We start from the raw sequence: 55,746 nt of genomic DNA on the forward strand, positions 1-55,746 counted from the left end.
CCGTTCTTCCTGCGCACCGGCAAGCGGCTGGCCGATCGCGTCGCGGAAATCGTCGTCAATTTCCGGCCGGTCCCGCATTCGGCGCTCGGGCCGACCGCGCTGCGTCCCGGCGCAAACCGCCTCGTGATCCGTCTGCAGCCGAACGAGACGATTCGCCTCTACTGCCTCGCGAAGCAGCCGGGCGAAGGAATGAATCTTGCCAGCGTGCACCTCGATCTCGCATTCGATCAGTTCTTCAAGGAAGGACAGATGGAGGCGTATCAGCGCCTGCTGCTCGACGTGATCAACGGTCGCCTCGCGCTGTTCGTGCGCCGCGACGAGCAGGAAGCCGCGTGGCGCTGGGTCGAGCCGATCCTCAACGAATGGGCGCGCTCGCTGAAGCCGCCGAAGCCCTATGCGGCAGGCACGTGGGGGCCGGCCGCGTCGAGCGCGATGCTCGCGCAGCACGGCACGTGCTGGCTCGAAGAAGAAAACTGATGCGCGCGTGGCCGCGCCGCGCGGCGGCCCGGCATCGCGTCGCATGAACGACACGATTTGAACAGACAAAGCAGTCCGGAGGAGATGTGATCGAGATCCACGCTTTCGACACCCAGGAAGCGCAAAGCGAAGCGCTCGCGCAGGCCGTCGGCGACGCGCTGCGCGCGGCACGCGCGCGGCCCGCGCGGCCGCTGCTCGCGGTGTCCGGCGGCACGAGCCCGCGCCCGTTCCTGCAAACGCTGTCGCACGCCGCGCTCGACTGGGCCGGCGTCGACGTGACGCTGGTCGACGACCGCTGGGTGCCGGACGACGATGCGGCGAGCAACGCGCGCCTCGTGCGCGACACGCTGCTGCAGCATGCGGCCGCGCCCGCCCGCTTCCTGCCGCTCGTCGACACGCGCGCCGCGCTCGACGCGCATGTCGCCGCGCTGAACGCCAACCCCGACTACCGCGTGCCCGACGTCGCCGTGCTCGGCATGGGCGAGGACGGCCACACCGCGTCGATCTTCGCGGACGCGCCCGAATGGGACCACGCGATCGCGACGCCCGAGCGTTTCGTCGCCGTGCATCCGGGCGCCGCGCCGCACGCGCGCGTGAGCCTGTCGCTCGACGCGCTCAAGCGCGTCGGACGCCTGTTCCTGCTGATCGCGGGCGACCGCAAGCGCGAAGTGCTCGACGCCGCGGCCGCGTCGCTGCAGAAGAACGCGATTTCCCAACTGGCCAACGACAAGGGGACCAAGCTCGATGTCTACTGGTGCGCAAAGTAAGGCCGTCGTCGCGGGCCAGCATGCCGACGGCCCGCGCCTGCTCGCGGACGTCGGCGGCACCAACGCGCGCTTCGCGCTGGAAACCGGGCCGGGCGAGATCACGCAGATCCGCGTGTATCCCGGCGCCGATTATCCGACGCTCACCGATGCGATCCGCAAATACCTGAAAGACGTGAAGATCAGCCGCGTGAACCATGCGGCGATCGCGATCGCGAATCCGGTCGACGGCGATCAGGTGACGATGACGAACCACGACTGGAGCTTCTCGATCGAGGCGACGCGCCGCGCGCTCGGCTTCGATACGCTGCTCGTCGTCAACGACTTCACGGCGCTCGCGATGGCGCTGCCGGGGCTGACCGACGCGCAGCGCGTGCAGATCGGCGGCGGCACGCGCCGCCAGAACAGCGTAATCGGGCTGCTCGGGCCCGGCACGGGCCTCGGCGTCTCGGGATTGATTCCCGCCGACGACCGCTGGATCGCACTCGGCAGCGAAGGCGGCCACGCATCGTTCGCCCCGCAGGACGAACGCGAGGATCTCGTGCTGCAGTACGCGCGCAAGAAGTTTCCGCACGTGTCGTTCGAGCGCGTCTGCGCGGGGCCCGGCATCGAGATCATCTATCGCGCGCTCGCCGCGCGCGACAAGAAGCGCGTCGCCGCGAGCGTCGATACCGCCGAAGTCGTCGAGCGCGCGCATGCGGGCGATGCGCTCGCGCTCGAGACGGTCGAGTGCTTCTGCGGCATCCTCGGCTCGTTCGCGGGCAGCGTCGCGCTGACGCTCGGCGCGCTCGGCGGTGTCTATATCGGCGGCGGCGTCGCGCTGAAGCTCGGCGAACTGTTCACGCGCTCGTCGTTCCGCGCGCGCTTCGAGGCGAAGGGCCGCTTCACGCACTATCTGCAGAACATCCCGACCTACCTGATCACGGCCGAATATCCGGCGTTCCTCGGTGTGTCGGCGATTCTCGCGGAGCAGCTGTCGAACCGCTCGGGCGGCGCGTCGTCGGCCGTGTTCGAGCGGATCCGCCAGATGCGCGACGCGCTGACGCCGGCCGAACGCCGCGTCGCCGATCTCGCGCTGAACCATCCGCGCTCGATCATCAACGATCCGATCGTCGACATCGCGCGCAAGGCCGACGTGAGCCAGCCGACCGTGATCCGCTTCTGCCGCTCGCTCGGCTGCCAGGGGCTGTCCGACTTCAAGCTGAAGCTCGCGACCGGGCTCACCGGCACGATTCCGATGAGCCACAGCCAGGTGCATCTCGGCGACACGGCGACCGACTTCGGCGCGAAGGTGCTCGACAACACGGTGTCCGCGATCCTGCAGCTGCGCGAGCATCTGAATTTCGAGCATGTCGAGAACGCGATCGAGATCCTGAACGGCGCACGCCGCATCGAGTTCTATGGGCTCGGCAACTCGAACATCGTCGCGCAGGACGCGCATTACAAATTCTTCCGCTTCGGGATTCCGACCATCGCGTACGGCGACCTGTACATGCAGGCTGCCTCCGCCGCGCTGCTCGGCAAGGGCGACGTGATCGTCGCGGTGTCGAAATCGGGACGCGCGCCCGAGCTGCTGCGCGTGCTCGAGGTCGCGATGCAGGCGGGCGCGAAGGTGATCGCGATCACGTCGAGCAATACGCCGCTCGCGAAGCGCGCGACTGTCGCGCTCGAGACCGATCACATCGAGATGCGCGAGTCGCAGCTGTCGATGATCTCGCGGATTCTGCATCTGCTGATGATCGACATCCTCGCGGTCGGCGTCGCGATCCGCCGCGCATCGCCGAACGACGCGCTGCCCGAAGCGCTCGCGCAGGCGAAGGCACGCGCGAACGACGAGGAAACGGCCGACGTGCTCGACTGGCTCAGCCACGGCGCATCGCCGGCCGCGAAGGACGTCGCGCGCGACTGACGCAGCACGCACGCGGGCACGCCCGCGCGTGCCCAAAGCAAAACGCCACCGGCGCAAATGCGCGCGGTGGCGTTTTGCATGCGGCGACGCGCTCAGGCGGCCGCTTTGACCGGCCGCCCGTGCCAGCGCAGCACGAGATAACGTCCGACGAAACAGAGCACGCCGGTCACGCCGATCGTCACGCCCATCGCGAACGGCGTGCCGTCCGCGAGCACGCCGATGGCGACGCTCGCGAGCGCGCCGAGCGCGAGCTGCATCGCACCGAACACGGCTGCCGACGCGCCCGCGTTGTGCGGATAGCGATGCATCAGGTCGGTCGTGCAGTTTGCGGACAGAATCCCGACCACGCCGACGACGAAGAACAGGCAGACGACGATCGACCACAGCCCGCCCCACCCCGTCAGCGCGACGAGCGCGACCGCGAGCGATGCGATGCAGCTCAGCAGCGACGCGGCCGAGATGATGCGCAGCGAGCCGACCCGGCCGACGAGCCGCGTATTCGTGAAGTTGCCGATCATGATGCCGACCACGTTGAGCCCGAACAGCAGGCCATAGTGCTGCGGCGACACGTGGAAATATTCGATGTACACGAACGGCGTCGCGGTGATGTACGAGAACATCGACGCGAACGCCATCCCGCCGCACAGCATGTGGCCCCACGCAACGGGGTCGGACAGGATGCGCCCGTACGACGCGAACGACGCGAGCACGGCCGCGCTCTTGCGCCGCTCCTTCGGCCAGGTTTCGGGCACGCGCAGATATGCGGTCGCCGCGCATAGCGCGCCGAACGCGGCGAGCACGACGAACACGCCGCGCCAGCCGGCAAAACGCAGGATCTGCCCGCCGAGCAGCGGCGCGAGCAGCGGGCCGACCGCGGTGACGATCGCGACCATCGACAGCACTTTCGCCGCATCGGTCGGCTCGTGCGCATCGCGCGCGATCGCCCGCGCGAGCACCGACGCCGCACCGGCGCCGAGCGCCTGCAGAAAGCGCACGACGATCAGCATGTCGATCGACGTCGACACGAAGCAGCCGACGCTCGCGAGCGTAAACAGCGCGATACCGCCGAGCAGCACGGGCCTGCGGCCCCACGTGTCGGACAGCGGGCCGTACAGCAGCATGCCGATCGAGAAGCCGGCCATGAAGCTCGTCAGCGTGCGCTGCGCGGCGCCGGGGCTGACGGAGAAGCCTTGCGCGATCGACGGCAGGCTCGGCAGGTACATGTCGGTAGCGATCGGCCCGCACGCGGCCAGCGCGCCGAGCAACAGGATCAGCCGGGCATCGGGCCGGCGCCGGACAACGTGAGACATGGGATTCCGGGTCGAAGCCCGCGCGCTTCGCGGCGCGCGTGGCGGTGAAGACGGGGCCGCGCCGCACACGGCGCGCTCAGGCCCATGATTGTACGCGCAACTTTTTTCGCACGACCGTGCGCGCGGTGACACGGCCGCGCGACGCGCCGGAATACGCGCCGTATCCGCGGCGGTGCGAGCGCGAATTGCATTAAGCTTGCGTCCGTTGTCTGAACAATGCGCCTCGAACCGATGACCGCCTTCCTGCTGATCTGGAGCCCCAAGAAGTGGCCGTGGCCCGAACTGCCCGACGTCGCCGCGCGCGTGAAGGCCGGCGAGGCCGTGCACGACGTCTGGGGCTGCGGCTTCGCCCGCAGCATCCTGCCGGGCGACCGCGTGTTCCTGCATCGCGTCGCGCAGGCGCCGAAGGGCATATTCGGATCGGGCTACGTGACGCGCGCGCCGTACGAGGTGCCCGATCCGACGACGAAGCGCGGCTACCGGCTCTGCATCGATTTCGTCTACGACTGGCTCGTCGACGGCCATCAGGACGTGGTGATCCCGCGCGACGCGCTGCGCGTGCATCCGTACTCGGTGCAAACGTGGGACGCGCAGACCTCCGGCACGTCGATCAAGCCGATGGTCGAAGGCCCGCTCGAAAAGCGCTGGGCCGAACTGACCGGCGGCCGGCGCAAGCCGCCGCGATAACGGGGCGGCAGGCGGCGCGCATGCCGGTCGCAAGCGGCCGGCGCGACGCGCCGAAAGGCCGCAAGCCGCGGCCCGGCTGGCCGCGCGCGTCTCCGGTACAATCGGACGATCGTTCCGCCCAGGCGCGGCGGCCCGTGCACAGGCCCCGCGCCGTTCTCTCGCAGGTTTCGCTCATGTCCAACAATCAGATCCTCTTCGAACGCGCCCAAAAGACCATTCCCGGCGGCGTCAACTCGCCGGTTCGCGCGTTCCGTTCGGTCGGCGGCACCCCGCGCTTCGTCGCGCGCGCGCAAGGCCCGTACTTCTGGGATGCCGACGGCAAGCAGTACATCGACTACATCGGCTCGTGGGGCCCGATGATCGTCGGCCACGTTCATCCCGAGGTGCTCGACGCCGTGCAGAAGGTGCTCGCCGACGGCTTCTCGTTCGGCGCGCCGACCGAGGCCGAGATCGAGATCGCCGAAGAGATCTGCAAGCTCGTGCCGTCGATCGAACAAGTGCGGATGGTGTCGAGCGGCACCGAAGCGACGATGAGCGCACTGCGGCTCGCGCGCGGCTTCACGGGCCGCAGCCGCATCGTGAAGTTCGAAGGCTGCTACCACGGTCACGCGGACAGCCTGCTCGTGAAGGCCGGCTCCGGCCTGCTGACGTTCGGCAATCCGACCTCGGCCGGCGTGCCCGCCGACATCGCGAAACACACGACCGTCCTCGAATACAACAACGTCGCCGCGCTCGAAGAAGCGTTCGGCGCGTTCGGCGACGACATCGCGGCCGTGATCGTCGAGCCGGTCGCCGGCAACATGAACCTCGTGCGCGGCACGCCCGAGTTCCTCAACGCACTGCGCGCGCTGTGCACGAAGCACGGCGCCGTGCTGATCTTCGACGAAGTGATGTGCGGCTTCCGTGTCGCGCTCGGCGGCGCGCAGGCGCACTACGGGATCGCGGCCGACCTGACCTGCCTCGGCAAGGTGATCGGCGGCGGGATGCCGGCCGCCGCGTTCGGCGGGCGCCGCGACATCATGGCCCATCTCGCGCCGCTCGGCGGCGTGTACCAGGCCGGCACGCTGTCGGGCAACCCGATCGCGGTCGCCGCGGGCCTGAAGACGCTGCAGCTGATCCAGGCGCCCGGCTTCTACGACGCGCTCACCGCACAGACCGAGCGGCTCGCCGACGGCCTCGCGGCCGAAGCGCGCGCGGCAGGCGTGCCGTTCGCGGCCGACTCGATCGGTGCGATGTTCGGCCTGTACTTCGCCGAGCGCGTGCCGACGAGCTTCGCCGAAGTCACGAAGAGCGACATCGAGCGCTTCAACCGCTTCTTCCACCTGATGCTCGACGAAGGCGTGTATTTCGCGCCGTCCGCGTACGAAGCGGGCTTCGTGTCGAGCACGCACGACGACGCGGTGATCGACGCGACGCTCGCGGCCGCGCGCCGCGCGTTCGCCGCGCTCGCCGCCTGACGCGGGTCCGCGCGCATGTTCTCGGATATCGACTTCGCCCATATGCAGCGCGCGCTCGCGCTGGCGGCGCGCGGCATGTATACGACCACGCCGAATCCGCGTGTCGGCTGCGTGATCGTCAAGGGCGGCGATGTGATCGGCGAAGGCTACACGCAGCCGGCCGGCCACGACCACGCGGAAGTGCAGGCACTGAAGGATGCGCGCGCGCGCGGCCACGACGTCGCCGGCTCGACCGTTTACGTGACGCTCGAGCCGTGCAGCCATTTCGGCCGCACGCCGCCGTGCGCGAACGCGCTGATCGACGCGCGCGTCGCGAAAGTCGTCGCCGCGATGGAAGACCCGAACCCGCAGGTGTCGGGGCGTGGCCTCGGCATGTTGCGCGACGCGGGCATCGACGTGCGCTGCGGGCTGCTCGCGCATGAGGCGGGCGAACTGAACATCGGTTTCGTGTCGCGCATGACGCGCGGCCGCCCGTGGGTGCGGATGAAGAGCGCCGCGACGCTCGACGGGCGCACCGCGCTGCCGTCCGGCGAAAGCCAGTGGATTACCGGCGAGGCCGCACGCGTGGACGGCCATGCGTGGCGCGCGCGCGCGTGCGCGATCGTCACCGGCATCGGCACCGTACGTGAGGACAACCCGCTGCTGACCGTGCGCGGCATCGACACGCCGCGCCAGCCGCAGCGCGTGCTGGTCGACAGCCGGCTCGAGCTGCCGCTCGACGCGCGGCTGCTCGAAGGCGCGCCGCTGCTGATCTTCTGCGGCCCACTCGACGCGGCCGGCGAAGCGCGCGCAGCCGCGCTGAAGGCGCGCGGCGCAGAGATCGTGCCGCTCGCGAACGCGCACGGCAAGGTCGACCTGCCCGCGATGCTGTCCGCGCTCGGCGCGCGCGGCATCAACGAACTGCACGTCGAGGCCGGCCACAAGCTGAACGGGTCGCTGCTGCGCGAGCAATGCGTCGACGAACTGCTCGTCTATCTCGCGCCGAGCCTGCTCGGCGCCGACGCGGCCGGCATGTTCGACCTCGCCGCGCCGGCGAACCTCGACGCGCGCACGCGACTCGTGTTTCACCAGATCGAGCGGATCGGCGACGATCTGCGGATCCTGGCGCGTTTTGCGCCGCCCCCCGCCACTCATTGAACGGAATCGTCACGATGTTTACCGGAATTGTCGCGGCCGTCGGCCGCATCGAATCGATCACGCCGCTCGGCACGTCGCCCGACGCGGGCGTACGCCTGTCCGTGCAGGCCGGCGGCCTCGACCTTGCCGATGTCGCGCTCGGCGACAGCATCGCGATCCAGGGCGCGTGCATGACGGTGATCGCGAAAACCGACGCCGCCTTCGACGTCGAGGTTTCGCGCGAAAGCCTGAACCGCACGGTCGGCCTCGCGCAGCCGGGCGACGTCAATCTCGAGAAGGCGCTGCGCGCGCACGACCGGCTCGGCGGCCATATCGTGTCGGGCCACGTCGACGGCCTCGGCACCGTGTCGCGTTTCGCGCCGGTCGGCGAGTCGCACGAGCTGCGCATCGTCGCGCCGCGCGAGCTGGGCCGCTATCTCGCATACAAGGGTTCGATCACGGTCAACGGCGTGAGCCTGACCGTGAATTCGGTCGAGGATCTGGCGGACGGCTCCGAGTTCTCGATCAATCTGATTCCGCATACGGTCGAGGTCACGACGCTGCGTCATCTGAAGGCCGGTGACAAGGTCAATCTCGAGGTCGACATGATCGCGCGGTATGTGGAGAGAATGCTGTCGACCGCTTCGGCCGTAGAACCGAGCTGACCGCGGGCAGCGGCGCTGCTCCGCCCGACTTTCGTCGCTGCGGAGCGCGCCGCTCGCACAGTCTTTCAACGCCTGCGTCGGCGGCACGGGCCGTTGTCAGTCAGGCTCCATCGCGTGTCCGCGCGTGACCGGGTCACGCACATCGTCGAACGAACCTTCCCGTCGAATTCGACCCGATCGCGCGCCCCCTCTCCCGCCAGCGCCCGCTTCCCTATTCGTTGCTGCGGCTCCCTGACGACCGCGAAGGCAACAGCGGGCGCGTCCGCTGCGTCCGCCTGAGCTGCGGCAGCCTCCTTTCCGCCCGTGCGCCAGGCAGCCGAATCGCGGCTTTGCCTCCGCCCCCTACCGACGCCCGCTTCCACGCGCGTTGTCATTCCTGTTCAACCGGGTCGCCGTACTCTGCAACGAACGGCTTGGCTTCGCCGGCGGCTTCCACCCACGTTTGATCGCCCATCGGGATGTCCGTCCCGACGAAACGGACACGCTCCGTCGTGCTGCTGCGTGGCTGACGCGGTTTTATCCGGACGAAACTGCCGGGCCTTCAGCACCCGAAAGACCATTTCACATTACGGAACCTTCGCCGGCATTCCGCCGCGCCGCGCCCGCGCTTTTTTTGGAAACCATGTTCCAAATCGCGTCATGCGCAACCTATCTCATTGAAAATAAAGAACAAATTAGTCCTATGTCTTATATAAGACAGCCCCTCCGCACATCGAAAAGCCCCTACAATGCAGTCATGCAGTTCGCTGCGGCAGACGTGGCGGTCCACTCAATCCGGTTCTCAAACACGCTTTCTTCTCAGGAGATTCACATGGCCCAGTATCAGGACGACATCAAGGCAATTGCCGCGTTGAAAGAAGCGCACGGCAGCGCATGGGATGCGATCAATCCCGAGTACGCCGCGCGCATGCGCGCACAGAACAAGTTCAAGACGGGCCTGGACATCGCCCGGTACACGGCCAAGATCATGCGCGCCGACATGGCCGCCTACGATGCGGATCCATCCAAGTACACGCAATCGCTGGGCTGCTGGCACGGCTTCATCGGCCAGCAGAAGATGATCTCCATCAAGAAGCACTTCAACAGCACCGAGCGCCGCTATCTGTATCTGTCGGGCTGGATGGTCGCCGCGCTGCGCTCCGAGTTCGGCCCGCTGCCGGACCAGTCGATGCACGAAAAGACCGCCGTCAGCGCGCTGATCCGCGAGCTGTACACGTTCCTGCGCCAGGCCGACGCCCGCGAGCTGGGCGGCCTGTTCCGCGAGCTGGATGCCGCCGAAGGCGCTGCCGCCAAGGCCGCGATCCAGGAAAAGATCGACAACCACGTCACGCACGTCGTGCCGATCATCGCCGACATCGACGCAGGCTTCGGCAACGCCGAAGCGACCTACCTGCTCGCCAAGCAGTTCATCGAAGCGGGCGCATGCTGCATCCAGATCGAAAACCAGGTGTCCGACGAGAAGCAGTGCGGCCACCAGGACGGCAAGGTCACCGTGCCGCACGAGGACTTCCTCGCGAAGATCCGCGCGATCCGCTACGCGTTCCTGGAACTGGGCGTGGACGACGGCATCATCGTCGCGCGCACCGACTCGCTGGGCGCCGGCCTGACCAAGCAGATCGCCGTGACGCACAAGCCGGGCGACCTGGGCGACCAGTACAACTCGTTCCTCGACTGCGACGAGATTTCGGCCGACGCACTGGGCAACGGCGACGTCGTCATCAAGCGCGACGGCAAGCTGCTGCGTCCGAAGCGCCTGCCGAGCAACCTGTTCCAGTTCCGCGCCGGCACGGGCGAAGCGCGCTGCGTGCTGGATTGCATCACCGCACTGCAAAACGGCGCCGACCTGCTCTGGATCGAAACCGAAAAGCCGCACATCGCGCAGATCGGCGGCATGGTCAGCGAGATCCGCAAGGTCATCCCGAACGCGAAGCTCGTGTACAACAACAGCCCGTCGTTCAACTGGACGCTGAACTTCCGTCAGCAGGCGTATGACGCGATGAAGGCCGAGGGCAAGGACGTGTCGGCATACGACCGCGCGCGACTGATGAGCGTCGAATACGACGACTCCGAACTGGCCGCGCTCGCCGACGAAAAGATCCGCACCTTCCAGGCCGATGCATCGCGTGAAGCCGGGATCTTCCATCACCTGATCACGCTGCCGACGTACCACACCGCCGCGCTGTCGACCGACAACCTGGCCAAGGAATACTTCGGCGACCAGGGCATGCTCGGCTACGTGGCCGGCGTGCAGCGCAAGGAAATCCGTCAGGGCATCGCGTGCGTCAAGCACCAGAACATGTCCGGCTCGGATATCGGCGACGACCACAAGGAATACTTCAGCGGCGAAGCAGCGCTGAAGGCGGCGGGCAAGGACAACACGATGAACCAGTTCTGATACCGGTCATCCGCTGCACGAAACGCCAACCTGTCACACAGGTTGGCGTCTTCTTTTGTCCGGCGGCAGCACGCGGGGAAGCCCGGCCCGCCCGCGCATCGCCCGGAACTCGCGTCCGGCGCTGCCGGTCTATCCGCACTCGCCGATCCGATCAGGAGCCTGCGTGACAGCCGCCCGCCCCGATTCCGCGCAACCCCGCCGCTTCACCGTCGACGATCTGCTGTCGCTCGACGATTTCCAGCGCAGCTACGGCCGCACCTGCCTGCTGTCGCCCGACGGCGGCGCGATCTGCTTCGCCGTCATTCGCCCGCTCGCCGATGCGCTGCGCTTCGACCGCCCGTACCTCGGCGGCCTCGATCGTGCCGAGCTGTACCTGTTCGTCTTGGCCGAGCGCGCGCTGCGGCGGCTCGCCGGCGACGTGCGGACCGGCCGCGCCTGCGGGTCGCCTGCCTGGTCGCCCGACGGGCGGTGGATCGCCGCGCTCATGCTGTCGGCCGATGAAGATGCGGCGCACGCGGTGCTGATCGACCCGGCGACCGGAGCCGTGACGCCGATCACGACGTCGCGCAGCGTCGACCTGTCGGCGCTCGATCGCGACGGCCCGTTCAGCTGGCTGGCGGACGGCCGGGTCGCGCTGCCGCTGCTCCCGCCAGGCGCCACGCCGATCGCCGCGCACCTGCACCGCCGCCTGTTCACGAACGCGCGCCACGCGTGGGAAGCCAACGCGCGCGGCCGGCGGCCGACAGCCGATGTGCTCGACAGCCGGTCGTTCGCCACGACGCGCGTCGAGCGGGCGCCCGACTGGTGGGCGTTCGATCCGGTCGCCGGCACGCTGCACGCGCTGTCGCCGGACGAATGCGCGCAGGCGGCCCTGTCGCGCGCGTCGGTGCCGGACGAACCGCCGGCCGCGCGCGACGCAGACGGAGACGCACAAGCGCCGGCCGCCGCCGCCGACGACGACCGCGTACGCTGCGAACGCGTGTCGCCGGAATCGGACCGCCGATATGCCGCGTTCATCGAACACGGCCGCGACGCGACGCGGCTGACGGTCCGGATGGCCGACGCGCAAGACGACGCAACGGTCGTATTCGAAACCAACCGCCAGCTGGCCGGCATCGCGACTGGCACCGCGCACCGGCTGGCGTGTCGGGGCGGGCAACCGGGCCGGCCGCGCTTCGTCGACGTGCTGCTGCCGCCCGACTACGCGGGCGCGCCGCTGCCTGCGGTCGTGTGGGTGTATCCGCACGAGAAAACCGCGCGCCACCCGCACCTGTTTCACGAGCCGGACTGCCCGCTGCCGTTCAACTTCCAGCTGTTCGCCGCGCACGGCTTCGCGGTGATCGACGTCAACATGCGCAGCGTGCTCGGCGTCGACCCGGCGTCGATGGCGGACAGGATGCTCGACGACGTCCGCGCGGCCGTCGACGCGGCGGTCGAAGCCGGATACGTCGATCGCGACCGGCTGCACCTGTACGGCCAGAGCCTCGGCGGCTGGGCGACGATGCTGCTGCTCGCACACACGCCGATGTTCCGTTCGGGGATGGCGTGCGCCGGCATCAGCGACGCGGCCGCGCTTTACGCGTCGCTCGATCCGCGTCTGCGCTACGAAACGGGCGACGACGAGCGCCCCGAGCGTTTCGAGCCGCACGGCAAGACCCTCGCAGACAATAGCTGGCGCCTCGACGCGGCGCCGTGGAGCCGCCCCGACGCCTATCGCGCGATCAGTCCGATCCTGCACGCGGCGCGGATCACGACGCCGCTACTGCTGATTCACGGCGACGCCGACTACGTGCCGCTCGAGCAGAGCGAGCGGATGTTCGCGGCCCTGTCGCAGTTGAAGCGCGACGTGCGGCTGATCCGCTACTGGGGCGACGATCACGTGCCGCAATCGCCGGCCAACGTCGCGGACCGGCACCGACGGATGATCGACTGGCTGCGGCACGCGTGAGCGTCGCCGCGTTGCGCCAACCCCTGGTCGAACGGCCATCGACGCGCACGCGACACGCGGCCGCGCTAAGATGCGACGACAGCGGTTCCGACACCGCAACGCATGGCGCGCCGCCGCCCTCTTCCACAAGGAGTCGTACCCATGTCCATCTCGATGTACCAGGCCTCGCTGCCCGTGCTGATCCGTGGCCTGACCAACCTGCAGCACATCCTCGGCAAGGCCCAGGCGCACGCGGCCGAAAAGCAGATCGATCCGTCGGTGTTCGTCGGCGCGCGTCTCTATCCGGACATGCTGCCGCTCGTGCGCCAGGTCTACATCGCGACCGACACCGCGAAGGGCTGCGCGGCGCGGCTCGCCGGCGTCGACATCCCGAGCTACCCGGACGTCGAACAGACGTTCGACGAACTGCACGCGCGCATCCAGAAGACGATCGACTATCTGAAAAGCTTCGACGCCGCGCAGATCGACGGCAGCGAAACGCGCCAGATCGTGCTGAAGATGCGCGTCGGCCCGATCGAATTCACGGGCCAGTCCTACCTGCTGCACTTCGTGCTGCCGAACTTCTTCTTTCACGTCACGACGGCGTACGACATCCTGCGCCACAACGGCGTCGAGCTCGGCAAGCTCGACTACCTCGGCCGCAACGAGCAGCCCTGACGACGCCCGGCCGCGCCGCGTTCCGGCCCGTTCGCGGGCCGTGCGCGGGGGCGCCGGCCGAAACGCGGCGCGGCTAGCGTAAAATACGCACTTTCCTCTTTCTCGCCCCCTTATGACGCTCGCCTCCACGCCCGACATCATCGCCGAGCTGAAAGCCGGCCGGATGGTGATCCTCGTCGACGAAGAAGACCGCGAAAACGAAGGCGACCTCGTGATTGCCGCCGAATTCGTCACGCCGGAAGCGATCAACTTCATGGCCAAGTACGGCCGCGGTCTCATTTGTCTGACGTTGACGCAGGAACGCTGCAAGCAGCTGCAACTGCCGCTGATGACGTACCGCAACGGCACGCAGTACGGCACCGCGTTCACGGTCAGCATCGAAGCCGCCGAAGGCGTGACGACCGGGATCTCGGCGGCCGACCGGGCACATACGATCGCGACCGCGGTCGCGCACGACGCGCGTCCCGAGCAGATCGTGCAGCCGGGCCACGTATTCCCGATCATGGCGCAGCCGGGCGGCGTGCTCGTGCGCGCCGGGCACACCGAGGCAGGCTGCGACCTCACCGCGCTCGCGGGCCTCACGCCGGCCGCGGTGATCTGCGAGGTCATCAAGGACGACGGGACGATGGCGCGCCTGCCCGACCTGATCGAGTTCGCGCAGCAGCACGGTCTGAAGATCGGCACGATTGCCGACCTGATCCACTACCGCAGCCGCACCGAATCGATCATCGAGCGCGTCGCCGAGCGCACGATGCAGACCGCGCACGGCGCGTTCCGCGCGGTGCTCTACCGCGACCAGCCGACCGGCTCGCCGCACATCGCGCTCGTGCGCGGCCAGCCGTCGCCGGACGCCGACACGCCGGTGCGCGTGCACGAGCCGCTGTCGGTGCTCGATCTGCTCGAAACGGGCGTGTCGACGCACTCGTGGACGCTCGACGCCGCGATGCGCGAGATCGCGCGGCGCGACCTCGGCGTCGTCGTGCTGCTCAATTGCGGCGATACGAAGGAACATCTCGTCGACGTGTTCAAGGCGTTCGACGAGGAAGAGAAGGCGGCCGCGCTGAAGCGCCGGCCGGTCGATTTCAAGACGTTCGGCATCGGCGCGCAGATTCTGCGCGATGTCGGCGTCGGCAAGATGCAGGTGCTGTCGAATCCGCGCAAGCTGGGCAGCATGTCCGGCTACGGTCTCGAAGTGACGGGTTTCGTTCCGATGCCCGGCGGCGAGGCCAAGCCCTGCCCGGCGCCGCACGCGTGACCCGCCACGGCGCTTTCGCCCTATAACCGTTCATCCAACCACGGACAGATCATGGAAATCGGACAATACCAACCGAATCTCGAAGGCGACGGCCTGCGTATCGGCATCGTGCAATCGCGCTTCAACGAGCCCGTGTGCAACGGCCTCGCGGACGCTTGCGTCGAAGAACTGGAGCGCCTCGGCGTCGCCGGCGAAGACGTGCTGCTCGTGTCGGTTCCCGGCGCGCTGGAAATCCCGCTCGCGCTGCAAAAGCTCGCGGAAAGCGGCCAGTTCGACGCACTGATCGCGCTCGGCGCGGTCATCCGCGGCGAGACGTATCACTTCGAACTCGTGTCGAACGAAAGCGGTGCGGGCATCACCCGCATCGCGCTCGACTTCAACGTGCCGATCGCGAACGCGGTGCTCACCACCGAAAACGACGAGCAGGCTGTCGCCCGCATGACCGAAAAAGGTCGTGACGCGGCACGCGTCGCGGTCGAGATGGCCAACCTGACGATGGCGCTCGACCAGCTCGGCGACGACGACGAGGACGAAGAAGAGGACGAAGACGACGAAGAGGAGCGCGCATGAAGAAGAGCGCCCGCCGACAATCGCGCGAGCTGGCGACGCAGGGCCTGTATCAATGGCTGCTGTCGAACGCGTCCTCCGGCGAGATCGACGCGCAACTGCGCGGCGCGCTCGGGTACGACAAGGCTGACAAGGCGCTGCTCGACGCGATCCTGCACGGTGTGATCCGCGAGCACGCCACACTCGTCGACGCGCTGACGCCGTCGCTGGACCGCCCGATCGACCAGCTGTCGCCGGTCGAACGCGCGGTGCTGCTGATCGCGACGTTCGAGCTCACGCACCACATCGAAACGCCGTACCGCGTGGTCATCAACGAAGCAGTCGAACTCGCGAAGACGTTCGGCGGCTCGGACGGCTACAAGTACGTGAACGGCGTGCTCGACAAGCTGGCCGCGAAGCTGCGGCCGGCCGAAACGCAAGCGCGCCGCAACGGCTGATTCCGTCGTTCCGGACGGGCGCGCAAGCGCCCGTTTTTTTCGCCCATTTCCCGACGTTTTTCCGACGTTTTCCGTTTTACGCGCGTAACCGCCCCGACCGATGAACACCACCGCCGATTCGCTCGTCAAGCTCGCCGCCCGCGTCGACGCGATCCAGCCCTTCTACGTGATGGAACTGATGAAGGAGGCACAGCAGCTCGAGTCTGCCGGGCGCGACGTTATCCACATGGGCATAGGCGAGCCCGATTTCACCGCGCCGGAGCCGGTCGTCGAAGCGGCGGCGGCCGCGTTGCGCCGCGGCGTCACGCAATATACGAGCGCGCTCGGCATCGCGCCGCTGCGCGAGGCGATCGCCGCGCACTATGCACGCGCCTACGGCTTGACGATCGCGCCGGAGCGGATCGTCGTGACGGCCGGCGCGTCGGCGGCGCTGCTGCTCGCGTGCCTCGCGCTCGTCGGCCGCGACGACGAGGTGCTGATGCCCGACCCGTCATATCCGTGCAACCGGCACTTCGTCGCGGCCGCCGAAGGCCGGCCGGTGCTCGTGCCGAGCGGCCCGGAAGCGCGTTTCCAGCTGACCGCCGACGACGTGCGCACGCGCTGGAACGAACGCACGCGCGGCGTGCTGCTCGCGTCGCCATCGAATCCGACCGGCACCTCGCTCGAGCCGGACGAGCTGAAACGGATCGTCGAAGCGGTCCGCGCGCGCGGCGGCTTCACGATCGTCGACGAGATCTATCAGGGGCTCAGCTACGATGCGCCGCCGGTGTCCGCGCTGTCGTTCGGCGACGACGTCGTCACCGTGAACAGCTTCTCGAAGTACTTCAGCATGACCGGCTGGCGGCTCGGCTGGCTCGTCGTGCCGCCGGCGCTCGTCGGCACGTTCGAGAAACTGTCGCAGAACCTGTTCATCTGCCCGTCCGCGCTCGCGCAGCACGCGGCGCTCGCGTGCTTCGAGCCGGCATCGCTCGACATCTACGAGGCGCGCCGCCTCGAATTCAAGCGTCGCCGCGATTTCATCGCGCCGGCGCTCGAGCGGCTCGGCTTCACCGTGCCCGTGATGCCGGACGGCGCGTTCTATGTCTACGCGCACTGCGGCGGCGTCGCCCATCCGGCCGCCGGCGACAGCGCGGCGCTCACGCACGCGATGCTGCACGACGCGGGCGTCGTGCTGGTGCCGGGGATGGATTTCGGCGTTCATGCGCCGCACGACTATATCCGGCTGTCCTATGCGACCGCTTACTCGCGTCTCGAGGAAGCGGTCGACCGGCTCGCCGCGCTGTTCGGGCGGCGCTGAGTCGCCGCGGCGCGATCGCGCCGCTGCTGCGCCCCTCCAAACGAAAAAAGACACCCGAGGGTGTCTTTTTCCATTTCGGCGCGGAGTAAATCCGACCTTACGCGCCGAGATCCGAGTGATCGTCGCGCGCCTGCTTCGACGTATCGACGCTCGCGTCGGCCTGCTGCGGCGCCTTCGGCGGCGCCGTCTTCGCGGCGAGCGGCTGCGCGCCGTCGAGCGTCACGTGCACGCGCTTCGCGCCGCCGGCCGCTGCGGTCGTGACCGCTGCGGTGACGATCGGCTTGGCGGGCGCCTGCGGCGCATTGATCGGCACGCTGCGGCCGCGGGCGACGTCGCGCAGGCGACCGCGCTCGGCCATCACCTTCTGACCGTAGCCGTTGTCGTCAGGATTCGTCGAGCCGTTGTACAGGCGCAGCCCGTTCGCCAGCGAGCCGCCGCGCGCGATGCAGTCCTTCAGCACCAGCGCGCCGACCTGCAGATTCGCGATCGGCTGCAGCGCGGTGTCGGTGCCGCCGAAATATTCGAACTTGTCGGAATGGACCTTCGACATCACCTGCATCAGGCCCTGCGCGCCGACGCCGCTTTCCGCGTACGGATTGAAGCCCGATTCGATCGCCATCACGGCGAGCAGCAGCAGCGGATCGAGGCCGACGTCGCGGCCGGTTTCGAACGCGGCCTTCACGAGCCGGCCGAGCGGCTCCTGCGCGACGTGATAGCGGCGCGACAGATACGTCGCGACGAGCGCCTGTTCGCGGTTCGAGGCCAGCGCACGATCGTCGCGTGCATCGGCCGGCACGCGCTGCGTCGGGATCAGCTTCGCGAGCGCCACCGGCGACGGGCCGCTGCGGGCCACGTCCGATGCGTCGTTCTGCGCGGCGGCCGTGGCTTCCGCTGCGACGTCGAGATCGGCGGCGAGCGCGTCGGTCTCCGGACCGTCGTCTTGCGGTTGCGGCTGTGCACCGGCCGGCGCGAAATTCGGCAGCGGATGGCCGGACAGCAGACGCGCCGGACCGGCCTCGACGGCCGCCGACACGATGGGCATCAGCTTTGCGGCCAGCGTGCCGCGCACGGTCGGCAGCAGCCAGAGCGCAAGCGCGATGGCGACGGCGAAACAGCCGACGACGCTGAACAGATGGTGGCTGACACGCGTCCCGCGACGCAGCATGTCGCGCACGAATTGCGCATGCCGCTCGCTAGGACGCCACGATAACCAAGCGTTCATTCAGATCATCTCCCATGAACATGACTCGTGCGGCTCGCCCGGCTCGATGGCGAGACAGAAAACGCGCCGCTGAATCACGACGCCGCACGCCTTGGTTGGGACGTACAGGCATCGGGGAAACGGTATAAGTACCGTTTGAGGCCACGGTGTAGAACTGGGCCGGCGCCTTCGCACATTGGGCGAGGCGGGCATACGCGGTGGCACCCACGCAAAAAACCAGCGTCAGGAGGCGCTGGTCGGGACTACGACTCAAGACCGTCGAACACGCCGTGCAGGTTTCGGCGGACGGTGACGCGCTGCGTCAAGGATCGGTGATTGGCGGCTCGAAGCCTTTACCCTGCAACCAATGTGAGCGGATTCTAGCAGGGTTTTATAGATCGTCAACACTACAAAACCTTCAAATTATAACAAAAAGTAATTTACCGCGACCCTTCAGAACGGAATCGCCCTGCCGTAGGGGGTTTGCGCGCGATCGACTTTTTTCGAGACCGGACGCGCGGACGGCGGGCCGGGTAAAATCGGCGCTCGATTCGGGGCCGCAGCCGGACGCTGCGCCCGCCCACCGTCGCCCGCGTTGCGAGCGGCCCGGACCTTGTTCATGAAATACAAAGACTTACGCGATTTCATCCAGCGCCTCGAGGCGCTCGGCGAACTGCGGCGCGTGACGCAGCCCGTGTCGCCCGTGCTCGAAATGACCGAACTGTGCGATCGCGTGCTGCGGGCCGGCGGCCCGGCCTTGCTGTTCGAGGCGCCGCCCGGCTATGCGTTCCCGGTGCTCGGCAACCTGTTCGGCACGCCGCGGCGCGTCGCGCTCGGCATGGGCGTCGACGCGGGCGACGACGCCGCGCTCGACTCGCTGCGCGATCTCGGCCGGCTGCTGTCCGCGCTGAAGGAACCCGATCCGCCCAGGAGCCTGAAGGACGCCGGCAAGCTGCTGTCGCTCGCGAAGGCCGTCTGGGACATGGCGCCGAAGACGGTTTCGTCGCCGCCGTGCCAGGAAATCGTGTGGGAAGGCGCCGACGTCGATCTGCACAAGCTGCCGATCCAGACCTGCTGGCCCGGCGACGCGGGGCCGCTCGTCACGTGGGGGCTGACCGTCACGCGCGGGCCGAACAAGCCGCGCCAGAACCTCGGCATCTACCGGCAGCAGTTGATCGGCCGCAACAAGCTGATCATGCGCTGGCTCGCGCATCGCGGCGGCGCGCTCGATTTCCGGGAATTCGCGCTGAGAAACCCGGGCAAGCCGTATCCGGTCGCGGTCGTGCTCGGCGCCGATCCGGCGACGACGCTCGGCGCGGTCACGCCCGTGCCCGATTCGTTGTCCGAATACCAGTTCGCCGGGCTGCTGCGCGGCAGCCGCACCGAGCTCGCGAAGTGCCTGACGCCGGGCGTCGATACGCTGCAGGTGCCCGCGCGCGCGGAGATCGTGCTCGAAGGCTTCATTTATCCGCAGGACGGCACGCCGGCCCCGGCGCCGGCCGGCGCGCCCCCGCGCCCTGCCGGCCAGGCGGCCGCGGCGTACGAGCATGCGCTCGAAGGCCCGTACGGCGATCACACCGGCTATTACAACGAGCAGGAGTGGTTTCCCGTGTTCACGGTCGAGCGGATCACGATGCGTCGCGACGCGATCTACCACTCGACGTACACCGGCAAGCCGCCCGACGAGCCCGCGATCCTCGGCGTCGCGCTGAACGAGGTGTTCGTGCCGCTGCTGCAGAAGCAGTTCGCGGAGATCACCGACTTCTATCTGCCGCCCGAGGGCTGCAGCTACCGGATGGCGATCGTCCAGATGAAGAAGAGCTACGCGGGCCACGCGAAACGCGTGATGTTCGGCGTCTGGAGCTTCCTGCGGCAGTTCATGTATACGAAGTTCATCGTCGTCGTCGACGAGGACGTGAATATCCGCGACTGGAAGGAAGTGATCTGGGCGATCACGACGCGCGTCGATCCGGTGCGCGACACCGTGATGGTCGACAACACGCCGATCGATTACCTCGACTTCGCGTCGCCGGTCGCCGGTCTCGGCTCGAAGATGGGGCTCGACGCGACCAACAAGTGGCCCGGCGAGACGAACCGCGAATGGGGCCGCCCGATCGAGATGGACGCCGCGGTGAAGGCGCGCGTCGATCGGCTGTGGCAGGACATCGGGCTGTGAGCGCAGCCGCCGCACTGGAACGACGATGAATTTCGCCCCCGCTTCGATGCTGTCCGACGGATTTTTCCTGTCGCTGTCGCTGTGTCTCGATATCGGCCTCGTCAACGTCGCGATGCTGTCGCTGACGCTCTCGCACGGGTTCCGGCCGGGCTTCTGGCTCGGCCTCGGCTCGTGCGTCGGCGATCTCGTCTATGCGGCGCTCGCGCTCGCCGGGATGGCCGTGCTGCTGCAGTTCGAGCCGGTGCGCTGGGTCGTCTGGATCGGCGGCGGCACGGTGCTGCTGTTTCTCACCTGGAAGATGGCGCGCGAAGCGCTGTCGCCGGCCGCGGCGCCCGACCGCGATGCCGACGTCGCGCCGCCCCGAGCCAGCGCGCGGCGCAGCTTCGTGCGCGGGATGCTGCTCGCGATGTCGTCGCCGAGCGCGATCCTCTGGTTCGCGGCGGTCGGCGGCGCGCTGATCGCGAAGGCCGGCGCGACCAGCGCGGCGACTGCGTCCGTCTTTCTGTCGGGCTTCTTCCTCGGCGGGCTCGCGTGGACGCTCTTCATGTGCACGCTCGCGAGCCACGGCCGCAAACGTGCCGGCGCGCGGCTGATGCGCGCTTGCCACGTCGCCTCCGCGCTGCTGTTCGCCTACTTCTCTTATAGCGTGATCGTCGGCGGCTACCGCGATCTGATCGTGCACGCGGCCTGAAGGCGGGCCGACACCAACGACGCGCGAAGCGCGATCAACCTGTCGGCTGTTGGCCGTTCGGCCTCACGGCAATCCGCGTCCCTGCCGCCGACCCGCGCCGCCCAATGAAAAACGGCGCATCGCCCCTTGCCGGAGCGGTGCGCCGTTTTGCATCGCGCGGCATCGCCGCGCGCGCATCGGTCAGCGACGCCAGTAGCCGTGATGGCCCCAGCCGCGGTGCCAGTACGGACGGCCGTAGTAGCCGCCGACGACCACGGCCGGCGGTGCGTAATACGCGGGCGCCGGCGCATAGACGACCGGCGGAGGCGGCGGTGCGTAGTACACCGGCGGCGGCGGTGCGTACACCGGATAAGCGGGAGCGACCGGGACACCGATGCCGACCCCGATCGACACGTGAGCCTGCGCGGCGCTCGCGACACCCAGGCCAAGCGCGGCGGCGGCAATGAACGGAATGAGCTTTTTCACTTCGATTCTCCTGCTGGAGCGGTAATTTATGCGCTCCGGTCGGCAACGGCGGACATGCGCGTCGCATGGAAGCAATGTAGCGAAAACCCGCGCCGCGCGTATCGTCCATTTGTTGCAAATTGCAATTCGATGCGCCGCGCACGGCCGCGCCGCGCGGCGCCCGGCCGCCGCCGCACGCCTTGCGCACCGCGCAATTCCGCCCGGCAGGTCGACCCGCGCAGCGACGATCGGTCAGTCTTACCGCGTCGCGAACGGCGTCATCGCGCGCATTCGTAATGAACGATTACAAATTTGAGACGAAATGCCGACGATTCAAGAGGCGCGTGGCCGAATCGATTTGGGGCCGATTCACTGCGCGCTCGCGTGTCAGCGGTTCGCGAACGTTCAGCGCGTCTTCGTCAGCCGAATCAGCCGAATCAACCGATCACCGCCGTACGCACACGCTGTCTCGCCCGCGCCTCCCGCACGCCGCGGTCGCCGCCCTATTCCTGCGATACTGGCGGCTGTCCCGTTTTGACGTACCGCTTTCGCCATGCCCCTTCCCGACACGCCCCGCCTCGGCTTCATCGGCGCCGGCCGCCTCGCGCACTGCGTCGCACGGCGCTTCGCGGACGCCGGCTTTCCGGTCGTCGCGATCGCGAGCCGCAGGCCCGAATCGGCCCGCACGCTGGCCGCGCGGATCGACGGATGCCGCGCGCTCGATACGCCGCAAGATGTCGTCGACGCCGCCGACCTGATCTTCCTGACCGTGCCCGACGACCATCTCGCGTCGACCGCCGCCGCACTGCGCTTCGACGCGTCACGCGCCGCGCAGCAGGCGATCGTCCATTGCAGCGGCGCGTCGGCGATCGAGGTGCTCGATCCGGCCAAACGTCAGCACGTCGCGACGGGCGGCTTCCATCCGTTGTACCTGTTCGGCGGCACCGACGCCGATCTCGCGCGCATCGACGGCTGCTCGGTCACGATCGAAGCCGACGGCGCACTGCACGCGACGCTGCTGCGTCTCGTCGCGGCGCTCGGCTGTCATCCGCTGTCGATTCCGGCCGGCGGCCGCATGCTGTACCACGCGGCCGCGCACTACGCGGCCAGCTTCGCGCTGTGCGGGCTCGCGGAAGCCGTCGAGCTGTGGCGCGGCCTCGGCTTCGACGAGGAAGCCGCGCTGCGCGCGCTGCTGCCGATGCTGGCCGGCACGATCGAGACCGCGCGCGACAAGGGGCTCGCGAACGCGCTTGCCGGGCCCGTATCGCGCGGCGACACGGGAATCGTCGAACGTCAGCTCGCGCTGCTCGATGCACGCGGCGGCGACCACGCGACGCTGTATGCGCTGATGACGCGCCGCGCGATCGCGCTGGCCGCGAAGCGCGCCGCGCCGCCTGCGTCGCTGCCGGCGCTCGCCGAGGTCGTCGAGACCGCGCTCGCGCGCGCGGCAGATCGCCCCTCGCCGCCGCAACACGAGGCGTGATAAGGTGTCGGCCGATGCGCCGCCATCCGGCGTTGGCGGCCGCACGCTACTCGACTGTATAAAAAGGATGCCAACGATGTTCGGCGAGATCGCCCGTTTTCTACTCAATACGCTGTTTACGCTGTTCGGCGCCGCGCTGATCCTGCGCGTGTGGATGCAGGCGGTTCGCGTGCCGCCGTACAACCCCGTCACGCAGGCGGTGCTGCAGGCGACCAACTGGCTCGTGCTGCCGCTGCGCCGTGCGATTCCCGGCGTACGCGGGATCGACTGGGCCAGCGTCGTCGCCGCGCTGCTCACCGCGCTCGTCTACGTCGTGCTGATGGTCGCGATGGCCGGCTTCGATCCAGCCGCGGTGATTCCGACCGTCGTCGCCGTCGCGCTGCTCACCGTCGTCAAGTGGGCGCTCAACCTCGTGATCTGGATGACGATCCTGATGGCGCTGCTGTCGTGGCTGAACCCGCGCTCGCCGGCGATGCCGATCCTCTACCAGCTCACGGCGCCGTTTCTGAACCCGCTGCGCCGCGTGATCCCGAACCTCGGCGGTATCGACCTGTCGCCGATCCTGCTGTTCGTGATCGTCCAGGTGCTGATGATGATCGTCACGCGCGCGGCCGTATCGCTGACGATGTTCGGTATCTGAGCGCGCACGCTACGCCGCCTGGCCCGGCGCCGGCGGCGTAGCGAGCGTGTCGATCACGCCGAAGCGCGCCGGAATCACCGCGTAGCACACGCGCAGCTTCTCGCGCGACAGCCGTTCGAGCAGCCGCTGCGCCTCCTCCTCGGTGACGATGAACTCCACCTCGATCGCGAGCGAGCCCTGCAGTTCGAAGAAGCGATCCTCGTGCAGCACGCGATGCCGGCCGAAACCGGCCATCGCGCGAAACGCGGAGCCGCCCGCGACGCCCATCCGGTTCGCCTCCTCGAGCAGCCATTCCCATAGCGGCTTCCAGTGCAGCCGATGCTGCTCGTGCACGTAAAAGCGCAAGAAAACCGTGTCCATCGCTCCCTCCGTCGCCGGCGCGCTCACGTCGCCGCAAGCCACGCACGCGCGGTCCACATTCCGAGCGCGGTCAGCACGAACGATCCAGTCAAGTGTAGGGCAGCCACCGCAAACGCCCATCCCGATTCGCCCTGCAACGCGTGCGTCATCACTTCGGCCGAAAACGTCGAGAACGTCGTCAGGCCGCCGAGGAAACCCGTGATCACGAACAGCCGCCATTCCGGCGGCAGGCCGACACGCGCCGTGAACACGACGGCCGCAACGCCGATCGCGTAGCCGCCGATCAGGTTCGCAGCCAGCGTGCCGAGCGGCACCGCGGGAAACAGCGCATTGAGCGCGAGGCTCAGGAACCAGCGCAGCAGCGCGCCGAGCCCGGCACCGACGAAGATCGCGACGATCGAATAAAACACGGACGCTCCCGTTCGATGAAGCGGCCGGCGGGCCGCCGCCCCGCGATGGCGAGGCATGCCGGCACGGATCCGCGCGGCGCGCGCATCCGCGGCATTGCCAGCAATGTAGGCGGATTCGCCGCGTGCCGGCAACCGGCAACCGCGGCTATGCGTGTTGCCAGGCCACGTCGAGCGCGTTCAGCGTCGCAAGCGCGCCGCCTTTCAGGCCGATCACGTCCGCACGCCGTGCATGCGCTTCGCGCGCGTTGATGCGGATCACGTCGGCGCCGAGCTGCTCGCTCAGCATGCGCACCGTCGGAATCGCCGTGCCCGCGCCGATCTCGACGACCGCGACGCGCCCCGCCTGCGCGATCCATTGCTGCAGCGCGCGCTCCTGCGCGGCGTAGCGCGCGCCGAGCCAGCCCGCGTCGCCGAACATCAGGATGTTCGGCCGTGCGAGGCCGCCGCAATGCGGGCAGCGCGGCGGCTCGCCGACGAGCCGGCATGCGGCTTCGTCGACGGTCGGGATGAAAGGCGCGGCATCCCACGTGTCGTCCGAACACGGGCGCAGACACTGCAGCGCATGGATCGACCCGTGAATCTCGACGATGCGCGCCGGATCGAAACCGGCTTTCTGAAACTGTCCGTCGACGTTGCTCGTCAGCACGAAGCCGCCGTTCGGCATCGCGTCGATCCAGCGGCGCAGGATCGCGAAGCCCGCGTGCGGGACCGTCGACCGGTACAGCGCGAGGCGATGGCCATAGAAGCCCCAAGCCAGCTGCGGCCGCGCGCGGAACGCCTGCGGCGACGCGATTTCGTGGAATTCGAAACGCTCGTGGCGCAGCGCCGGATACGCGCGCCAGAAGCCGTCGGTGCCGCGAAAGTCGGGCAGCCCCGAGTCGACGCCGATGCCGGCGCCGGCCGTCACGAGCAATGCGTCGGCGCGCGACAGCGCCGCGACCGCGGACGCGACGAGATCGGCAGACAGCGGCGCGGCGCCGGGCCCGGCGGAATAAGACGAATCGGAAGCGGACATGATGATGAAGCGGCGGACGGATGACGGACGTTGCGCGAGCGCGCGTCGCGATCATACGCCGGTTCGGACGCCGCGACGCACGATGACGCGCATGACGAATCGATGTCAGCATCCCGACAGCCGCCGCTTGCTAACATGACCGCCCCGCGAACCGCCCGATTCCGTCGAACCGATGCCGCCGCCCCCTTCATCTTCTTCCGCCGAGCCTGACGATCGCGCACCGCGTCCCGGCGTCGCCGCGCTGTTTGTCGCGTTCGCCCAGATCGGCCTGACGAGCTTCGGCGGCGGCTTGAGCGGCCGCATCATGCGCGACTTCGTGCACGAACGGCGCTGGCTCGACGAAGAAGCGTTCCTCAACGGTCTTGCACTGTCGCAGGCGCTGCCGGGCGTGAACGTGAAGAACCTCGCGATCTGGATCGGCTACCGGCTTGCCGGATGGCGCGGCGCACTGGCCGGCTTTATCGGAATCATCGTGCCGCCCGCCGTGCTGATCGTGCTGTTCGGCGTCGCGTTCTCGACGCTGACGCGCTTTCCGCTCACGCACGTCGCGCTTGCCGGCGCGGCGGCCGCCGCGATCGGGCTGTCCGTGTCGATGGCGATCACCGCGGTGCGCCGCCTGCCGCGCGGCGTGCTGCCGCTCGCGGTGGCGGCAGTCACCTTCGTGTCGGTCGCCGTGCTGCACTGGCCGCTCGTGTGGACCGTGCTGATCGGCGGTGCGCTCAGCGTCGCATTCGAATACCGCCGCGCAGGCGCGCGCGCGCAAGGAAGCGGCGACCGATGACGGCCGCGTCGCGCTACGCCGCGCTGTTCGGCGTGTTCGCGCCGCTGTCGATCGCGACGATCGGCGGCGGGCAGGCGATCATCGCCGACATTCAGCGGCAGATCGTCGACGTGCATCACTGGATGACGGCCGCGCAATTCGTCAACGACTTCGCGATCGCGCGAATGGCGCCCGGCCCCGGCTCGCTGCTCGCGACGCTGATCGGCTGGCAGGTCGCCGGCTTCTGGGGCGCGGTGATCGCGACGCTCGCGTTATTCGGGCCGACCGCGTTTCTGATCTACGGCATCGCCCGGCTATGGCGGCGGCATCAGGGCGCGCGCTGGCAGATCGCACTCGAAGCGGGGCTGCGGCCGGTGGCGGCGGGGATGATCGCCGCTTCGGTGTGGGTGCTGCTGCAGGCGCTCGACGGCGGCTGGCCGGCGCGTGCGATTGCGGTCGCGTCGACGCTGTGCGTGATCTATACGCGTGTGCATGCGCTGCTGCTGATTGCGGCGGGGGCCGCGGCGCTGGTCGGGTTGCGGTTGGTCGGCGTGTGACGACGACGGCAATGACGAGCGCATCGTTTCAGTTTCGCAGCAATCGATCGCTTTCGAACACGCGATACGGCGACGGCTCCAGGTGCAGATGCTCGGGAACGGGCAGTCCGTTTTCGCAGAAATCGATCTCGACGTAACTCAAATGCCCCGAATCGTCGGCGAACAATACGATTTCGATCGAGCGCGATTCGGCCGGCGAATTCCGATCGATGAAGTCGGCTTCGAACACGCTGCCGTAGCCGTGCCCGGGCTCCGCGGTCGCGGGTACTTGCTCGGGCGACGCGCGATCGACAGCAAGATCGGTGGCCGCAGGCACGTGCTGACGTTCGAAACCGTGTCGCGGTTCGACTACAACCACGACGCGGCGAACGACGGCCTCATTCTTTCCTGCAGCGTGACGATCGCCGACGGAGCGATCGAATTCGCCTGCAATCCGTGGGATCAGCCGCCCGGTCCGTTCGTGCGCGAAGTCGTTCGGATACCGGGCGGTGGATGCGGATCATGCGCGCTTGCCTTCCGGCGGCGGTTCCCTGTAGAATTGCCAGTTCTGCGGGCGTCGTATAATGGCCATTACCTCAGCTTCCCAAGCCCCAGCGCGTTAATCAAAACCACTATTCACGCGCGTTCTTACGTCACGCTTTCTCGCTGCTCCACGCAAAACCACTGTTCGCGCAGGTTCCACCGCGATGCCAGTTTTGACGCCAGCGCCAATCTTGAGAAGCTGACGATATAGCTTCCGGCTCTAAAGTTCCTCTGCATGAAATCCGTTATCTGGATAAGCGAGGTGTCTGAAACATTCGACCGAGATACCTCTTCCGCTGCGCCACCCCGCCTCGGTCCTTAACTAGGCAAGTAACACGTGGTGGGCATTCACCATGGCTATCGTAGAGAGAGAATCATGAAGCCCGGGTCATCACTTGAAAATGATGTGCAGCAGCTCTACAGCTCCCTTCTTAATATGAGGGACGAAGGCGTCGTAGTTGGAAAGAGGATCATTGTCAACGGTAAGTCTGGAGTGCAGCATGAAATCGACGTGTACTACGAATTCACCAAGGCGGGCATCCGTCATAGAGTAGCCATTGAATGCAAAGACTGGGCTACCCCCGTTGCGAAAGGACAGGTTCAGGAATTCGAATCAAAGCTACGAGACATTGGGACCATTATCGGCGTTATCGTATCGAGAAACGGATATCAAAGCGGAGCAATCGATTTTGCAAAATTCAACGACATCATTCCGCTGAAATTTGAAGACCTCCCGTCCTTCAGAACCATTCTTGCTGAACGACTTAAAACTGTGGCACTCCCTGATGACAGCTATATCGGGGAACCGTTTTGGATTATCATGGAGATTCGAGATGGAGAAATCACTGGATCTCATTACGCAACACGTCAATTTGGATCAAGCAAGGCACTCATTCCACTAATGTTCTCTCGCCAGCACGCGGAGCAATTCTTCGAAAATGCCGGACTAGAAAAATCAAAATGGGCGATCCGAGGTCTACCTCGCTTTGCTTTTCGCGCATTTCTTCTAACACTCGAACTTTATGAGAAGAGAATGAATGGCGGAGCGGTAATCTGCTTTCGCCCTCCCGGCTCAGAGCTGGATGCACCATTCATTGGAATTCAAGCATTCCAATCGGACCTAATTCGAGAATATTATGGAGAGCCCATACCCTCTATCGAGGATTCCGTAAACAGCCGAACAAAAAATAATCTAAAACTGTGAAAGTCATCCCTGTTGAGCAAGAGTTCTAATTTTCTCGAACTCCACTCCAAAAGGAGATTACACAGATCGAACCCTGCTACTGCCCCCGCTGTCGCTCTTGGTAGCATATACAATCGACTTTCCATATTGCCAAAACGTTAGCCCACCATGCCAGCATCCAATGACAGTGTTGTTACAGGTGATTTCCCAGCGAAGAATTGTCTTTATTGCGGGAAAGACAAGCCCATAGCCGAGTTCTCCCTGGAGCATATCTTTCCAGACAGCCTCGGTGGATCGCTGTGCAGCGACCTTTTCAAGACTCGGCGAGTGTGCCAACGATGCAATAACTTGTCTGGCCTCTTCATCGATGGCCCATTCATTAAAAGTTGGTTCCGCAACAATCATGACGCGGTTGCGTCTCGCGATTACCTCACGCTAGATTCCCAAGATAGCACGCTGCCGTTAATCTACATGGGCGAAATACGAGCAATCTCGACGACAGATGAAGTGTGTGAATCCTGGCTCGGTCCATGCGGGGAGCACGTCTATCACTTCCACCAGCGCGACGACGAACGCTTCGCCACCTACTTGGGCGGCGATCCGATCGCGCGACAAAAGGACACCGGACGCGCCTACCTGGCACTCACCGTTACTCATCCGTGGTGGATTAGTCTTGCACTGCGCTCTTTCAAAGCGCATTTCCGTCGTGCCAGAAGATATGCTTTGAATTTCAGCATCACTGATGATCCGAAAGATAGCCCATTCGTCCGTGCACCCGACGCACAGGCGCAGATTGATATCGACAAAATTCAATCTCTCGGCAACGGTCCACGCGACGTCAACATGAGCATCGGCGTCAATCCTGAAGCTCGGTTCATGGCAAAGGTCGCTCGCGCGGTAGGCTACAATCTCTTCGGGGATCAATTTCTCACCACCGCGTATGCAGCTCACCTGAAAGATGCCATGTGGGAGCAGGATCTCGAACGGGCGAACGCTATCCCCATATATGGGACAGGCTTTTTTGGGATCCCCGCCGACAGCGCCGGGAACCTACTTTCATGGCGTGGCGCGTATACCATCGCCATCATGCCGAGCAAGGACAAGCTTGGGTTGCATCTCTTCACGCCGGCGGGAAGAAGCGCGCATATTGCGGTGTCAGATGATCCCGGCCTTTGGCGAGAGACAACCACGTTGCATGCGGGTCAAGTCTACGTCGTCGCCCCTCAGGCCAAGAAATTCGTCGGCCCTATCCCCCTATTGGAATACGCCGCGCACCTTACCGGATCGTGGAAACAGCCTGCCCTTCTTGAACTTGAAGCATGCAGGCTCGACCCGTCATTGCTTCCACCACGCGATCGAGCTGGGCAACCTTCCTGACCAGAGCGAAACGTGCGACTCGAAAAAGGGAAAGGCACTGTGAATGTGCCTTTCGTCGCATCGTTTAGTCATCCATCGTGTTACTTTTTGCCCATCGGCTCGTGCTTGTCCTTGATCATCTGGTAGTACGTGCTCGCGCCGGCCTTCGTCAGCTTCACCTCGGCGATGAACTTCTCGATGATGTCTTTCCGCGCCACGTCCTTGACGGTCCGCATCCGCTTGTAGATTTCCGTCGCCAGTTCCATCTTCGTCGGCGCAGCCGGCGTCGCCTGTGCCGCCTTCGCTGCGGTATCGTTCCCCGTTACGTTTGCCGCCGACGCACCAGCGCTCGTCTTCGAATCGCTGGCAACCGGCTTGCCCACTTTCTCGTCCTTACTCGTTGCACCTTGCTTCTGATCGACCATGATCGCACTCCGTTCGTTGAAAGTGCGTCCAGGGTCCAGCAGATCAACCTTCAGGGCAACGGCAAGCGAGCACCCGCTGCCGACACGACGGCGACCATCCGCAAATCCGGCGAGGAACAATGACAGTTTTCACATCACTCTTCCCAATCTTCCCCTAGACTTCCTATCAGCCATCAAATTGCATTGCGCTACTTTGCCGAATGGCTTCTGCTAAGTCGGGCCTATGAACACGCAGGATCGAATTGAACGCATCTTGCGCGTAGGGTGCGACCCAGTGCTCGCAGCCTTCCGGGGGAGCGGAGCCGCACTCCATATAATCCATGTAGTCGCTCGACATCAAGTAGTGCTCGTTCACCGAAACCACATAGGAGAAGTGGAGAACGAAAATCGCAATCGCATCCAGCCGAATCTGTTCGATAGCGGCACCCCGGCTGCGGATATACACTTCCCGATTGTTCAGCATGACGTTTTCGAAGAAGTTGTAGTGCGTGTTATCGTTGCATCGACCTCGGATCTTCTTGTAGGTATCGTCCGCGTGCAGGAGACTGTTGATCGTCCGAAGCCTTTCGCTGGACCGTATATAGTTCGACATCACCCGGTACTCGGGCAACTTCACTCGACCATGTAGCCAGCCATTGATCTGCTCGGCCAGCAGCGTCTTCGCCGTGAAATCCCATTTCTCGTAGTGCTCCCGAAGATATAAATTTGAGTAAACGTTTATCACCGCAGAGTCGTAGTATTTTCTCAGCAGCGCATATGCATCGTTAATTCGACCGTCCCGGAGGATCATACTAATAGATGCGATCGTGCCCGCGATCGCAGAGTAGACGTAGGTATCGATATTGCAGATGGCAGTGGTTCCTATCGACACAAATTGGAAAACGCCATCGGCCAGACTCTCATAGAATTGCTCGTACCGCCCCAACTCATTGAAAACAACGTGCTGTTGATATTCCGGATCTGAAACCCTCATGAACTCCCCCCGCAGACCAATGCGCTTCCCATGACGCACTCGTGCGTACCTGATGAATTAGCAAACACATTCTTACGAATTTGCACAACAAGACTGATCCGTAGGCCGCTCTACGTAACCGTCGGAGTGGGGGCGAATTCAACGCGCTCTGCGATGAATGCGGCAATCTGCGCAGGACTGAACCGACGGGCGTCGATGTACCCGTCATGCGGAAAGACGCCCTCCACATCGCCATCATCCACCCGGACATACATGATTCGTCCGCTCGCCTTGGCCGCCGTCATGACAGAGCGAATCGCGGTCCATTCAATGCCCGGCCACACCTTGCGCTGGTAGTCTGTTCCAATGAATACCACAAGGAGCTTTGAGCGCTTGCCGTAGATATCTTGCAGGAGGAGGTCGAGCGCTGGTCGGGCTAGCTGCGCTTGGTAGTTCATGTCATAAAAACAGGCATGAGCACCGAGCAGCGCTGTCGTTTCCTTCGCTACCGCTTCGACCAAGTCGCGGTATTCGCCGGGGAACGAAAACGCAACATCAAAGCGATGAGTCGTGACGTCTATCCTGGCTGGCGCCGCCGGCGCGCGAGACTGAGGGGCGAATTGATCCGGCAAGCTGATTCCCTTCGGAATCAGCTCCTGCACTAGATCGACGTCTTTGACGGCCCAATGAGTGCGCGACGACTCCCAACCGCCCAGATCGAGTTCGACGCCCATTACCCACAGTTCTTCGTTAGTCAAGAACCGGGGAAGCTCAATTAGCTCGTAGTCAACACGCACCTCCAAGCGATTCGACCGCTTGCTGATGTGGGTGATCCTACCGAACTTGGGATCCTTTCCGACTGCTTGCTCGTAGGCGAAGATTGCCGGCATCTTCGTCAAAGCCGCTATACTCGCGTCATCGAACGAGCCAAATCGCTCCGTGATGGCAGTATCCGTATACTCGCGCAAGCTGCGACTCAGCGGAAACGTGGTCGGCCGACCGTCCCAAGCCTCTTCGTTTGCCGTAACAAGCAAATTGAACATAGCGACTCCTCGTCTCGTGGGAACTATAACAAGTCCAGTCGACCATATCGAGCTCTCAGTCCCGAGACCATTCCGAAATCCGCCGAGCAACAGTGACAGTTTTCACGCCACCCTCCCCCGCCGCTCTCCTATCCCATTGATCTAACTGGTAATTTCGATCTAGATCATCAGCTTTCTAGGATTCTGCCGTAGGGCCATCCCGGCCGGTCCGCATGCTCGCGCCGTCGCGGACCGCCCCCCGCATGCGGGGATGAAATTTCTTCACATCCAACAGAAGGGAACGGCTTTTTAAACAATTAAACAATTCTTCCTGTTTTTAGAAAGATTTGTATAGAAAGAGAAGAAATGGAGAAATTTTTGAAAAATGAAGAAATCGTTGAATTGTTTAGGATGTGTTGTGCTCGCACGCACGCACGAGTGAGAGGGCGAGGAGAAGGACGCCGAGCGACCGAGGGAGCCGGCCCGCCGTACGTTTCCCAATGACCAATGTACGACAAGCTCTCCCCGGAAGTTTGCACCTACCTTTCGTGGAATCGTTGAATTGTCAAAAAATAGGGGTTTCTACTAGATTGACGTAAAAATGCAACGAAGCCCTTGGTCGCAAATAGGTATTTTCCCTAATGCGGAGTGTGAGAGGAGCGTAACCTGGGTCTCGAGGGGTGTCTCGACCGAAAACATGCATCGTCGACCGTCAAAACGGTCCGGCAAGGCCTGTTACAAATAACGCAACCCCTCTCCCCCTTCCTCCTTTTTTTGTAACACCCTTCTAGCTCGCGCATTCGATTTTTCGGCTCTCGCCAACTCGTACCTCCCACCGGAAAAGACAAAAGCTACTCATCTTGCGCCGTGTTTTCCGCCTCCGTACAGTCCAGTCCATCGAATTTTTCTGCACAACTCCTCGGCAACGAAGAAACGTGCGGCGAGGTGCTCCCTCGCATCTGATTTCGATCCGGCGATCGTTCAAGTTGAACAGCCTGGCCAACCATCTCACAAGGAAATACTATGCATACCGAATTTAATGACGCGACCCGTTCCCTCTACCTGTTTCTTGAAGAGGGGCTTCTTCAATGGTGCGGTCCTGATAATTGGATCCTCGACTTGCCCCCCGAGTACCCCGTTTGGCCGATTAACGCTGTTGACGGTCAGCAGCCCCTGTCCAGCCTTCGGATCGGAGATTACATCTACTGCCCCACGCACCCGATCGGGCACAGTCCACTCCGCATTTTCGGGATGAACGGCAAACCGTATGGCTTCGTCTGCAAGGAGTGCAACGCCATCTACACAACAACTGCCCTCGCTCAGCCAATGGATTCTGTACCGGTCGGCTCCGAGGAGATGGTGTATGCCTGACGCCTGCGGACCCCGTAACCACGACTTGACATGCCCGATTACGGGCGAATAACACTCGAAATCTGCTAACCCACTACCGGGAGATGGTGCATGCACTACCTCTCGGTAATTTATTATGTATTCCTAATCATGAATACGGATCCAATCAAAAAATACTCCGCCCTCGCAGCCGAAGGCCTCGCCCCGCTCCCTATCCGCCTGAACGATAAGGTTCCTGCTACGCAGCACGGATTCAAGGACGCGAACATGGACCCCGACAAACATCGCGCATGGGCGAATGAATGCCCCGACTACAACGTCGCCTACGCGACGGGACCGGCGTCCGGTTACGTGCTCGTTGTCGATGTCGATGTGAAGAATGGGGATGTGACCGGCCTCAAATCGATCAGTCGGCTGGAGAAAGAACATGGCGCACTCCCGCCCACGCGCAAGGTGTTCACGCCATCAGGCGGGTATCACCTCATCTACAGGTATCCCGAGAACCTGAAGGTGCCGAGCAGGATCAACTTCCTGCCTCGCGTCGACGTGAAAGCGGAAGGCGGTTACTGTCTCGCTCCCCCGTCAGTCATCAACGGAGAACCCTATTTCTTCGAGGACCCTGTACTGCCCATTTCTCGTGCTCCTGCGTGGCTGCTTGAATTGCTCTGCTCGGCGCAGAGCACGAAGCCGCGCAAACGGAAATCCGCCAAATCGAAATCTGCGATCATCGGGAACCGCAACGAGTCCGTCGCATTCGAGGGGTTCTCCCTGCTCAATGCAGGTCTGAACCCTGACCTGCTGGAGGAGGAACTGCTGGAGTACAACGCCGCCAATTGCGATCCGCCGCTGTCAGAGTCGGAGGTATCACAGATTGCCGCAAACGTGGCGAACTCGCACCAGAAGAACAACGACAGCGTCTCGCGCGCAACCGACCTCGGTAATGCGAAACGGATGTCGGAACGGTATAGCGACACGCTCCGTTACGTCTCGGAGATGAAGCGTTGGCTCGAAAAATCTCCGTCCGGTGCCTGGCGCTTCATCGATGAACTTCGCGTGCTGCTGCTCGCCCGCGAAATCATTCCGATGATCCACGACGAGATTCGCCGCCTTGCTCCCGGCAATCGCCGTGAATTGATGGATCATGCGAAGTACAGCGAAAGCAATAAGGCCCTCAAGGATGCCGTCGAGTTGTTCAGGTCCGAGCCCGGCATCGCCGTCTCGGCCAGCAACCTTGATGCAGGGGAATGGATGTTCCCCGCGAAGAACGGCCTCGTTGATTTGCAGACCGGCAAGTTCATGCCGATGGACCCCGCGCTGCACATCACGCAGACTGCGGGGGTGAACTTCGATCCGGATGCAACCTGCCCGCGGTGGGAAGCCTTCCTGCTGGAAATCATGAACGGGAACGTCGAGCTTGTGGAGTACCTGCGCCGTGCAATTGGCTACACGTTGACGACACAGACGACGGAGCACGCTCTGTTCTTTGCCTATGGGAGTGGTGCGAACGGGAAATCGACCTTCCTCAATGTGCTCCGCGCCCTGTTCGGCGATCTCGGAGCACAGGCGAACGGCGACATGTTGCTCGACAAGAACGGCGGGCAAGCTATGTCTTCGAATGCCTCAAGCAGTGAAGTCGCACGCCTCGTCGGGAAACGTCTCGTCGCCATGAGCGAGGTCGAAGAGGGACGCCATTTCAGCGAGAAAACCGTGAAGTGGTATACCGGTGGCGAAGAGATCGTCGCTCGCATGCTCTATCAGAATGCATTCTCGTTCATGCCGCGCTTCAAGCTCTGGCTCGCCGGTAACTACAAACCGACGATCAAAGGCAACGATCATGGTATCTGGCGTCGCATGAAGCTGATCCCGTTCACAGTGACGATTCCGCCCCAGAAACGCGACCCTGACCTTGAGCGCAAGCTGCGCGACGAACTCCCGGGCATCCTGAACTGGGCGCTCGTTGGCTGCCAGCAGTGGCGCGAGAACGGCTACAAACTTAAGGAACCGGCGATCATCGCCAACGAAGTCTCCGAATACCGGGGGGAAATGGATGTTGTTGAAAGCTGGCTGTCGGAATTCACCCGCGACGATCCCGATGGCGAGATCCACTTCGGTGACGCCTATAAGTTCTTCAAGGCGTGGAGCGAGGCAGAATACAATTTCTCCTACTCCCGCAAGCGGCTTGGAATGATTTTGCAGGATAAAGGCTACAAGCCTGCCGCTAAACCCCATCGCATTTATAAGGGTTTGCAACTGCTTGTTGACCTCCAGTTCAACGAGAACACGGGGGCATACGTCGGCCATGAGTTCAACGGCTTCCAACTCGAACTGCAAGCGCTCGGCTGGCAAAACAAAATGCTCGCTGGCATGACCGGCGAAGACGTAGGCGACGACGACGAAATTGTCCCAGCCTAACTCGTCGTAGCCCCCATCGAACGGACCGCGCATCGCACGGTCCGTTTTTTCATGGAGGCGTGAAAAATGCCGCCAGCAGGGTTACATTTCGTCCGCCCCACGTACCCCCCCTGCCCCATCATTTGTAACCCGCCAAAACCGCGCAGAAGGCCCGTGTGCATCAATTCCTCCCTGGCGTGGGCGAAAGCTGTTGTCCTACCCCGTCTCAGCCCGGATGGTGTTGCTCATCAATTACATTCCATGAGGAGCAACACATGACGCTCATCCGTCGAAACAACAGCAAGAACTGGTACTACCAGTTCCAGATTCAGGGCAAGAAGTTCTTCGGTTCAACCGGGACGCCGAACAAGACGAAGGCCGCTCAGGTCGAACGCGAGATGCGCAATCGAGCCCACGCCGAGCAGTACCTCGGGGATGCGCAGCCCATTACGCTCAAAGATGCGCTGGAACAATATGTCGAGGCACGATGCGACACTTCCTATCACAGGAACATGTGCTCGATCGTTCGAAAGACGCTCGGCTATAAGCTTCATCCGCGGACGAAGGCCAAGCTCCCCTGCTATGGCATGTCGCCTGATACGTTGCTGCATGAACTGACGACGCGCGATTTCGATCTTCTCGTTGTGAAGCGCAAGGCCGAAGGCGACAAACCAGCGACGATCAAGCATGAGATTGGTCTCCTTCGAGCGACCATCAACGAGATGGCGAAGCTCGGATTCAAAGTCAGTCGTGAGATCGTTTTTCCAGAGCTTAGGACTTCGTATAGGCTTCGATATCTGGATTCTAACGACGAGTCGGCGTTATTGCGCGAACTCGATCCGGAACGGCTTAGAGCGCGTATAAACGCGTCTAAACCGCAAACACCTGAAATGATGCGAAATATGCAGGATAACTACGATATCACGGTTTTCCTGCTCGATACGGGGTGTCGCTACTCCGAGGTCGCGAATATTCCATGGTCGGCGATCAACGTCGACGCCTGCACGATCAGCCTCTATCGCAGCAAGGTGCGGAACGAGGACGTCCTGCACATGACCTCGCGGCTGGAAGCGATCCTCCGTCGCCGGTGGGGAGAACGCCGGACCGGACAGCGATACGTCTTCGAAGACCGCACTGGCAATGAACGCGGCTACAGCACGAAGTCGATCAAGAAGGCAATCGAGCGCGCTGGGCTCAACGATCCGGTTCTGGTCAAGGAACGCGGCGGCCGCGTTACGTTGCACACGCTCCGTCACACGTTCGCGAGCAAGCTGGTCAAAGCGGGCGTCAGTCTGTATGAGGTGTCGGTGCTGCTCGGTCACAGCGATCCGAAGATGACGCAGCGCTACGCGCACCTCAGCCCAAACGACGCGAGCCGGAAGGCCGTAAAAGTCATCGACTCGCTACTGCTCAATCCCGCGTGAATCGTCGGGTGTGCCGCCCTCAACGTGCCCCGAATTTAGGGCACTTTCCATGTCTTATTAAAGGCGTACAAAACCGGGATTCCCGAGGCCGAGAATCCCGGAAGCGGGCACCCGATTACTTGTGCCCGTTCCACTCGGGATCGGGATCATCTTCCCATGCTGGTGCCCACTCCCGGTTTGCCCATCGGGGGTGCCTTAGATCGAACGGTTTGCCGAGCCCGCGACGCGGTAACTGTCGGTTGTAGATGAACCCCGACACGCCTGCCTCGGACAGTCGTTTCTCCGTCTCATGGAATTGCGCCGTGCAGTAGCGCGGGCCATGCTGGAAGAACTCCGGACCTTCGAGCGGCGAATCCGGCGTCCATATCTGCCAGACGTATTTGTACCAGCGCGGATTCGGATGCAGGTACGTCCCGAAGAACGCAACCCCGGTCCCGCTCCATCGTTGAAAATCTTCCTTCGTCGGTCGAAGCATTATCGGTGGCCGTCCCGCTGGAGGCCGCGAATGTTGCCGGAAATCAACTCGCGGAGGCGCCGGGCATAACGTAGCTCGTCAGCCGCATCGACATACCAGAACTCGTAGTGACGAAGCTCACTGTTTTCGATCTCGGCGCGCACGAGGACTTCAATGCAAGACTTTCCGTCTTCGCGCTCGCACATGCGACCGAGCAACCCTGCCTTGCCGTTCCTCGACTTCGCGATGAGATAGCCGCATTCTTCGGCAACAAGCACCCATTGCCGGCCGAGCGAGTCGACCGACATGATGCCGACCCGCTCCGTCGTCGCAGGCCACGGCTTCCCTTCGAACAATCTCTCGAATTCCATGTTCGAAATCTCAGCACGCGATTACGCGACCCGCGCCAGTATCCGCCGTTGCGCCTGATATTGGACGCTCTGCGCATCACCCTGCAACTCTTCCAAAGCTTTCATCAAAACGTCCTGATACAGCGGTAGCAACGCCTCCAAGCGTTCGGCGATTCCTGCGTCGCTCGCAAGATTATTCACGAGCCGCTGGTACCCATCGAAGCCGAACATCCGATCCCGGATCGGTCGAAGTACACACCGCCGATTGTCATTCTGCTCCTCGGTGATGTCGACGTAGCCGAAGTGCTTAAGGTCGAACGCCGCGCCGATTACTTGCCCTTGGCTGCCGCCGAGAACACAACTCAGTTCGTGCAGGGTCATGCCCGGAAATGCATTGATCAGTCCGAGTGCTCTGGCCGCCATCGGCGTCATCTGCAACGCGCTCGCGAGCGCCGACGCTCGACATCCCTCATAGGCGGTCATGAAGGCGTGAAACCGGGAAAGAGGATCGTTCGTGGTCATAGGTCGTTGATTTTTCTGGATTGGCCCTTGCCCGAGAGCGTTCGTTGTTATCCCCGACCGCTCAGGCATCTCCGCACGATACGTCAACCCCTCGACAAATTCAACCATATTGGAATATAACATTCCAATATGGTTGTTCATCGCAATCGGAATGAAGACGACCATATCGTCCTATGACTACCCGCCCTGCCTCCCCGACCGAAGACGCTCAAGACGCATTGCTTGCCGCTCGTGTCGGAACTGCCATTGCCGAACAACGACGCGCACGCGGCCTGACACAGGCGAAGCTCGCGGAGATGATCGACCTGGAACAGGAAGCGGTCAGCCGATGGGAGCGTGGCACTCGTGTGCCGACTTTGCATCGGCTCCAGCAGCTTAGTGACGCACTCAACTGCTCGGTAGACCAGTTGTTGCAGCGCGGATCGAAGCGACCGGATGACCAACTGGCGATGATTGCGGACGCGCTCGATGGACTGGATAGCGACGAGCGGGAACTCGTCGTGAATTTCGTTCAGCAGTTCGCCGACATGCTAAAGGCCAAGCATCCGGCCAAGAGCAAGCGGCGCAAGTAACAATCAAGTCTTGCAGCGACAAACGTTGCATTCACTCGGATCATATTGTTCCCATGCCTGATCTTTCAAACTATACAGGCAACCCGCCGAATGCGTTCGCACTGAGCGTCATCCATGCGCTGGAAGCTGCCGGCTTTACTATCGCTCCCACGACGCAGGGTCCGAATGACCAGAGAAAGACTCTGCGTATCACTTGGCGCGGCGTGCACGTCGGGAATATGCACGAGGATCTCTGGGGGCATAATCCCCCTTATGCTTGCTTGTACCGGTTCGAGAAGAATCGCGCCAAGGCTCCCCCGAACTTCGATAAGGCCGAGTTCGCCCTGCAACATGGGTGTGACCCGAATCTATTGCAGGTCAATAGTGACTACAGCGGTTCGTATCTTTGGGTCCATGACGAAGCGACGTGCCTGCTTCTGATGCAAGACTGGGCGAGAAGGATCGACGAAGAAAATCGACTTGAATCGGATTGGTCCGAACCAGAATTGAGAGCCTCCGTCGTCGCGTATCTCGACATGGCACGTCGGCTTCGGAACGGGCAATCCGTTGTAAAGAAGCAGGTCTATCGAGACCTCTCCGCGAGAATTGGCCGGTCCGAGAAGTCGTGCGAATACCGGATGCAGAACATCTCCCATGTCTTAGCTCTCATGGGACGGGACTGGATACCCGGCCTCCCACCGGCAAAGAACGTTGGAGTGAGGGTCACTGAGCAGATAGAAACGCTCATATGCGAATTGGAAGGCCGCCGCGAATCGGCGAGGGCTACCGAAGCAGCTACGGTCGCCAAGCTTCGCAAGACGCTGAAGCAACGCCCCGCAGGAAGCAAAACGCCCCAAAAAACTACATCGACCACGACCAGTATCGTACGGGATCCGCAGGTCAAAGCATGGGTACTCGAGCGAGCAAATGGGATATGCGAGGCGTGCGACCAACCGGCTCCGTTTATCGGCGCAGATGGCTTCCCATTTTTGGAGGTCCATCATCTCCGCCGACTTGCGGACGGCGGATCGGATACGCCAACGAACGCGGTCGCCGTTTGCCCGAACTGCCATCGACGGCTCCACTTCTCGGAAAATGCTCGCGCGTACCGAGAAACGCTCTTTGGAAAGGTCGCTGAGCTGGAACGCGAGTAGAGGGCTCAGAATTCGCTCGCACGGCCGATGTATATCACCCACGCGGATTCGATGAGCCTCGCGTCCTCCTCGCCCGTCTCGAATCCTGGAACGTCTTCGAGAAGCAGCCGCAGTTTCTCCGTGAAAACTGCTCGCGAGAGGTCACCCCCGAAATCTTCGCGCACTGCAGCAGCCAGATCGCGAATCTGGTCGATAGTCGGCGGCGGGAAATCGTCGTGATGTTGAGTGTTGTGCATGTGACGACTATCTCGGCAGGGCTGCAGTCAAGACAACGAGGCAAGACTCTTACTCTTACCTCCCGTTGACGTAGATCAACCCGTAGCAATCCGGCGAGCAAAATCGCGCTTCATCTGCCTCGCACAGGCAGTAGTGATTGGCCATGCAAAGACGCTGCGCATCACATGCGCGTCAGACGCCTTATGATGTATGCTGGCACCATAACTGAAACGCAACACCGAAGAGCTTAAATTTCGCTCGGATACGAATCGCAAACACCTACTTAACGCCATGTATTCAAAGACAAAGATTGATCGCGCAGGCCTCGCATTGGCGAAAGAAAAATATCGCGACGAAGACGAATACTTCGAGCTGGAAGAGGTATTTGACGAATATCGCAAGGCTCACCTACAACCGCTGTCCGAGACAACCCTCGAACTTCAGCACCTTTTATCTAACTATGGCGCACAGTATTATATTGCCCAACGACTCAAGCGAAAGCCGCAAATCATTCGAAAACTCAATAGATTGAGCGTACGCTTAACGCAATTGCAAGATATCGGCGGCTGCAGAATTATTGTCCAAAAGAACTCGGATGTTGACAGGCTTCTTAAGCACTTAAATAACCGCGTGCAATCACAAAATGTATTTTCCATTGATCGCATCACAGACTATCGCGACCTTGGTCGAGATTACACAGGATACCGATCTCTTCATGTAATTTTAAAGCGTGGGGGAGTACATCTTGAGCTCCAAATTCGGAGCAGAATTCAACATTATTGGTCTGAAAGTATCGAACGCACGTCTGTCATCTACGGCTACCATCTGAAAGAAGGTGAAGGCGATGAGCGCGTCATCGGATACTTCAAAAACTTATCGGACGTCTTCTACGAAATTGAGGCAGGTCGCGAACCCTCAATTGATCAGCGTTTGAGAGTAGATGAGCTTCGGGACGAATGTGAACGGCTCATCGAGCAATCCGATCGATATAAAGTATTTGACAGCTTCGTTAACGAAGACATTATCAAAACACTAACGGAGAAGGAAAGCAGAAATTCTGCAGGCCTCAACAACTGGATACTTGTTTTTGACTGGAATGCCGGAGCCTTCGTTAGTTGGGACATTGTTAGTCGCAATCCGAGTGATGCCGTCGAAACCTACATCGAGTACGAAAAAATATTCCCTGTCGAATCAGGCTATGAGGTAGTGCTAGTGGGGTCATCTGAGGTAGCCACGGTTAGACAGACTCATAGCCACTACTTCGGCATCGAAAGCTACCAAAACATCCTTGAGAACTTGGATACGTCCATCGTCGGGTTCAGCAGAAAAATTGACATCGATATCGGCGCCAGGCAGATTCTGTCGACTTTGCACCGCCGCCGCTTTTGGGGAAAGAAAACTGTTTCTGTCGATACTCTGAGCAATCATTTTTGCAAGAGCGTGCTCACGTTCGAATCTTCCCTTCGATCTCTTCAAGATCGCGAATTGATACAGGTTTCGTCTCTGAATGGCGGAATTTCCCTCAACATTCGAAAGAAATCGGAGATTGAGCAGTATGTATAGGCAAACTCTTATCCGCTTCCGCGCACAACGCGAGTTAAATGATTCGAACGTGAAGGCTCGTTGATTCGGGCTAGCGCCGATGATGTTCGGACGTCTTTGTGGAAGCGTGAATCGATTTCTATAAGTGGCCGAATTCAGACTGCCCCACGTAACATGCCAGCGACGCCACCGCTCCAGCATCGAGCCATGCCAGTTTCGATGCCAGCCGCCAAAACGCCCCCCTTGCCATCCCCACCCAAACCCCTGTAGAATCGCCAGTTCTGCGGGCGTCGTATAATGGCCATTACCTCAGCTTCCCAAGCTGATGACGTGGGTTCGATTCCCATCGCCCGCTCCACTTTCCGGCTGCACTGCAGCCAGCGCGCAAGCCGCCTCGTCGAAGGCGGCTTTTTTGTACCATGTGCCGGTTCCGCCGGTCACCGCGCCCGAGCCCTCGCTCGCAACCGAGCCAATCTCTGTCACCGATGATGCACGACGATCCGAACGAAGCCGGCCTGCCGCCGCACGACGACGCCTTGTCCGACGAAGCCGCCGACGGCACCGAAGTCAATCCGCTGCACCGCCGCCGCATCCGCAGCTTCGTCACGCGCGCCGGCCGCGTGTCCACCGGCCAGCGTCGCGCGCTCGACGAGCTCGGCCCGCGCTTCGTCGTCCCGTACGCACCCGAAACGCCCGACTGGAATGCGATCTTCGGCCGCAGCGCGCCGCGCATTCTCGAAATCGGCTTCGGGATGGGCGCGTCGACGGCCGAAATCGCCGCGAATCGCCCGGGCGACGATTTCCTCGGCGTCGAAGTGCACGAACCGGGCGTCGGCGCGCTGCTGAAGCTGATCGGCGAACAGGATCTGTCGAACATCCGCATCATCCAGCACGACGCGGTCGAAGTGCTCGAACACATGCTCACGCCCGAAAGCCTCGACGGCGTGCACATCTTCTTCCCCGATCCGTGGCACAAGGCGCGGCACCACAAACGCCGTCTGATTCAGCCGCCGCTCGTCGCGCAACTGGCATCGCGCCTGAAACCGGGCGCGTACCTGCATTGCGCGACCGACTGGCAGAACTACGCGGAACAGATGCTCGAGGTGCTGAGCGCCGAGCCGACGCTCGAAAACACGGCCGACGGTTACGCGCCGCGCCCCGACTATCGGCCCGTCACGAAGTTCGAACGACGCGGGCTGCGGCTCGGTCACGGCGTGTGGGATCTCGTGTTCCGCAAGCGCGCGGGCTGAGCGATCGGCGCACGCGCTCGCCGACGGCCGACGCATACGTCGCGCCGGTGGCATCGACGGCAATGCGGCCACACCGGCAAACGCCCGTGTGGCCGTTTTCACGTCTTCCGCCGATACGCTTGCCGCGTCGCACGGAGTTCAGGGGCCGGTTGTCATAGCCGACCGGTAGTGCCGACCCGCCGAACCCATTAAGTAAAGCACGTGCCGGCCTTTTACAATCCGCCTAACGGCTGAGCTTGTGCCCCCGAGATACCATGCATATTTGCCTGCACACCGGTTCCCGGGCAGCCGGACACGCATGACGGGCTCGCCACACCCGTGCGCAGCCCCTGCCCCGAAAACATCAACGATTTATTGACGATCGCGGGCACCTTATGAATCAGCAAGGCGCAACGGTCGGAATCAAGACATCTCAATTCGAATAGCTTACCCCAGTCGAATATCTATCAGGAAATTCAGACGGCCTTCCAGTAAAGACATTAGGATTCGAAATACGCAACATATCAATATTGCTTGCCAAGATAGACACGAATGCGCGTATATCGAGCCTCGGCGCTTCTGCTACCACGTTCAACGCGCGCGAATCCCCCATCACTGCTGCCAACGCATATCCTGCATAGACGCCTTCCGGACTACCTCCGTCTCTTCCTGCTTTAGCCGCCAGAATGTATCCGGTGAACGCCGAACCGCTAGCCATCACTGCATTTTGCGCGGCAACGATTCTTCTAGACCATTCACTGCCATCTCCGGACTTATTCATTTTATCGAGAATTTCACCGCTATCCTTGCTGCAAACTTCCCGCATCAAATAAAAATAACTAGCCTTCACGTTACCTTGTTCGACCAATTTCCCGAGCTCATCGATACTCATCTTATATCCAGTAACGACCTCTTCTGGCATCGGATAGCCGCTCTTCATCAGCCACTCGTACTGCTCTCGGCTATTAAACGCGATCGCATTTTGTCGGAAATTCTTGTAGAATTCGTCCATCACAAGCCTATCCGATCCGGGAAATGAACCCCTGAGCTCTTCGTCGTTACCAAAATCTTTCGACACATGCACATTAGGAAATTGGTATTTTTTTGGAGCTTCGTCCTCTGACGGCCTGCGCTCAACTGCGACGGAATTGAATGAATCGACCGAGGCGGACTTTGTTTGATGCCCCATAGCGGAGTTCTCGGTATTTTTATTTGGCGAATCAGGGCCGGCGCGAAGCCCGAAATAGAACACGCTCGCGATCACACACAGCACCAGAAAGATCCAAAACTTTTTCATAACTTCCCCCTACTCAATATTGCACAGACTTGCACCAGTGTACTTGCTCACCACACCGCGGAGAAATCCAAATAGCGCGCAATACCACTGATCGACCGCCTCCTGATATGGTTTATCTCCAAATTTACGGACAGCATCTGCGTACTTCTCTGCTATTTCGCCACACAAGCCAGAACCGTTGCAAATTTGCTTCATATCCCGCTCGAATAAATTGTCACATAGCGCCTTGCTGAGCTTGCTTCCATAACAAACGTCATGGTTGTTACATGCGTTGGTAAAATCGTACCCGAGCGGCGCATTAGGTATAACGTACTTCATCCAACCGCTCGCAGGACCACAACCGTTTTGCAAGACACCTGCGTTTGGGACAAAAGAAATGCCGGACGTGAAGGGTTGGTTTCTCGGAATAAAACTGTGAAGGCGGAAAACGCCGATATTAGGTGGATTTGAAAAGTCACAATTTTTCAAATCTCGTCTTAGCATCTGCGTGTATTGACACTGAAGCCTCGGACTATTAGGCACATTGGCCAATGCCCAGCTCGTAGGACCTTTTGATGGCGGCCCGATGTCCCCGGCAAAATCCATCACCGATCCATATGGCCTTGATCCGGTAACGTTAATAGCAGGCAGTACGCCTTGCGCCATTGCAGTCTCTGACAATGCAAGCGGAGATACAAATAGCAAAGTTGCGATTTTCCCCATTTGTGCGTCCATTGAAATTATGTTCACGCAATCCGACTGAAGCGTTCAGTCGTCTCCTCCCCTGCCCCGGACAGCTGTCTGGGGACGTAATCGCTCGTCTAGCCCTATTTACAAAACAACGCGGCAAAGCGAAACAGGAGTGGCTTTGGGATGCTAATGCGAATGAGAATCATTCGCAAGTAGACTGTGAGGCTTCCCCGACCTTGCCGTGGCAAGGGTACGTACGTAGAGCACGGTGCACTACCGGTGCGGGTCATCCTTGTCCGGCGTGCCGACGTACCAGAACCGATGTCGGCCAATCGGCACTGGTTGACGACTATAGCAACGTAGGTCTCCCAATCTGCAGGCCGTACGCGACCTCAGCTGACTGCCCGGCGCTGCGATCGGCTCCGAAACGAGACCACCAGCCATTACCGCTCCATGCACAACCCGCTTTTGTCAGCATCAAAAACAAAACGGCCCGACCGGCATCTGCCGATCGGGCCGTTTTCACATCCGCGCCCTACTCCCCACGAACGCCGATCACGCCCAGTTCAACCACCCGCTATAACCGACGAGCAACACGAACAACCCGAACACGATCCGATACCACGCGAACACCGTGAAGTCGTGCGTCGCGACGTAGCGCAGCAGCCAGCGCACGCAGACGAACGCACTGACGAAGGCCGACACGAGCCCGAGCACGAACAACCCGAGCGCGTCGACGGTGAACGCGTGCCAGTCCTTCACGGTTTCATAGAGCGTCGCGCCGAAGATGATCGGAATCGCGAGGAAGAACGAAAACTCGGTCGCGACGCGACGCTCGAGGCCGAACAGCATCCCGCCGATGATCGTCGAGCCCGAGCGCGACATGCCGGGAATCAGCGCAAAGCACTGCGCGACACCGACTTTCAACGCATCCAGCGGCGTCAACTCGTCGATCGACTGCACGCGCGGCGGCTCGCGGCGCTCGCGCTGCCGCGCTTCGGCCCACAGAATGATCGCGCCGCCGACGACGAGCGCGAACGCGACCGGCACCGGCGAGAACAGCACGGCCTTGATCTTTTTCTCGAGCAGCAGCCCGAGCGCAATCGCCGGAATCGTCGCGATGACGACGTTCAGCGCGAAACGCCGCGCGTCGGGCCGGCTCGGCAGCCCGGTCACCACCGACGCGATCCGCTGCCGATACTCCCAGCACACGGCGAGAATCGCGCCGAACTGAATCACGACGTCGAACGTTTTCGCATGCGCGTCGTTGAAATTGAGGAAACTGCCGGCGACGATCAGGTGGCCGGTGCTCGATACCGGCAGGAATTCCGTCAGCCCCTCGACGACGCCGAGGATCAATGCCTTGCAGATCAGGATCCAGTCCATCCGTGGCCCAACTCCGAAGTGATCGAAAGAAAGGGCCACGCAGTCGTCGCGGCCCGCCCGGCCGCGCGATGCGACGTCACTTCTCGACGATCGCCACGCGTATGCCGTTTGTAAGAATCGTAATTGTACCGGGTTCGTAATTTACGCCGCCAAATTGCAGTTGCTCGGGCTTGAACGTGTAGATCGGATAGTTCGTGAGCAGCTGCGTCGCGAGCAGGCCGGCGGCCGCGCCGACCTGTTGCGTGTACATCTGCGCGTCGCCGTCGAGCACGAGGTTGTCGACGGCCGGCGCCCTGAGCACGACCGAGCGGCTCGGCGCATCGTACGCGAGCTGCCCCGACACCGTGAAGCGGCCGCTGACGGGCATGCGCAGGAACGGACTCTCGAAATGCGCGTCGAGCTGCACGGCGATGCGATTCTGATCGGGCAGCAGGCTGACGGCCGGATTCGCGAGCGAGACGTCGACGACCTGCGCGACGGTCTTCTGATACGGAAACTTGCGCGCGACGGCCTTTTGCACGTCGCCGCGCGAGAACGTGTAGTGATCGGGGATGAACGGGAACGTCGACGCGCACGCGACGAGCGACACCGACACGCCGACGGCGGCGGCGCACGCAGCAAGAAAACGGCGCCGGCCGGGCGCGCGGGATGCGGTCATGCTGAAGCTCTCCTGTTCCTGTAACGGACGAATCCGGCGCTGCGCTCGGCACGCTCCGATGCGCACGACGTCGATGCGAATTAGTGCAGCAGCACCGCACGCGGGTTCCACGCGCCGGACCGCCGCAGTCCCACGCCGCCAACGCAGCGCCGACGCCTAACCGCGCACGCTAGCGCCGCACGCTGCCACCGGGACAAGCGGCCACAGGCTGCGTCGCGGCTTCGAGCTGCGTGAGCCACGCGAGCGCCTCATCGCGCGATGCGCCGCACATCTCGGCCGACGGCTGCAGCCCCGAACAGCACGCGGGTCGCTCCGGGCTGCCGAAGATCCGGCAACGCAGATCGTCGCCGAGCTGCACGCAGCGCACGCCGGCCGGCTTACCGTCCGGCATGCCCGGAATCGGGCTGGAAATCGACGGCGCGATGCAGCACGCGCCGCATCCTTCGCGACAGGCGTGCGGCGGCAACACATCGGCGGGCGCCGGGCGAACGGCAGTTTCGGCAGGCACTCGGCTCTCCGGCAAGCAACAAAAAAATCGGTGCGGCAACCGGACGCGTCGTCCGATCGTGCAGCCCGCATTGTGCCACTGCCGCTGCGACGTTATTACACAATGCAGCCCAATCGCGCATTTATATACTCGAAAGCATCTAAAAAGCGCGAGACCGCCATGACTTCCGGTTCTGCCGACACGCTGTCCCGTCCCGACCTGCTCGCGAAATACGGCGCGAACGGGCCGCGCTACACGTCCTACCCCACCGCGCTGCAGTTCCGCGACGACTTCCCGCATAGCGACTACGTGCGCGCGGCGAGCGATCCGGGCGCGTCGTCGAGCGAGCTGTCGCTGTACTTCCACATCCCGTTCTGCAACACGGCCTGCTTCTACTGCGGCTGCAACCGGATCGCGACGAACAACCATCGGCGCGCGCGCCCTTATCTCGATCAACTGAAACGCGAAATCGAGCTACAAGCGACGCTGTTCGATCGGTCGCGCCCGGTCACGCAACTGCATTGGGGCGGCGGCACGCCGACGTTCCTGTCCGACGACGAAACGGCCGAGCTGATGGCCGCGACGCGCGAGCACTTCCTGCTCGCGCCCGACGCGGATGCCGAATACTCGATCGAAATCGACCCGCGCACGGTCACGCCGGCCACGCTCGTCCATCTGCGCACGATCGGCTTCAACCGGCTGAGCCTCGGCGTGCAGGATTTCGATCCGGACGTGCAGCGCGCGATCAACCGGATCCAGCCGCTCGCGATGACGGCCGACGTGATGGCCGCCGCGCGCGCGACGGGCTTCCATTCGATCAGCGTCGATTTGATCTACGGGCTGCCGCACCAGACGGTCGCCGCGTTCGCGCGCACGCTCGAGACGATCATCGAGCTCGCCCCGGACCGGCTGTCGGTGTTCGGCTACGCGCACATGCCGCATCTGTTCAAGATGCAGCGCCGGATCGACGACGCGACGCTGCCGCTGCCCGAAACGCGCATCGCGCTGCTCGGTCTCGCGATCGACATGCTGACGTCGGCCGGCTACGTCTACATCGGGATGGACCACTTCGCACGACCCTCCGACGAACTCGTGCGCGCGCAGCGCAACGGCACGCTGCAGCGCAATTTCCAGGGCTACAGTACGCGCGCCGATACGGACCTGATCGGGATCGGCGTGTCGTCGATCGGCAAGGTCGGCGACGTCTACGCGCAGAACGCCAAGGATCTGCCGGCCTACGGCGCGGCGCTCGAGGCGGGACGCCTGCCGATCGCGCGCGGCGTGCGGCTGACCGCCGACGACCGCCTGCGCCGCGACGTGATCGCTCAGCTGATGTGCAATCTCGAGCTGCCGTTCTCGCCGATCGAAGCCGCGCACGGAATCCGCTTCGCCGATCGTTTCGCGCGCGAGCTCGACGCGCTGCGCCCGTTCGAGCGCGACGGGCTGCTGACAATCGCCGCCGACCGGCTGACGATCCACCCGCCGGGCCGGATGGTCGTGCGCAACATCGCGATGGCGTTCGACGCGTATCTCGGCCGCACGCCGGCGCAGCGCTACTCGCGCACGGTCTGAGCCGCCGCGCGGCGCAGGCGGCCGGCGCGCGGGCGGCGGGTTTGATAAAGTACGGAGCTTACGCTCCGCCACACGCCCACGATGCGCACCACCAAAGCGACCCACGCGGTCGAACGCCTGAAAGCCCGCTCCGGCAATCCGCAGTACGCGGCCGTCGCGATGCCGGGCGGCCTGTTCTATCTCGTCGACCGCTCGGGCGGCACGGCCGAGAAGCGCTGCGACCCGCTGCCGCTCGACGAATTCGTCAAGTTCGTCGATGAACTTGGCCCCAAAAAACCGCGCAAGGTCAGCAAGCTCGACCTCGCGTTCGAGGCGCAGATCAACAAGCGGAAAGGATAAGGTTCGTTGCAGGGCGCCTGAAGGCTTGCCGGGCGCCCTGTTTGGTACAATCACGAAGTTTTTCTATCCTCGCTGATAGCCGCCAGGCTGCATGACCACACCATGAATATCGAAAAAGCGCGTTTCAACATGATCGAACAGCAGATCCGGCCGTGGGACGTGCTGGATCTGGACGTCCTGGGCCTGCTGTCGATCGTCAAGCGTGAGAATTTCGTTCCGGCCGAATACCGCGATCTCGCGTTCGCCGATCTCGAACTGCCGCTGCCCGGCGGCCGCAAGATGCTGTTCCCGCGCGTCGAAGCGCGCGTGCTGCAGGAACTGGCCGTCAAGAAGCACGAGAACGTGCTCGTGATCGGCGCGGGCTCCGGCTACCTGACCGCGCTGATCGCGCACCGCGCGCTGCACGTGACGGCCGTCGAGATCGACCCGACGATCGCGAAGTTCGCGGCCGACAACCTGCGCGAGAACGCCGTGACGAACGCGGAAGTCGTGCTCGGCGACGGTTCGCTCGGCTGGCCCGACAAGGCGCCGTACGACGTGATCTGCGTCGCGGGCGGCCTGCCGGTCGTGCCGCAGCAGATGCTCGAACAGCTGAAGATCGGCGGCCGCCTGTCGGCGTTCGTCGGCGGCCGTCCGGTGATGAAGGCGCAGGTGATCACGCGCATCGACGAGAAGCAGTATCGCGTCGCGGACGTGTTCGAAACCTACGTCGACCACCTCGTCAACGCGATGGAACCGTCGCGCTTCAAGTTCTGAGCGGCGGAGCCACCATGCAGATCCTGACGCCCGCGATGCTCGCGGAATGGCTTCGCGATCCGGCGCGCCCCGCGCCGGTCGTCCTCGACGTGCGCGAACCGTGGGAAGTCGCGACCGCGCAGATCGACGGCAGCGTGTCGATTCCGATGCAGCAGATTCCCGCCCGCAGTGAAGAGCTCGACGACGGAGCGGAAATCGTCTGCGTCTGCCATCACGGGATGCGCAGCGCGCAGGTCGCGATGTTCCTCGAATCGCGCGGCTTCACGAAGCTGTACAACCTGCAGGGCGGAATCGACGCGTGGTCGCGCGACGTCGATCCGTCGGTGCCGCGCTACTGATCGCCCGCTACCGAGCGCACGCCGGGCACGCGCATCGCGTGCCCGCGCTTCTCTCCTTCGCTAGTCCGTTTCCTTCAGCGCTTCCGCGACGATCGCGAACAGCTCCGCGATCTGTGCCTCCTCGACGATCAGCGGCGGCGAAAACGCGAGGATGTCGCCCGTATAGCGGATCATCGCGCCCTTCCTGTAACACCTGACGAACACGTCGTACGCGCGCGTGCCGGGCTTGCCGTCGCGCGGCTTCAGCTCGACGCCGCCGACAAGCCCGAGATTGCGCACGTCGATCACGTGCCGCGCGTCGCGCAGCTTGTGGATCTCGCGTTCGAACACGGGCGCCATGCGTGCCGCGCGGTCGAACAGCTGCTCGTGTTCGTAGACGTCGAGCGTCGCGCACGCAGCGGCCGCGGCGAGCGGATGCCCCGAATACGTATAGCCGTGGAACAGCTCGATGCCGGCCGGCGCGCCGTCGACGATCGTGTCGTGGATCATGTCGCTCGCGGCGACGGCGCCCATCGGCACCGCCGCGTTCGTCGTGCCTTTCGCCATCGTCAGCAGATCGGGCGTCACGCCAAAGAACTGCGCGGCGAACGGCGCGCCGAGACGGCCCCAGCCCGTGATCACCTCGTCGAAGATGAGCAGGATTCCGTAGCGGTCGCATAGCGCGCGCAGCCGCTCGAGATAGCCCTGCGGCGGAATCAGCACGCCGGCCGAGCCGGCGACCGGTTCGACGATCACCGCGGCGATCGTCGATGCGTCGTGCAGCGCGACGATTCGCTCGAGTTCGTCGGCGAGATGTGCGCCCCACGCAGGCTGCCCTTTCGAAAACGCGGCTTCGGCGATGTTCAGCGTATGCGGCAGATGGTCGACCGCCGGCAGCAGCGCGCCCGAATACGCCTTGCGGTTCGGCGCGATGCCGCCGACCGAGATGCCGCCGAAGCCGACGCCGTGATAGCCGCGCTCGCGGCCGACGAAGCGCGTACGTTGCGCTTCGCCGCGCGCGCGGTGATACGCGAGCGCGATCTTCAGCGCGGTATCGACCGCTTCGGAGCCGGAGTTCGTGAAGAACACGTGCTTCAGATTGCCCGGCGTATGACGCGCGATGCGCGTCGCGGCCTCGAACGCCTTCGGGTGCCCCATCTGGAACGTCGGCGCGAAATCCATCTCGGCCGCCTGCGCGCCGATCGCCGCGACGATCTCGTCGCGGCAATGACCGGCGTTCACGCACCAGAGCCCGGCGGTGCCGTCGAGAATGCGCCGGCCGTCGTCCGACGTGTAGTACATCCCCTTCGCCGATACCAGCAGGCGCGGCGCGTCCTTGAACTGACGGTTCGCGGTAAACGGCATCCAGAACGCGGACAGATCGGGCGTATTCGAGGGCGATTCGGTCATGACGTCTCCTTGGCGGTATCGGGCGCGGCCGTTCGCTGCGCCGGCGTGGTGCGCCGACGCCCGTTCGATGCGGATCGAACATCGAGTGTAGGCACCGAAACGGTGAAGCACAACCGTGCACCATCTGCGCCCGCGCGCCTGCACCGCAACGGCGCGGCCGATGCCACACGATGCGTCATCGAATCCCGCCGAACGGCCGCTCGGGCCCGCCCCGCGCGGCTTCGCGCGACTGGCACATGCCTTGCGTGGGTGGCTCGGCCGGCGCCGCGCGGCGCATGCGCATCCAACACGTCAAGGGGATACCGATGAAACGTCGCAGTCTGTTGAAGTTCGGTTCGATGGCCGGTGCGCTCGCGCTGGCAGGCAGGAGCCCGTTCGCGCACGCAGCCGATGCGGGCACCGGCCCGATCAAGGTCGGCATCCTGCATTCGCTGTCGGGCACGATGGCGATTTCCGAAACGTCGCTGAAGGACACGGCGCTGATGACGATCGCCGACATCAACAAGAACGGCGGCGTGATGGGCCGCAAGATCGAGCCGGTCGTCGTCGATCCGGCGTCGAACTGGCCGCTGTTCGCGGAGAAGGCGCGCCAGCTTCTGACGCAGGACAAGGTCGCATGCGTGTTCGGCTGCTGGACGTCGGTGTCGCGCAAGTCGGTGCTGCCGGTGTTCGAAGAGCTGAACGGGCTGCTCTACTACCCGGTGCAGTACGAAGGCGAGGAAATGTCGCGCAACGTCTTCTATACGGGCGCCGCGCCGAACCAGCAGGCGATTCCGGCCGTCGAGTATCTGATGAGCGCCGAAGGCGGCGGCGCGAAGCGCTTCTTCCTGCTCGGCACCGACTATGTGTATCCGCGCACGACGAACAAGATCCTGCGCGCGTTCCTCAAATCGAAAGGCGTGAAGGAAGCCGACATCCAGGAGGTCTACACGCCGTTCGGCCACAGCGACTATCAGACGATCGTCGCGAACATCAAGACCTTCGCGCAAGGCGGCAAGACCACCGTCATCTCGACGATCAACGGCGATTCGAACGTGCCGTTCTACAAGGAGCTCGGCAACCAGGGCATCAAGGCGACCGACGTGCCGGTCGTCGCGTTCTCGGTCGGCGAGGAAGAGCTGCGCGGGATCGACACGAAGCCGCTCGTCGGCCACCTCGCCGCATGGAACTACTTCATGTCGGTGAAGAACCCGACCAACACGAAGTTCAAGGACCAGTTCGCCGCGTGGGTGAAGGCGAACAATCTGCCGGGCGGCGCGAAGCGCGTGACGAACGATCCGATGGAAGCGACCTACGTCGGCATCCATATGTGGAAGCAGGCGGTCGAGAAGGCGAAGAGCACCGACGTCGACAAGGTGCGTGTCGCGATGATCGGCCAGACCGTTGCCGCGCCGTCGGGCTTCACGCTGTCGATGGACGGCAACCATCATCTGCACAAGCCGGTGATGATCGGCGAGATCCGCGGCGACGGGCAGTTCAACGTCGTATGGAAGACGAAGACCGCGGTGCGGGCGCAACCGTGGAGCCCGTTCATCGCCGGCAACCAGGGCAAGCCGGACGTCGTCAGCTCGATTCCGGCATTCCTGCGCCGGCAGCGCGCGGCGCTGGCCTGATGCGATGCGGGACGTTGCTTGCATGCGCAACGTTCCGCACCTGAGCGGTTCAGCGCGATGACGGCGCGGTACGGCGGCTGCGTCGTTGTATGCCGCATCGCGAGGCCGCCGCGGCCGCCGAAACGCGCGGCCCCGCCGCTCCCCCGCACGTCACCGCTTCTCTACGCCTGACAGGATTTCCGATGCCACTACGCTTTCGCCGGGCCGTCGCCGTCGCGGCCCTCGTCTGTGCCGCTGTCGCGGGCGCGCTGCCGCACGCGGCATACGCGCTGACGGCCGCCGACACCGCCGCGCTCGCGGGCGACGACTTCGACGCGAAGACGGCCGCGATCGAACGGCTCGCCAGCGACACCGATCCGCGCGCGCGCGCGCTGCTCAATGCACTGTCGAGCGGCGACGCGCTCGCGACCGGCGACGCGCACGTGCTGATCCAGACCGGCGACACCACGCACGACGCGCTCACGCAAGCCGCGACGCCGGCGGGCGACGCGCAGCCCGTGATGCTGAACAACCTGCTGCGCACGAAGATCGCCGCTGCGCTGTCGGGCCTCGCGCTGGCATCGCCCGACGTCGCCGCGCGGCGCGACGCGATCGATGCGCTGCTGAAGTCGCCCGATCCCGCACTGAAGCCGATGATCGAACGCGCTCGCGCGAAGGAGACCGATCCCGCCCTGAAACGCCGCCTCGACGCGCTGTGGGCGATCGCCGCGCTGCACGATGCCGATCCGGCGAAACGCCTCGAAGCCGTGCGCGTGGTGGCCGCGCGCAGCGATGTCGACATGATCGAGCAGTTGCGTCCGCTCGTCGCGAAGAACGCGGACGGCAGCTTTGCCGAACCCGACGCGCGCGTGCGCGACGCGGCCCAGGACGGGCTCGACGCGCTGCATGCGCTGCAGCGCCGCGCCGAGATCGTCGGCACCGTGTTCGCGGGCCTGTCGCTCGGCAGCGTGCTGCTGCTCGCGGCGCTCGGCCTCGCGATCACGTACGGACTGATCGGCGTGATCAACATGGCGCACGGCGAATTCCTGATGATAGGTGCGTACGCAACCTATGTCGTGCAGACGCTGATCCAGCGCCACGCGCCGGCCGCGTTCGACTGGTATCCGCTCGTCGCGGTGCCGGCGTCGTTCGCGGCGGCCGCACTCGTCGGCATCGTGCTCGAACGGCTCGTGCTGCGGCATCTGTACGGCCGCCCGCTCGAGACGCTGCTCGCCACGTTCGGCGTGAGCCTGATCCTGATCCAGGCGACGCGGATGCTGTTCGGCGCGCAGAACGTGCAGGTCGTGAATCCGTCGTGGATGAGCGGCGGCGTCACCGTGATGCAGAACCTGATCCTGCCGTACAACCGGCTCGCGATCCTCGCGTTCGCGCTCGCGGTAGTGGGCGTCGCATGGGCCGTGCTGACGAAGACGCGGCTCGGCCTGTTCGTGCGCGCCGTCACGCAGAACCGCCGGATGGCCGCATGCGTCGGCGTGAAGACCGCGCGCGTCGACGCCTATGCATTCGCGTTCGGCGCCGGCATCGCGGGGCTCGGCGGCTGCGCGCTGTCGCAGATCGGCAATGTCGGCCCGGACCTCGGGCAGAACTACATCATCGATTCCTTCATGGCGGTCGTGCTCGGCGGCGTCGGCCAGATTGCCGGCACCGTGCTCGGCAGCTTCGGTCTCGGCCTCGTCGGCAAGGCGATCGAACCGTTCTGGGGCGCGGTGCTGGCGAAGATCGCCGTGCTCGTGATGATCGTGCTGTTCATCCAGAAGCGTCCCCAGGGCATGTTTGCCGCGAAGGGCCGCAGCGCGGAGGCTTGACGTGACTTCCCTCACCGATTCGTTGTCGAACGGGGCCGCCGATGCGCAGCCGCACGCGCCCGCCGCGCGCACGCACGGCGGCTTCGCACTGGGCCTGCCGCCGCGCCCGGCGCTGC

54 protein-coding genes, 1 tRNA gene and 1 pseudogene are annotated in these 55,746 nt (G+C 63.7%); 37 read left to right on the forward strand and 19 right to left on the reverse strand.

Going from position 1 to position 55,746, the window contains the following annotated elements; genetic code table 11:
* The 3 genes and pseudogenes from HMPREF3115_RS32385 to HMPREF3115_RS11785 form a co-directional block, all read left to right on the forward strand.
* Positions 1–477, forward strand: a pseudogene (locus HMPREF3115_RS32385) (glucose-6-phosphate dehydrogenase); the annotation flags it as partial.
* An 86-nt stretch (positions 478–563) separates the two neighbouring features.
* Positions 564–1,244, forward strand: coding sequence for a 6-phosphogluconolactonase (gene pgl, locus HMPREF3115_RS11780; RefSeq protein ID WP_012213937.1), 681 nt, complete (start codon positions 564–566; stop codon positions 1,242–1,244).
* Complete coding sequence (locus tag HMPREF3115_RS11785; RefSeq protein ID WP_006400818.1) at positions 1,222–3,150, forward strand: bifunctional transcriptional regulator/glucokinase; 1,929 nt, start codon at positions 1,222–1,224, stop codon at positions 3,148–3,150. The genes pgl and HMPREF3115_RS11785 overlap by 23 nt, the downstream gene beginning before the upstream one ends.
* Before the next feature lie 92 nt (positions 3,151–3,242).
* Here the strand turns inward: HMPREF3115_RS11785 and HMPREF3115_RS11790 are convergent, their stop codons facing one another.
* Entirely contained in the window at positions 3,243–4,460 is a 1,218-nt protein-coding gene (locus HMPREF3115_RS11790; RefSeq protein ID WP_006400819.1) for a Bcr/CflA family multidrug efflux MFS transporter, read from the reverse strand.
* 231 nt (positions 4,461–4,691) lie between these two features.
* Between HMPREF3115_RS11790 and HMPREF3115_RS11800 the strand changes: the two genes are divergently transcribed.
* From HMPREF3115_RS11800 to HMPREF3115_RS11850, 11 genes are all read left to right on the forward strand, one after another.
* Positions 4,692–5,147, forward strand: a complete 456-nt coding sequence (locus HMPREF3115_RS11800) for a hypothetical protein (protein ID WP_035489288.1) — start codon at positions 4,692–4,694, stop codon at positions 5,145–5,147.
* 173 nt (positions 5,148–5,320) lie between these two features.
* The gene (gene hemL / locus HMPREF3115_RS11805) at positions 5,321–6,604 is read left to right on the forward strand and encodes a glutamate-1-semialdehyde 2,1-aminomutase (RefSeq protein WP_006400821.1); all 1,284 of its coding nucleotides are present in this window, start codon (positions 5,321–5,323) and stop codon (positions 6,602–6,604) included.
* Between the two features lie 15 nt (positions 6,605–6,619).
* Entirely contained in the window at positions 6,620–7,741 is a 1,122-nt protein-coding gene (ribD, locus tag HMPREF3115_RS11810; RefSeq protein ID WP_070554496.1) for a bifunctional diaminohydroxyphosphoribosylaminopyrimidine deaminase/5-amino-6-(5-phosphoribosylamino)uracil reductase RibD, read from the forward strand.
* Positions 7,742–7,755: 14 nt separating this feature from the next.
* On the forward strand, positions 7,756–8,385 hold the full coding sequence (locus HMPREF3115_RS11815; protein WP_070554498.1) for a riboflavin synthase: 630 nt from the start codon (positions 7,756–7,758) through the stop codon (positions 8,383–8,385).
* 811 nt (positions 8,386–9,196) lie between these two features.
* The gene (locus tag HMPREF3115_RS11820; RefSeq protein WP_053297530.1) at positions 9,197–10,780 is read left to right on the forward strand and encodes an isocitrate lyase; all 1,584 of its coding nucleotides are present in this window, start codon (positions 9,197–9,199) and stop codon (positions 10,778–10,780) included.
* Positions 10,781–10,943: 163 nt separating this feature from the next.
* The gene (locus tag HMPREF3115_RS11825; protein ID WP_070554500.1) at positions 10,944–12,728 is read left to right on the forward strand and encodes a S9 family peptidase; all 1,785 of its coding nucleotides are present in this window, start codon (positions 10,944–10,946) and stop codon (positions 12,726–12,728) included.
* A 141-nt stretch (positions 12,729–12,869) separates the two neighbouring features.
* On the forward strand, positions 12,870–13,385 hold the full coding sequence (locus HMPREF3115_RS11830; protein ID WP_006406287.1) for a DUF1993 domain-containing protein: 516 nt from the start codon (positions 12,870–12,872) through the stop codon (positions 13,383–13,385).
* Positions 13,386–13,497: 112 nt separating this feature from the next.
* The gene (gene ribBA, locus HMPREF3115_RS11835; protein ID WP_048994405.1) at positions 13,498–14,640 is read left to right on the forward strand and encodes a bifunctional 3,4-dihydroxy-2-butanone-4-phosphate synthase/GTP cyclohydrolase II; all 1,143 of its coding nucleotides are present in this window, start codon (positions 13,498–13,500) and stop codon (positions 14,638–14,640) included.
* A 51-nt stretch (positions 14,641–14,691) separates the two neighbouring features.
* The gene (gene ribH, locus HMPREF3115_RS11840) at positions 14,692–15,210 is read left to right on the forward strand and encodes a 6,7-dimethyl-8-ribityllumazine synthase (protein WP_006400826.1); all 519 of its coding nucleotides are present in this window, start codon (positions 14,692–14,694) and stop codon (positions 15,208–15,210) included.
* Positions 15,207–15,644, forward strand: coding sequence for a transcription antitermination factor NusB (gene nusB, locus HMPREF3115_RS11845; RefSeq protein ID WP_006400827.1), 438 nt, complete (start codon positions 15,207–15,209; stop codon positions 15,642–15,644). The genes ribH and nusB overlap by 4 nt, the downstream gene beginning before the upstream one ends.
* Before the next feature lie 100 nt (positions 15,645–15,744).
* On the forward strand, positions 15,745–16,941 hold the full coding sequence (locus tag HMPREF3115_RS11850) for a pyridoxal phosphate-dependent aminotransferase (RefSeq protein WP_006406288.1): 1,197 nt from the start codon (positions 15,745–15,747) through the stop codon (positions 16,939–16,941).
* A 97-nt stretch (positions 16,942–17,038) separates the two neighbouring features.
* Here the strand turns inward: HMPREF3115_RS11850 and HMPREF3115_RS11855 are convergent, their stop codons facing one another.
* The gene (locus tag HMPREF3115_RS11855) at positions 17,039–18,163 is read right to left on the reverse strand and encodes a transglycosylase SLT domain-containing protein (protein ID WP_006400829.1); all 1,125 of its coding nucleotides are present in this window, start codon (positions 18,161–18,163) and stop codon (positions 17,039–17,041) included.
* A gap of 598 nt (positions 18,164–18,761) precedes the next feature.
* On the opposite strand from HMPREF3115_RS11855, the gene HMPREF3115_RS11860 reads away from it, so the two are divergent.
* Both HMPREF3115_RS11860 and HMPREF3115_RS11865 read left to right on the forward strand, forming a co-directional pair.
* A complete protein-coding gene (locus HMPREF3115_RS11860) occupies positions 18,762–20,318 on the forward strand; it encodes a UbiD family decarboxylase (protein WP_053297532.1) in 1,557 nt (518 codons plus the stop codon).
* A gap of 25 nt (positions 20,319–20,343) precedes the next feature.
* Entirely contained in the window at positions 20,344–21,009 is a 666-nt protein-coding gene (locus HMPREF3115_RS11865; RefSeq protein WP_070554501.1) for a LysE family translocator, read from the forward strand.
* 180 nt (positions 21,010–21,189) lie between these two features.
* On the opposite strand, the gene HMPREF3115_RS11870 is transcribed toward HMPREF3115_RS11865, so the two are convergent.
* On the reverse strand, positions 21,190–21,474 hold the full coding sequence (locus tag HMPREF3115_RS11870; RefSeq protein WP_006400832.1) for a hypothetical protein: 285 nt from the start codon (positions 21,472–21,474) through the stop codon (positions 21,190–21,192).
* Between the two features lie 532 nt (positions 21,475–22,006).
* On the opposite strand from HMPREF3115_RS11870, the gene HMPREF3115_RS11875 reads away from it, so the two are divergent.
* Together HMPREF3115_RS11875 and HMPREF3115_RS11880 are read left to right on the forward strand one after the other, a co-directional pair.
* Complete coding sequence (locus HMPREF3115_RS11875) at positions 22,007–22,936, forward strand: Rossmann-like and DUF2520 domain-containing protein (protein ID WP_048994399.1); 930 nt, start codon at positions 22,007–22,009, stop codon at positions 22,934–22,936.
* Between the two features lie 76 nt (positions 22,937–23,012).
* On the forward strand, positions 23,013–23,576 hold the full coding sequence (locus HMPREF3115_RS11880; RefSeq protein WP_006400835.1) for a YggT family protein: 564 nt from the start codon (positions 23,013–23,015) through the stop codon (positions 23,574–23,576).
* A gap of 9 nt (positions 23,577–23,585) precedes the next feature.
* Here the strand turns inward: HMPREF3115_RS11880 and HMPREF3115_RS11885 are convergent, their stop codons facing one another.
* From HMPREF3115_RS11885 to HMPREF3115_RS11895, 3 genes are all read right to left on the reverse strand, one after another.
* A complete protein-coding gene (locus HMPREF3115_RS11885) occupies positions 23,586–23,936 on the reverse strand; it encodes a DUF190 domain-containing protein (RefSeq protein ID WP_070554525.1) in 351 nt (116 codons plus the stop codon).
* A 23-nt stretch (positions 23,937–23,959) separates the two neighbouring features.
* The gene (crcB, locus tag HMPREF3115_RS11890; RefSeq protein WP_065494167.1) at positions 23,960–24,346 is read right to left on the reverse strand and encodes a fluoride efflux transporter CrcB; all 387 of its coding nucleotides are present in this window, start codon (positions 24,344–24,346) and stop codon (positions 23,960–23,962) included.
* Positions 24,347–24,491: 145 nt separating this feature from the next.
* The gene (locus HMPREF3115_RS11895; protein ID WP_006406291.1) at positions 24,492–25,361 is read right to left on the reverse strand and encodes an SIR2 family NAD-dependent protein deacylase; all 870 of its coding nucleotides are present in this window, start codon (positions 25,359–25,361) and stop codon (positions 24,492–24,494) included.
* Between the two features lie 172 nt (positions 25,362–25,533).
* Here HMPREF3115_RS11895 and HMPREF3115_RS11900 point away from each other — a divergent pair, with 172 nt between their 5' ends.
* From HMPREF3115_RS11900 to HMPREF3115_RS29065, 5 genes are all read left to right on the forward strand, one after another.
* The gene (locus tag HMPREF3115_RS11900) at positions 25,534–26,142 is read left to right on the forward strand and encodes a chromate transporter (RefSeq protein ID WP_070554503.1); all 609 of its coding nucleotides are present in this window, start codon (positions 25,534–25,536) and stop codon (positions 26,140–26,142) included.
* Complete coding sequence (locus HMPREF3115_RS11905) at positions 26,139–26,678, forward strand: chromate transporter (RefSeq protein WP_070554505.1); 540 nt, start codon at positions 26,139–26,141, stop codon at positions 26,676–26,678. The genes HMPREF3115_RS11900 and HMPREF3115_RS11905 overlap by 4 nt, the downstream gene beginning before the upstream one ends.
* 82 nt (positions 26,679–26,760) lie before the next feature.
* Positions 26,761–27,411, forward strand: a complete 651-nt coding sequence (locus HMPREF3115_RS31580; RefSeq protein ID WP_175836257.1) for a hypothetical protein — start codon at positions 26,761–26,763, stop codon at positions 27,409–27,411.
* A gap of 126 nt (positions 27,412–27,537) precedes the next feature.
* Complete coding sequence (locus tag HMPREF3115_RS29060; protein WP_218079209.1) at positions 27,538–28,404, forward strand: restriction endonuclease; 867 nt, start codon at positions 27,538–27,540, stop codon at positions 28,402–28,404.
* 147 nt (positions 28,405–28,551) lie between these two features.
* Positions 28,552–29,760: an HNH endonuclease gene (locus HMPREF3115_RS29065; RefSeq protein WP_083302195.1), complete on the forward strand. Its 1,209-nt coding sequence runs from the start codon at positions 28,552–28,554 to the stop codon at positions 29,758–29,760.
* A gap of 80 nt (positions 29,761–29,840) precedes the next feature.
* On the opposite strand, the gene HMPREF3115_RS11920 is transcribed toward HMPREF3115_RS29065, so the two are convergent.
* From HMPREF3115_RS11920 to HMPREF3115_RS11930, 3 genes are all read right to left on the reverse strand, one after another.
* Complete coding sequence (locus HMPREF3115_RS11920; protein WP_070554511.1) at positions 29,841–30,164, reverse strand: hypothetical protein; 324 nt, start codon at positions 30,162–30,164, stop codon at positions 29,841–29,843.
* Between the two features lie 166 nt (positions 30,165–30,330).
* The gene (locus HMPREF3115_RS11925) at positions 30,331–31,137 is read right to left on the reverse strand and encodes a hypothetical protein (RefSeq protein ID WP_070554526.1); all 807 of its coding nucleotides are present in this window, start codon (positions 31,135–31,137) and stop codon (positions 30,331–30,333) included.
* 110 nt (positions 31,138–31,247) lie between these two features.
* Positions 31,248–32,159: a TIR domain-containing protein gene (locus tag HMPREF3115_RS11930; protein WP_070554513.1), complete on the reverse strand. Its 912-nt coding sequence runs from the start codon at positions 32,157–32,159 to the stop codon at positions 31,248–31,250.
* Positions 32,160–33,161: 1,002 nt separating this feature from the next.
* Here HMPREF3115_RS11930 and HMPREF3115_RS11935 point away from each other — a divergent pair.
* The 3 genes from HMPREF3115_RS11935 to HMPREF3115_RS11945 all read left to right on the forward strand — a co-directional run bounded on the left by HMPREF3115_RS11935 (position 33,162) and on the right by HMPREF3115_RS11945 (position 37,303).
* Positions 33,162–33,509 carry a hypothetical protein gene (locus tag HMPREF3115_RS11935; RefSeq protein ID WP_070554515.1) on the forward strand — a complete coding sequence of 116 codons (348 nt, stop codon included), beginning with the start codon at positions 33,162–33,164 and terminating at the stop codon, positions 33,507–33,509.
* A 90-nt stretch (positions 33,510–33,599) separates the two neighbouring features.
* Positions 33,600–35,900: a phage/plasmid primase, P4 family gene (locus HMPREF3115_RS11940; protein ID WP_227747595.1), complete on the forward strand. Its 2,301-nt coding sequence runs from the start codon at positions 33,600–33,602 to the stop codon at positions 35,898–35,900.
* 254 nt (positions 35,901–36,154) lie between these two features.
* Positions 36,155–37,303, forward strand: a complete 1,149-nt coding sequence (locus HMPREF3115_RS11945) for a site-specific integrase (protein ID WP_070554516.1) — start codon at positions 36,155–36,157, stop codon at positions 37,301–37,303.
* Positions 37,304–37,418: 115 nt separating this feature from the next.
* On the opposite strand, the gene HMPREF3115_RS31900 is transcribed toward HMPREF3115_RS11945, so the two are convergent.
* From HMPREF3115_RS31900 to HMPREF3115_RS11955, 3 genes are read right to left on the reverse strand one after another with little or no spacing between them, the layout of a single operon-like run.
* Positions 37,419–37,778: a hypothetical protein gene (locus HMPREF3115_RS31900; RefSeq protein ID WP_125902666.1), complete on the reverse strand. Its 360-nt coding sequence runs from the start codon at positions 37,776–37,778 to the stop codon at positions 37,419–37,421.
* On the reverse strand, positions 37,778–38,128 hold the full coding sequence (locus tag HMPREF3115_RS11950) for a hypothetical protein (protein ID WP_070554517.1): 351 nt from the start codon (positions 38,126–38,128) through the stop codon (positions 37,778–37,780). Before HMPREF3115_RS11950 ends, HMPREF3115_RS31900 begins: the two co-directional genes overlap by 1 nt.
* Before the next feature lie 21 nt (positions 38,129–38,149).
* Positions 38,150–38,629, reverse strand: a complete 480-nt coding sequence (locus tag HMPREF3115_RS11955; protein WP_059965888.1) for a hypothetical protein — start codon at positions 38,627–38,629, stop codon at positions 38,150–38,152.
* 173 nt (positions 38,630–38,802) lie between these two features.
* On the opposite strand from HMPREF3115_RS11955, the gene HMPREF3115_RS11960 reads away from it, so the two are divergent.
* Positions 38,803–39,201, forward strand: coding sequence for a helix-turn-helix domain-containing protein (locus HMPREF3115_RS11960; protein WP_059965890.1), 399 nt, complete (start codon positions 38,803–38,805; stop codon positions 39,199–39,201).
* Between the two features lie 53 nt (positions 39,202–39,254).
* Positions 39,255–40,334 (forward strand): HNH endonuclease, encoded by a 1,080-nt coding sequence (locus HMPREF3115_RS32390; protein WP_233632955.1) that lies wholly within the window; start codon positions 39,255–39,257, stop codon positions 40,332–40,334.
* A 5-nt stretch (positions 40,335–40,339) separates the two neighbouring features.
* Here the strand turns inward: HMPREF3115_RS32390 and HMPREF3115_RS11965 are convergent, their stop codons facing one another.
* Positions 40,340–40,570 (reverse strand): hypothetical protein, encoded by a 231-nt coding sequence (locus tag HMPREF3115_RS11965; RefSeq protein WP_070554518.1) that lies wholly within the window; start codon positions 40,568–40,570, stop codon positions 40,340–40,342.
* A 271-nt stretch (positions 40,571–40,841) separates the two neighbouring features.
* Between HMPREF3115_RS11965 and HMPREF3115_RS29080 the strand changes: the two genes are divergently transcribed.
* The 3 genes from HMPREF3115_RS29080 to trmB all read left to right on the forward strand — a co-directional run bounded on the left by HMPREF3115_RS29080 (position 40,842) and on the right by trmB (position 43,342).
* Positions 40,842–42,113, forward strand: coding sequence for a RelA/SpoT domain-containing protein (locus HMPREF3115_RS29080; RefSeq protein WP_083302196.1), 1,272 nt, complete (start codon positions 40,842–40,844; stop codon positions 42,111–42,113).
* A 262-nt stretch (positions 42,114–42,375) separates the two neighbouring features.
* Positions 42,376–42,450: transfer RNA gene (locus tag HMPREF3115_RS11970), tRNA-Gly, on the forward strand.
* A 127-nt stretch (positions 42,451–42,577) separates the two neighbouring features.
* Positions 42,578–43,342 (forward strand): tRNA (guanosine(46)-N7)-methyltransferase TrmB, encoded by a 765-nt coding sequence (trmB, locus tag HMPREF3115_RS11975; RefSeq protein ID WP_006406296.1) that lies wholly within the window; start codon positions 42,578–42,580, stop codon positions 43,340–43,342.
* Positions 43,343–43,754: 412 nt separating this feature from the next.
* On the opposite strand, the gene HMPREF3115_RS29085 is transcribed toward trmB, so the two are convergent.
* The 5 genes from HMPREF3115_RS29085 to HMPREF3115_RS11990 form a co-directional block, all read right to left on the reverse strand.
* The gene (locus tag HMPREF3115_RS29085) at positions 43,755–44,618 is read right to left on the reverse strand and encodes a hypothetical protein (protein ID WP_083302197.1); all 864 of its coding nucleotides are present in this window, start codon (positions 44,616–44,618) and stop codon (positions 43,755–43,757) included.
* A gap of 9 nt (positions 44,619–44,627) precedes the next feature.
* On the reverse strand, positions 44,628–45,320 hold the full coding sequence (locus tag HMPREF3115_RS30870; protein WP_157160138.1) for a phospholipase A2: 693 nt from the start codon (positions 45,318–45,320) through the stop codon (positions 44,628–44,630).
* 522 nt (positions 45,321–45,842) lie between these two features.
* Positions 45,843–46,673, reverse strand: coding sequence for an undecaprenyl-diphosphate phosphatase (locus HMPREF3115_RS11980; RefSeq protein ID WP_006400907.1), 831 nt, complete (start codon positions 46,671–46,673; stop codon positions 45,843–45,845).
* 76 nt (positions 46,674–46,749) lie between these two features.
* Positions 46,750–47,331: a DUF1439 domain-containing protein gene (locus tag HMPREF3115_RS11985; RefSeq protein WP_006406298.1), complete on the reverse strand. Its 582-nt coding sequence runs from the start codon at positions 47,329–47,331 to the stop codon at positions 46,750–46,752.
* A 169-nt stretch (positions 47,332–47,500) separates the two neighbouring features.
* Positions 47,501–47,839, reverse strand: a complete 339-nt coding sequence (locus HMPREF3115_RS11990) for a YkgJ family cysteine cluster protein (protein ID WP_006400909.1) — start codon at positions 47,837–47,839, stop codon at positions 47,501–47,503.
* 159 nt (positions 47,840–47,998) lie between these two features.
* Between HMPREF3115_RS11990 and hemN the strand changes: the two genes are divergently transcribed.
* The 4 genes from hemN (at position 47,999) to HMPREF3115_RS12010 (ending at position 50,823) form a co-directional block, all read left to right on the forward strand.
* Positions 47,999–49,390 (forward strand): oxygen-independent coproporphyrinogen III oxidase, encoded by a 1,392-nt coding sequence (gene hemN, locus HMPREF3115_RS11995; protein WP_070554519.1) that lies wholly within the window; start codon positions 47,999–48,001, stop codon positions 49,388–49,390.
* 81 nt (positions 49,391–49,471) lie between these two features.
* Positions 49,472–49,729, forward strand: coding sequence for a hypothetical protein (locus HMPREF3115_RS12000; RefSeq protein ID WP_006412091.1), 258 nt, complete (start codon positions 49,472–49,474; stop codon positions 49,727–49,729).
* A 102-nt stretch (positions 49,730–49,831) separates the two neighbouring features.
* The gene (locus tag HMPREF3115_RS12005; protein WP_006412081.1) at positions 49,832–50,485 is read left to right on the forward strand and encodes a protein-L-isoaspartate O-methyltransferase family protein; all 654 of its coding nucleotides are present in this window, start codon (positions 49,832–49,834) and stop codon (positions 50,483–50,485) included.
* Positions 50,486–50,499: 14 nt separating this feature from the next.
* Complete coding sequence (locus HMPREF3115_RS12010) at positions 50,500–50,823, forward strand: rhodanese-like domain-containing protein (protein ID WP_070554522.1); 324 nt, start codon at positions 50,500–50,502, stop codon at positions 50,821–50,823.
* Positions 50,824–50,883: 60 nt separating this feature from the next.
* On the opposite strand, the gene HMPREF3115_RS12015 is transcribed toward HMPREF3115_RS12010, so the two are convergent.
* The gene (locus tag HMPREF3115_RS12015; protein ID WP_006412085.1) at positions 50,884–52,212 is read right to left on the reverse strand and encodes an omega-aminotransferase AptA; all 1,329 of its coding nucleotides are present in this window, start codon (positions 52,210–52,212) and stop codon (positions 50,884–50,886) included.
* Between the two features lie 305 nt (positions 52,213–52,517).
* Here HMPREF3115_RS12015 and urtA point away from each other — a divergent pair, with 305 nt between their 5' ends.
* Both urtA and urtB read left to right on the forward strand, forming a co-directional pair.
* The gene (urtA, locus tag HMPREF3115_RS12020; protein WP_006406303.1) at positions 52,518–53,825 is read left to right on the forward strand and encodes an urea ABC transporter substrate-binding protein; all 1,308 of its coding nucleotides are present in this window, start codon (positions 52,518–52,520) and stop codon (positions 53,823–53,825) included.
* A 182-nt stretch (positions 53,826–54,007) separates the two neighbouring features.
* Positions 54,008–55,630: an urea ABC transporter permease subunit UrtB gene (urtB, locus tag HMPREF3115_RS12025; protein WP_070554524.1), complete on the forward strand. Its 1,623-nt coding sequence runs from the start codon at positions 54,008–54,010 to the stop codon at positions 55,628–55,630.
* Positions 55,631–55,746 lie beyond the last annotated feature (116 nt).

Source organism: Burkholderia sp. HMSC10F09 (assembly GCF_001806955.1).
Lineage (GTDB): Bacteria > Pseudomonadota > Gammaproteobacteria > Burkholderiales > Burkholderiaceae > Burkholderia > Burkholderia multivorans.

Bases quoted from the DNA above. Each gene is read 5' to 3' on its own strand.
- HMPREF3115_RS11785 (WP_006400818.1), top strand. From the start codon at position 1,222: ATGTCTACTGGTGCGCAAAGTAAGGCCGTCGTCGCGGGCCAGCATGCC.
- HMPREF3115_RS11790 (WP_006400819.1), bottom strand. From the start codon at position 4,460: ATGTCTCACGTTGTCCGGCGCCGGCCCGATGCCCGGCTGATCCTGTTG.
- HMPREF3115_RS11800 (WP_035489288.1), top strand. From the start codon at position 4,692: ATGACCGCCTTCCTGCTGATCTGGAGCCCCAAGAAGTGGCCGTGGCCC.
- hemL (WP_006400821.1), top strand. From the start codon at position 5,321: ATGTCCAACAATCAGATCCTCTTCGAACGCGCCCAAAAGACCATTCCC.
- ribD (WP_070554496.1), top strand. From the start codon at position 6,620: ATGTTCTCGGATATCGACTTCGCCCATATGCAGCGCGCGCTCGCGCTG.
- HMPREF3115_RS11815 (WP_070554498.1), top strand. From the start codon at position 7,756: ATGTTTACCGGAATTGTCGCGGCCGTCGGCCGCATCGAATCGATCACG.
- HMPREF3115_RS11820 (WP_053297530.1), top strand. From the start codon at position 9,197: ATGGCCCAGTATCAGGACGACATCAAGGCAATTGCCGCGTTGAAAGAA.
- HMPREF3115_RS11830 (WP_006406287.1), top strand. From the start codon at position 12,870: ATGTCCATCTCGATGTACCAGGCCTCGCTGCCCGTGCTGATCCGTGGC.
- ribBA (WP_048994405.1), top strand. From the start codon at position 13,498: ATGACGCTCGCCTCCACGCCCGACATCATCGCCGAGCTGAAAGCCGGC.
- ribH (WP_006400826.1), top strand. From the start codon at position 14,692: ATGGAAATCGGACAATACCAACCGAATCTCGAAGGCGACGGCCTGCGT.
- nusB (WP_006400827.1), top strand. From the start codon at position 15,207: ATGAAGAAGAGCGCCCGCCGACAATCGCGCGAGCTGGCGACGCAGGGC.
- HMPREF3115_RS11850 (WP_006406288.1), top strand. From the start codon at position 15,745: ATGAACACCACCGCCGATTCGCTCGTCAAGCTCGCCGCCCGCGTCGAC.
- HMPREF3115_RS11855 (WP_006400829.1), bottom strand. From the start codon at position 18,163: ATGAACGCTTGGTTATCGTGGCGTCCTAGCGAGCGGCATGCGCAATTC.
- HMPREF3115_RS11860 (WP_053297532.1), top strand. From the start codon at position 18,762: ATGAAATACAAAGACTTACGCGATTTCATCCAGCGCCTCGAGGCGCTC.
- HMPREF3115_RS11865 (WP_070554501.1), top strand. From the start codon at position 20,344: ATGAATTTCGCCCCCGCTTCGATGCTGTCCGACGGATTTTTCCTGTCG.
- HMPREF3115_RS11875 (WP_048994399.1), top strand. From the start codon at position 22,007: ATGCCCCTTCCCGACACGCCCCGCCTCGGCTTCATCGGCGCCGGCCGC.
- HMPREF3115_RS11880 (WP_006400835.1), top strand. From the start codon at position 23,013: ATGTTCGGCGAGATCGCCCGTTTTCTACTCAATACGCTGTTTACGCTG.
- HMPREF3115_RS11885 (WP_070554525.1), bottom strand. From the start codon at position 23,936: ATGGACACGGTTTTCTTGCGCTTTTACGTGCACGAGCAGCATCGGCTG.
- HMPREF3115_RS11895 (WP_006406291.1), bottom strand. From the start codon at position 25,361: ATGTCCGCTTCCGATTCGTCTTATTCCGCCGGGCCCGGCGCCGCGCCG.
- HMPREF3115_RS11900 (WP_070554503.1), top strand. From the start codon at position 25,534: ATGCCGCCGCCCCCTTCATCTTCTTCCGCCGAGCCTGACGATCGCGCA.
- HMPREF3115_RS11905 (WP_070554505.1), top strand. From the start codon at position 26,139: ATGACGGCCGCGTCGCGCTACGCCGCGCTGTTCGGCGTGTTCGCGCCG.
- HMPREF3115_RS29065 (WP_083302195.1), top strand. From the start codon at position 28,552: ATGCCAGCATCCAATGACAGTGTTGTTACAGGTGATTTCCCAGCGAAG.
- HMPREF3115_RS11920 (WP_070554511.1), bottom strand. From the start codon at position 30,164: ATGGTCGATCAGAAGCAAGGTGCAACGAGTAAGGACGAGAAAGTGGGC.
- HMPREF3115_RS11925 (WP_070554526.1), bottom strand. From the start codon at position 31,137: ATGAGGGTTTCAGATCCGGAATATCAACAGCACGTTGTTTTCAATGAG.
- HMPREF3115_RS11930 (WP_070554513.1), bottom strand. From the start codon at position 32,159: ATGTTCAATTTGCTTGTTACGGCAAACGAAGAGGCTTGGGACGGTCGG.
- HMPREF3115_RS11935 (WP_070554515.1), top strand. From the start codon at position 33,162: ATGCATACCGAATTTAATGACGCGACCCGTTCCCTCTACCTGTTTCTT.
- HMPREF3115_RS11940 (WP_227747595.1), top strand. From the start codon at position 33,600: ATGCACTACCTCTCGGTAATTTATTATGTATTCCTAATCATGAATACG.
- HMPREF3115_RS11945 (WP_070554516.1), top strand. From the start codon at position 36,155: ATGACGCTCATCCGTCGAAACAACAGCAAGAACTGGTACTACCAGTTC.
- HMPREF3115_RS31900 (WP_125902666.1), bottom strand. From the start codon at position 37,778: ATGCTTCGACCGACGAAGGAAGATTTTCAACGATGGAGCGGGACCGGG.
- HMPREF3115_RS11950 (WP_070554517.1), bottom strand. From the start codon at position 38,128: ATGGAATTCGAGAGATTGTTCGAAGGGAAGCCGTGGCCTGCGACGACG.
- HMPREF3115_RS11955 (WP_059965888.1), bottom strand. From the start codon at position 38,629: ATGACCACGAACGATCCTCTTTCCCGGTTTCACGCCTTCATGACCGCC.
- HMPREF3115_RS11960 (WP_059965890.1), top strand. From the start codon at position 38,803: ATGACTACCCGCCCTGCCTCCCCGACCGAAGACGCTCAAGACGCATTG.
- HMPREF3115_RS32390 (WP_233632955.1), top strand. From the start codon at position 39,255: ATGCCTGATCTTTCAAACTATACAGGCAACCCGCCGAATGCGTTCGCA.
- HMPREF3115_RS11965 (WP_070554518.1), bottom strand. From the start codon at position 40,570: ATGCACAACACTCAACATCACGACGATTTCCCGCCGCCGACTATCGAC.
- HMPREF3115_RS29080 (WP_083302196.1), top strand. From the start codon at position 40,842: ATGTATTCAAAGACAAAGATTGATCGCGCAGGCCTCGCATTGGCGAAA.
- trmB (WP_006406296.1), top strand. From the start codon at position 42,578: ATGATGCACGACGATCCGAACGAAGCCGGCCTGCCGCCGCACGACGAC.
- HMPREF3115_RS29085 (WP_083302197.1), bottom strand. From the start codon at position 44,618: ATGAAAAAGTTTTGGATCTTTCTGGTGCTGTGTGTGATCGCGAGCGTG.
- HMPREF3115_RS30870 (WP_157160138.1), bottom strand. From the start codon at position 45,320: ATGGGGAAAATCGCAACTTTGCTATTTGTATCTCCGCTTGCATTGTCA.
- HMPREF3115_RS11980 (WP_006400907.1), bottom strand. From the start codon at position 46,673: ATGGACTGGATCCTGATCTGCAAGGCATTGATCCTCGGCGTCGTCGAG.
- HMPREF3115_RS11985 (WP_006406298.1), bottom strand. From the start codon at position 47,331: ATGACCGCATCCCGCGCGCCCGGCCGGCGCCGTTTTCTTGCTGCGTGC.
- hemN (WP_070554519.1), top strand. From the start codon at position 47,999: ATGACTTCCGGTTCTGCCGACACGCTGTCCCGTCCCGACCTGCTCGCG.
- HMPREF3115_RS12000 (WP_006412091.1), top strand. From the start codon at position 49,472: ATGCGCACCACCAAAGCGACCCACGCGGTCGAACGCCTGAAAGCCCGC.
- HMPREF3115_RS12005 (WP_006412081.1), top strand. From the start codon at position 49,832: ATGAATATCGAAAAAGCGCGTTTCAACATGATCGAACAGCAGATCCGG.
- HMPREF3115_RS12010 (WP_070554522.1), top strand. From the start codon at position 50,500: ATGCAGATCCTGACGCCCGCGATGCTCGCGGAATGGCTTCGCGATCCG.
- HMPREF3115_RS12015 (WP_006412085.1), bottom strand. From the start codon at position 52,212: ATGACCGAATCGCCCTCGAATACGCCCGATCTGTCCGCGTTCTGGATG.
- urtA (WP_006406303.1), top strand. From the start codon at position 52,518: ATGAAACGTCGCAGTCTGTTGAAGTTCGGTTCGATGGCCGGTGCGCTC.
- urtB (WP_070554524.1), top strand. From the start codon at position 54,008: ATGCCACTACGCTTTCGCCGGGCCGTCGCCGTCGCGGCCCTCGTCTGT.